A 50,643-nucleotide genomic window follows, 5' to 3' on the forward strand; every position below is an offset into this window, starting at 1 on the left:
GTCGCACTCGCCCATGTCGACAAAGACGAAGTCCGAAGCGCGTACAACCGAGCGGACTACATCGAGCGAAGACGCCCGATGAGGTCTCCCGATGGGGCATATGAGACGACGGATCGATGCCAGTTTGCACATGTGGATAACTTGTGGATGGATGCCGCTGAGATCGGGACGGATGTGTGGGAAACGGCCCAACCTGTGGATAACCGCGGATGACACTTCCGGTCGGCTCACCCCGTCCACCCGCGGATTCCTCAGGGATTCCACAACTGACATCCGTGTAGTTCCTTACTCGCGTCTGCTATCCACCGAGTTATCCACAGAATCCACAGGCGTTAACACCGTTAAGGAGTTAATTCATTTCAGGGGCGATCCGATCACCAGACGGTGGGGATAGTTCGGACAGGTCCGGCTTCACGTCCGTCGTAGGAGTACGCCCGACTGTGGGGCTAGCATGGGAAGCCCTGCACCGGCAGGACCGATGACGACACGTCTCAGAACGACGACAAGGGAGCACCCGTGAGGTTTCAGGTCAATCGCGATGTGTTCAGCGAGGCTGTGTCGTTCGTCGTCAAGCTTCTTCCGCAGCGCAACCCGCAGCCGATCCTCGCCGGCGTGCTGATCGAGGCCGACGGCTCGGGACTGACCCTCTCGGCCTTCGACTACGAAGCATCTGCCCGTACGACGATCGAGGCCACGGTCGAGACGCCCGGCACGATCCTCGTCCACGGCCGACTCCTGTCCGACATCGCCAGCCGGCTTCCGAACGCACCGATCGAGATCGCCGTCGAGGACGACGGCGGCATCACGGTGACCTGCGGGTCGGCTCGGTTCACGCTCGCAGCCATGCCCGTCGAGGAATATCCCTCGATCCCCGAGGTCTCGGGCTCCTCGGGAGTCGTTCCCGCCGACGAGTTCGGCACGGCGATCGCACAGGTCGGCTTCGCTGCATCCCGCGACGACGTGACCCCCGTGCTCACCGGTGTCCAGCTCGAGGTGTCGGGTCACACCCTCAGCCTCGTCGCCACGGACCGTTACCGCGTCTCGCTCCGCGACGTCCCGTGGGACGGCGAATCGGTCGAGGCCACCGCACTGGTCCCCGCGCGCACTCTGCTCGAGGTCGGTAAGACCTTCGGACATGCCGGCACGATCCAGATCGCCTTCTCCGGCGCGGGGGACCGAGAGATCATCGCGTTCACCGCCGGGAACAAGACGGTGACGTCGCTGCTCATCAAGGGCAACTTCCCCCCGGTCCGCCGCCTGTTCCCCGAGCAGACCGAGCACTACGCGGTCGTCAACACCGCCGACCTCGTCGAGGCGGTCCGCCGCGTGTCGCTCGTGCTGGACCGCGCCGCCCCGCTGCGCTTCACCTTCGCAGCCGACGGAGTGACCATGGACGCGTCCGGCAGCGAGCATGCCCGTGCATCGGAGTCGGTGGACGCGATCCTGTCTGGGGGCGACGAAGTGACCCTCGGACTCAACCCGCAGTACCTGATCGAGGCGCTCGGCGCCGTCAAGAGCGAGTTCGTGCGCGTCACGTTCACCTCGAGCGACAACGCCAACAAGCTCAGCCCGGTGCTCATCACGAGCCAGACCTCGGTCGACCAGGCAGGGCTCGACTCGTTCAAGTACCTGCTCCAGCCCAACCTGCTGCTGCGCTGATCCCGCGACGAGCACGTCCGGTTCCGCGTCGTCCGGCACGACCTGGGCAGTGTCAGACCCCGAAGGTAGGCTGACAGCGTGATTGTGGAGCACCTGAGTCTGGTCGATTTCCGCAATTACGCGACCGCCGATCTCGCTCTCCACCGCGGTCCCAACGTGCTGGTGGGCAGAAACGGCCAGGGCAAGACGAATCTCGCCGAGGCCGTGGTGTTCCTGGCGACGCTCGGATCCCATCGGGTCTCCTCCGACGCGCCGATGGTGCGGGAAGGACAGGATTTCGCCGTCATCCGCGCTCGTCTCTCGCACGGTGAGCGCAAGGTCCTGGTCGAGGTCCAGCTGAACAAGCAGGGATCCAACAAGGCGCGCATCAACGGGTCTCCGTCCAAGACGAACGAGCTCCCCCGTTACGCCCACGTCGTGCTCTTCGCGCCGGAGGACCTGCAGATCGTGCGCGGAGATCCCTCCGCGCGACGTCGATTCGTGGACCAGCTGCTGATCCAGCGCACTCCGCGCCTCTCATCGGTCCTCGCCGACTACGACCGCGTGCTCAAACAGCGCAACGCGCTGCTGAAATCGGCACGGGCGCGCGGGATCAAGGGCGAGGGGCTCAGCACTCTCGACGTCTGGGACGACAAGCTCGTGTCACTCGGCGCCGAGATCATCTCCGCGCGACAGCGCCTGGCCATCGACCTCCAGCAGCCGGTCGCCGAGGCCTACGCGGCGATCGCCGGAGAGGATCACCGGCCGCGGCTGGAGTGGGCGCTCTCGGTCCGCGGCGCGGATCCCGAGGAGCCCGAGGCCGGAGTGCCCGCCACCGCCGAGAGCTCCGGCGACATCGCCGAGATGTTCCACGCCGCGCTGCTCGCGAAGCGCTCGAACGAGCTCGATCGCGGCCTCACCCTCACCGGTCCGCATCGCGACGACCTGGTGCTCAGCGTGCGCGGTCTCCCCGTCAAGGGCTACGCCTCTCACGGGGAATCCTGGTCCGTGGCCCTCGCCCTGCGTCTCGCGTCGGCCGAGCTGCTGCGCGCCGAGTCGCCGGCCGGAGATCCGGTGCTCATCCTCGACGACGTGTTCGCCGAGCTCGACGCCGATCGCCGTCAGCGCCTCGCCGCCCTCACCGCCGGGTACGAGCAGGTGGTGGTGACCGCCGCCGTCGAGGAGGACATCCCCGAGGTCCTGCACGCGCACGTCGTGAGGATCTCCGCAGGGACCATCAGCGATGAGAGAGAGGCGTCGGATGACTGATCCCGCCGCCGTGCCGGCATCCGAGGCCCCCGAGACGGTCGCCACCTATCTCCGGTTGCGTGGCCTGAAGCCGAGTTCGAAGAACTGGAAGCGCAAGCGCCGGGTGGTCACCGACGACGACAACGCTCCGTTCACGCCCGGTCGCGACCCCGGACCCCTCGGAGCGGTGCTCGACAAGCTGGCTCATGACTCGGGGTGGCAGAAGACCCTGGCGCGCGAGGATCTGGTGCGTCAGTGGGCCGATCTGGCCGGCGCCGACACCGCGAAGCACTCCGAGCCGGTCTCTCTCGAGCGCGGCGTCCTCACGGTGAAGTGCGATTCGACGGCCTGGGCGAAGAACCTGCAGTTCATGCGCGGGACGATCCTCACAGAGATCGGACGGCGGTATCCCGACGCCGGGGTCGAGAACCTCCGCTTCATCGGACCGGACGTACCGTCATGGAAATGGGGTCCCAGAGTCGTTCCAGGACGGGGCCCGCGCGATACCTACGGGTAGGACACCACGAAGGGGGTCCGGACGGCTCAGAGGGCCACACGAGGCCGCTGAGCCGCATATCGGCACGAAAGACCGCTAGACTGGGAGTTCGTGATATCGATGTGGAGAATGCCCTCTGATGACGCCTGAATCCCCCGCTGACGAGACGGAATCCACCACCGGGGAGACCCCCGCCACCGAGAACAACAAGATCTCGCCCAAGGTGAAGCAGCCCGGTGAGTACGGTGCCGACTCCATCCAGATCCTCGAGGGTCTCGAAGCGGTCCGCAAGCGCCCGGGAATGTACATCGGCTCCACGGGACCGCGCGGTCTGCATCACCTCGTCTACGAGATCGTCGACAACTCCGTCGACGAGGCGCTGGCCGGCTACGCCGACACGATCTTCGTGACGCTGCTCGAGGACGGCGGCGTGCGGGTGATCGACAACGGCCGCGGCATCCCCGTCGACCCGCACTCCTCCGACCCGACGAAGTCCACCGTCGAGGTCGTCCTGACGATCCTGCACGCCGGCGGAAAGTTCGGCGGCGGCGCGTACGCGGTCTCCGGCGGTCTGCACGGCGTCGGCTCGTCCGTCGTGAACGCGCTCTCGACCCGATTCGACGTCGAGGTGAAGCAGAAGGGCTTCGTCTGGCGCCACAGCTTCGCCGACGGCGGCGTTCCGCAGCAGAAGCTCGAGAAGGGCGAGGCGTCCGACGAGACCGGAACCAGCATCACGTTCTGGCCCGACGCCGAGATCTTCACCGAGACCACGGACTTCGAGTACGACACGCTGCGTACGCGATTCCAGCAGATGGCGTTCCTGAACAAGGGACTCCGCATCGAGCTGTCCGATGAGCGACCGAAGTCGGCATACGAGGTCGAGGTCGACGGTCAGGCGACGCTCACCCAGCCGAACGACGTGTTCCTGTACGAGCGTGGCCTCGTCGACTACGTGGAGTACCTGAACAAGGCCCGTCACGCCGAGGTCGTCAACGACGAGATCATCGCATTCGAGTCCGAGGACATCTCGCGCAAGATCTCGCTCGAGGTCGCGATGCAGTGGACCACCTCCTACACCGAGAACGTCTTCACCTACGCGAACACGATCAACACCCACGAGGGCGGGACGCACGAAGAGGGCTTCCGCGCGGCACTGACCACGCTCGTGAACAAGTACGCGCGTGCGAACAACCTCCTCAAGGAGAAGGACGACAACCTCTCCGGTGACGACGTGCGCGAGGGACTGACCGCGGTCATCTCGATCAAGCTGGGCGAGCCGCAGTTCGAGGGCCAGACCAAGACCAAGCTCGGCAACACCGAGGCCAAGGCGTTCGTGCAGAAGGTCGTCGGCGATCAGCTCGGCGACTGGTTCGGCCGCAACCCGATCCAGGCCAAGAACATCATCCGCAAGGCGATCGACGCCGCGACCGCACGTCTGGCGGCCCGCAAGGCCCGCGAGACCGCACGCCGCAAGAGCGTCTTCGAATCGGCTGCGATGCCCGACAAGCTCAAGGACTGCACGAGCAAGGACCCGTCGATCAGCGAGATCTTCCTCGTCGAGGGTGACTCCGCCGGCGGCTCGGCCGTGCAGGGTCGCGATCCGCACACGCAGGCGATCCTCGCTCTCCGCGGAAAGATCCTCAACGTCGAGCGCGCGCGCCTCGACAAGGCTCTGGCCAACAAAGAGGTCCAGGCGATGATCCAGGCCTTCGGCACGGGCATCGGCGAGGAGTTCGACATCGAGAAGGCGCGGTATCACAAGATCGTGCTGATGGCGGATGCCGACGTCGACGGTCAGCACATCACCACCCTGCTGCTGACGCTGCTCTTCCGCTACATGCGCGGGCTCATCGAGGCCGGCTTCGTGTACCTCGCGATGCCGCCGCTGTATCGCCTCAAGTGGACGAACCAGCCGCACGAGTACGTGTTCAGCGACGCCGAGCGCGATGCTCTGCTCAAGCACGGCCTCGAGAACGGCAAGCGGATCCCCAAGGATGCCGGCATCCAGCGCTACAAGGGTCTCGGTGAGATGAACCCGAAGGAGCTGTGGGAGACGACGATGGACCACGCGACCCGCACTCTGCAGCAGATCACGATCGAGGATGCCGCGGCAGCCGACGAGATCTTCAGCGTGCTGATGGGCGAGGACGTCGAGTCCCGCCGCGGATTCATCCAGCGCAACGCCAAGGACGTCCGCTTCCTCGACATCTGACGCGCTGACGCGCGCCTGCCTTCGTTCGACACCGACCGGAATCGACAACACACATGACTGACGAAGTACGCCCCGAGCTGGAGCACGATCACGGCAAGATCGACCAGGTCGACCTGCAGTCCGAGATGCAGCGCAGTTATCTCGACTACGCGATGGCCGTCATCGTGGGTCGTGCGCTGCCCGACGTGCGCGACGGCCTGAAGCCCGTGCACCGACGCGTGATCTACGGCATGTACGACGGGGGCTTCCGCCCCGACAAGTCCTTCTCGAAGTGCGCCCGTGTCGTGGGCGAGGTCATGGGCCAGTACCACCCGCACGGCGACTCGGCGATCTACGACGCCCTCGTCCGCCTCGTGCAGCCGTGGTCGCTGCGCTATCCGCTGGCCCTGGGGCAGGGGAACTTCGGTTCGCCCGGCAACATGGGCGCCGCGGCTCCGCGATACACCGAGACGAAGATGGCCCCGCTCGCGCTCGAGATGGTGCGGGACATCGAAGAGGACACGGTCGACTTCACCGACAACTACGACGGTCAGACGCAGGAGCCCACGGTCCTCCCGGCCCGCTTCCCCAATCTGCTGGTCAACGGGTCGGTCGGCATCGCGGTCGGCATGGCGACCAACATCCCCCCGCACAACCTGCGCGAGGTGTCGGCGGCCGCGCTCTGGGCGCTCGACAACCCCGGTCTGCCCCGCGAGGAGCTGCTCGAGGGACTGATCCAGCGCATCCCCGGTCCGGACTTCCCCACCGGTGCGCAGATCCTCGGAACCAAGGGCGTGCAGGAGGCGTACCGCACCGGGCGTGGATCGATCACGATGCGCGCGGTCGTCAACGTCGAGGAGATCCAGGGTCGCACGTGCCTCGTGATCACCGAGCTGCCGTACCAGGTCAACCCCGACAACGTGGCGGTGAAGATCGGCGACCTCGCCCGTGACGGCAAGATCACCGGCATCGCCGACATCCGTGACGAGTCCTCGGACCGTACGGGTCAGCGCCTCGTCGTGGTGCTCAAGCGCGACGCGGTCGCGAAGGTCGTCCTGAACAACCTGTACAAGCACACGCAGCTGCAGGAGAACTTCGGCGCGAACATGCTGGCGATCGTCGACGGCGTTCCCCGCACGCTGGCGATCGACGGCTTCGTGACCAACTGGATCGCGCATCAGCTCGAGGTCATCGTCCGTCGCACCCGCTTCCGCCTGGCCAAGGCCGAGGCGCGCATGCACATCCTGCGCGCGTACCTGAAGGCGCTCGATGCGCTCGACGAGGTCATCGCGCTCATCCGCCGCTCCCCCACGGTCGACGAGGCTCGCACCGGCCTGAAGGCCCTGCTCGACATCGACGACGACCAGGCCGACGCGATCCTGTCGATGCAGCTGCGTCGACTGGCCGCGCTCGAGCGGCAGAAGATCCTCGACGAGGCGGCGGAACTCGAGTCCCTCATCGCCGAGTACAAGGCGATCCTCGCCGACGAGTCGCTGCAGCGCGACATCATCCGCCAGGAGCTGACCGGGATCGTCGACCGTTTCGGTGACGACCGCCGCACGCACATCCTGCACGGATTCGACGGTGACGTGTCGATGGAGGACCTCATCGCCGAAGAGGAGATGGTGGTCACCATCACCCGCGCCGGCTACATCAAGCGCACGCGCAGCGACAACTACCGGTCGCAGCACCGCGGTGGCAAGGGCATCAAGGGCGCACAGCTGCGCGCCGATGACATCGTCGAGCACTTCTTCGTGACGACCACGCACCACTGGCTGCTGTTCTTCACCGACAAGGGTCGCGTGTACCGCTCGAAGACCTACGAGGTCCCCGAGGCCGGGCGCGACGCGAAGGGCACGCATGTCGCGAACCTGCTCGCCCTGCAGCCGGACGAGAACATCGCGCAGGTGCTCGACATCCGCGACTACGCGGTGGCGGACTACCTCGTGCTCGCGACGCGTGACGGTCTGGTCAAGAAGACGAGACTCGACAGCTACGACACCAACCGCCAGGGCGGCGTCATCGCGATCCGTCTGAACGACGAGGACGAGCTCGTCTCGGCCCTCATGGTCAACGCCGAAGACGACATCCTGCTCATCAGCCGTCGAGGGATGTCGGTGCGGTTCAGTGCGACCGACGAGGCTCTGCGCCCCATGGGTCGTGCGACGGCCGGCGTGAAGGGCATGAAGTTCCGCGAGGGCGACAGCCTGCTCTCCGCGTCCGTCGCCGCACCGGGGCACTTCGTGTTCGTGGTCACCGACGGCGGGTACGCGAAGCGCACCGCGATCGAGGAGTACCGCGTCCAGGGACGCGGTGGATTCGGCATCAAGGTCGCCAAACTCAACGACGATCGGGGCACCCTCGCGGGTGGTCTGATGGTGGCGGAGGACGACGAGGTCTTGGTGGTTCTCTCCAGCGGCAAGGTGGTACGCTCTGCCGTGGCCGAGGTGCCGGCGAAGGGCCGAGACACCATGGGAGTGGTGTTCGCCCGTACGACGGAAGCGGACCGGATCCTCGCCATCGCCCGCAACAGCGAGCGCGGCCTCACCGACGACGCCGAAGCGGACGAGGCGGAATCGGACCCCGGTGCCGCCGCCCCCGAGACGACCGAGAACCCTGAGGAAGCAGACGCATGAGCACAGTAGCCGACAAGCTGGCGAAGAAGTCCACGCGCAAGACCGGAGGCAAGCAGGTCCGCCTGCGTCTGGTGTACGTCGATTTCTGGTCGGCTGTGAAGCTCTCGTTCCTGGGAGCAGTCGCGCTCGCGATCGTCACGATGGTGTCGTTCTTCCTGATCTACCTCGTGCTCCAGGCCACCGGGATCCTCGCTCAGGCGGATGACTTCGTCGGCGTCGTCACCGACGAGTCCGTGCGCATCTCCGAGATCGCCGGTCTGCCGCAGGTGATGGCGTTCGCGGCCGTGGTCTCGATCCTGAACCTGATCGTCTTCACCGTCCTCGGCGCTGTCGTGGCCGGTATCTACAACGTCGCCGTGAAGGTGACCGGCGGGCTGCTCGTCGGCTTCATGTCGAACTGACCCCCGGGTTTCTCTGAGGGGCGGATGCGCACAGCATCCGCCCCTCAGTCGTTCCCGGGTGGCGAAGGTAGGGAAAACCCGACATCGGGTGTCCGGCTGCCTCGGTGTCGGCCTCGTCAGCCCCGCCGTACCTTGGAACCATGACGACACAGACTGCCACGCCACCCGAGGTGACGGCCACGAAGCCGCCGCTTCGCCTCTTCCTCTCGATCCTGCATCTGGCCGGGATCGGGGTCATCGGCGGCTTCATCTTCGCGACCCTCTCGGGACTGCTCGGCACGGGCCTCGGTCTGCTCTTCGCGGCCGGAATCGGGGCTGTGCTCCTCGTCGGCCTCGTCTACGCGCTGTTCGGCGTCGGCTGGTTCGAGGTCGCCCGGGTGGGAGCACTGTATCGGACTCCGATCGCACCGCTGCGGTGGCGCCCACGGGACCGTCCCGGTTTCGTCGGGTGGCTGCGTTCCCTGGGACGGCAGTCGATCGACGGCCGGATGTGGCGGGCGCTCGCGAACTTCGCGATCACCGCGGTCCTCGGCTGGATCGTGCTGCGCCTGGCGTGGGGCGTCGTGTGGTCGGTGATCATCTGCTTCGCTCCCCTGACCGCCATCGACGCCGTCATCGGCCCGTTCGGAGGCGGGGGCATCCCCGTCGCGTGGGCACCGGTCGTCGGGATCCTCGGACTGGCCGCCTCACTCGCCGGCATGATCGGTCTCGCCCTGCTGCACCGCGTGCTCGCGCTCTCGATCGTCGTCCGCAGCCGTGAGGCCGAGCTGACCGAAAGGGTGCGAGCCAGCTCCGCCCAGCGCGAGGGAGCGGTTCGTGCGGCCGATGTCGAACGCACCCGCATCGAGCGTGACCTGCATGACGGCGTCCAGCCCCGACTCGTCTCGGTGGGGATGACTCTCGGCCTCGCCCAGCAGAAGATCGATCACGACCCGGATGCTGCCAAGGAGCTCATCGCCGAGGCGCACACGTCGACCAAGGCGGCCATCACCGAGCTGCGACAGCTCGCCCGAGGCATCCACGCCTCGGTTCTCGACGACCGGGGTCTCGACGCCGCGCTGTCCGCGCTCGCGGGACGCTCGCACATCCCGGTGAGTCTCGATGTGCGGATGGACGGGCGCTGCAGCCGTGAGGCCGAGGCCGCGGTGTACTTCTCGATCGCCGAATCGCTCACCAACGCCGCGAAGCACTCCCGCGCCAGCGAGGCCAGGGTCACCGTGCGGCGGCGCGAGGGCGGCATCCTCTGGGCCCGCGTCGAAGACAACGGCATGGGCGGCGCCCAGGTGCAGCCAGGCGGCGGCCTCGACGGCATCGCGAACCGCGTGCTCGCCGCCGGCGGCACCTTCCGCCTGGAGAGTCCCGTCGGCGGGCCGACCAGCCTGGAGGTGAACGTGCCATGCGCATCCTGATCTGCGAGGACTCGGTCCTGCTGCGTGAGGGACTCGTGCGACTGCTCGAAGACGCCGGCCACACCGTCGTCGCGGCCCTGCCCGATGTCGAAGGACTGCAGGACGCGGTGTCCGCGAGCGACCCCGAGCTCTGCATCCTCGACGTGCGCCTTCCTCCCACGTTCACCGATGAGGGCATCAGAGCCGCTCTCGGGCTGCGCGCGACGAATCCTGCGCTCCCGCTCCTCGTGTTGTCGCAGTATGTGGAGGAGCGCTACGCCTCCGACCTCATCGCCGCGCAGGGCGGTCCGCTCGGCTACCTGCTCAAGGATCGCGTCGCGGACGTCTCGGAGTTCCTCGCCTCCGTCCAGCGGATCTCCGAGGGTGCGACCGTGCTCGACCCCGAGGTCGTGGCCCAGCTGCTCACCCGTCGCAATCGGGACGACCGGATGCAGCGGCTCACCGAACGCGAGCGCACCGTGCTGGCGCTGATCGCGGAGGGCAAGTCGAACCAGGCGATCGCCGGTCTGCTCTTCCTCTCCGAGGCCAGCGTCGAGAAGCACATCACCGCGATCTTCCAGAAACTGGGCTTCGAGCAGGGCGAGTCGGGCAACCGACGCGTGCTGGCGGCGCTCGCGCACATCGAGAACACCGGCGGTACGACGCCGACAGGACAGACAGGAGCGGGACGATGACGACCAACGACGACCACCGGGGCGGCCACACGCCCCTGACGCCGCCGCCGGCGGCTCCCGAGACGACCACAGCCGCCCCCGCTTCGTCGGAGCAGCAGTCCCCCGCACCACGCACGGATCACGGCCGCACTCCGGGGGCGACAGTGGTCCTGGTCGTCACGGCCGTGGTCGGCGGCATCGCGCTGCTCGTCTCGGGTGGCACGGCGGCCGTCGCCGGCACCCGGGGTCTGCTCTCGTCGTCGTCGACCGACGCGGGAGACGCGGTGCAGACCGCGGAGGTGACCGGGCTGCAGGGGATCGATCTGGATGTGGACGCGGGGAACATGCGCGTCGAGTTCGGCGATGTCGATGAGGCACGGCTCTCGATCACCAACAGCCGTGGACCGGCGTGGTCCCTCGAGCGCGAGGGAGACGAACTGGTCGTGCACTCGCCGGACTTCGAGTTCGGATGGTGGTTCGGCAGCTGGTTCGGTGACGACCAGTCGGCGGTGCTGACGCTGCCGGACAGTCTGCGCGACGCCGCCCTGGATGCGGACATGACCCTCGATGCCGGCAGTCTCGACGTGGTCGGGGACTTCGGGGAACTCGACATCACCGTGAACGCGGGGGCGCTCGATGTCGAGGGGTCTGTGAGCGCTCTGAGCATCGACATGAGCGCCGGCCGCGCCGACGCCCTGCTCGACGGTGTCGACAGCGCGACGCTCAGCGTCTCGGCGGGGGACCTCAACATCGATCTGACCGGACGGGCGCCCTCCACGACGACGATCGACGTGAGCGCGGGCTCGGTCGATCTCACCGTGCCGGACGAGGCGTACGCGATCACGCAGGAGGTCAGCGCGGGGTCCCTCGACGCCAAGGTCGAGCAGTCCGCCGCCGCCCGGCGATCGATCGATGTGTCTCTCGCGGCGGGAAGCGTCACGATCCGTCCCGGTCGATGATCCTCGTCGAGGGCGGGGGTTCGACGGTCCCCCGCCCTCGATTGGGTAAATCCGGAAATCTCCGGTAAAGTTTCGGAGGTTGACGGGCCCATAGCTCAGGCGGTTAGAGCGCTTCACTGATAATGAAGAGGTCCCAGGTTCAAGTCCTGGTGGGCCCACTCATCAACTCAAGAAATCCCTCACGGGGCCTTAGCTCAGTTGGTAGAGCGCCTGCTTTGCAAGCAGGATGTCAGGAGTTCGAATCTCCTAGGCTCCACACTGTGTTGAGACAGTTCGAGAAGGCCCCGCCATGTGCGGGGCCTTCTCGTTTCCCGCCCTCCACAGGTGTTAACAACCCTGTTAACAACTACGGCCGCGCCACAGCCCACGACCCGACGGACCCTTCTTCCATGTCTTCGCAAGGATCGCAACCCCCCTTCTCAGCTCCGCGACTCGGGCGTAACGTGCCGGTCATGGGTGAGGAGAAGTCCACTATGGTCCAGACCGAGATCACGTTCGACGGGACGAGCTTCCTGCTGTCCCAAGACCAGGACGTGGGAGAGCTTCGTCACCGCATCGAGGAGGCGACACGAGGCACCGGCACGTTCGTCGACCTCGTCGTGGTCGGCAACAGGTCGGTGAGCGTGCTGATCACCCCACGGAGCCATGTCACCATCAGCGTCGCGACGGTCGCGTACGACTCGCGCGACACCGGCGACCTCGACTATCCCTACGGCGGGTACTACGACGTCATCTGAGACCGTCCGACGGTTCAGAGTCGCGGCCCGCGGATCATCCGCACCGGACCTCTCGCCTGGCGGATGTCGACGGTCTCGCCCTTCTGCGTGACCACGATCTCGTCGCCGTCCGCGAGGGTGCTCGCGATGCGCCGCACCTCCGGCATCAGCGCTCGCCAGGATTCTCCGCCGATCGCGCGGGCCACATCGCTCGGGCAGATCGACGAGCCGTCGCGTGTGCGCGTGAGAGCACGGATGGTCGCCGCGATCCTCTCGTCGAACGCCTCCCCTCCACGCTCGTCCCACCAGGGCGCTCCGCGCTCTCCCAGAGCGGTCTTCGCATCCTGCACGCGTCGTCGGGCATCGGACTCCGCACCTCTGACCGCGCGCCGCGCCACCATGAGCTCATCCACCAGCTCCTGCCGGAAGGAGTCGGGGATCGACGGATCCGTCGCCCGCCAGCGTCGTCCGTCGATGATCACATGGTGACCGTCGGGAGTGCGCTCGGGGCCGCCGTCGCCCGTGTCGTCCTTCGTCGTGGAATGCGCGCCGCCGTCAGATGCCATGTCCGGCAGTCTGCCCTCGTGGTGCGACACGCGACAGGGGCTTGACCGCCCCGGGATGGGTCCGTCGGGCGATCCCGTGTCAGCCGACCGGAGTGAGCCCGTGAGGGGCGACGTTCAGGCGCTCGCATCCGTCTGCCGTCACCACGACGATGTCCTCGATGCGTGCGCCCCAGTGCCCGGCGAAGTAGATGCCGGGTTCGATGCTGAAGGCCATGCCCTCGCGAAGGACGAGGTGATTGCCGGGCGCGATGTAGGGCTCCTCGTGCACCGAGACGCCGATTCCGTGACCCGTGCGATGCAGGAACGCGTCGGCGAGACCCGCGTCGGCCAGGACGCTGCGCGCCGCGGCATCCACGTCGTGCGCGGTCGCCCCGGGGCGCACGGCGTCGACGGCGGCCTGCTGGGCGCGCACCAGCGCGTCGATCCGCTCCGCCGCGTCGGGGGCGGGGGTTCCGACGACGTAGGTGCGCGTGCTGTCGGAGTTGTAGCCGCTGGGCACCGCTCCCCCGATGTCGACGACGACGACGTCTCCGTCCTGGATGACGCGGTCCGAGACCTCATGGTGCGGGTCGGCGCCGTTCGGACCGGATCCCACGATGACGAACTCCACCGTGCGGTGTCCCTCGGCGACGATGGCGTCGGCGATGTCGGCCGCCACCTCGCGCTCGGTGCGGCCGGCACGCAGCCACTCGTGCACCCGTCTGTGCACGGCGTCGATCGCCGCCCCGGCTCTGCGCAGCTCCGCCACCTCGTCGGCGTCCTTGACCATGCGGCCCTCGCGCAGCACCGGCGTCGCGAGCTCGATGTCCACGCCGAGTCTCCGCGCCAGAGGCACCACGTGCAGCGCCGGAAGCGCATCGGAGACGCCGACCCTGGACACCTCCCCGAGGGCGGCGGCGACGAGTTCGTACGGATCCTCGCCATCGACCCAGTCGGCGATCGCGAGACCGAGATCACCCACGGCAGTGCTGCGCACCTTCGCCAGTTCCATCCGAGGGACGACGACCGTCGTAGCCGTGCCGGGGCCGAGGATCAGCGCGGTGAGGCGCTCGATCGTGTCGCCCTCGACACCCACGAGGTACTCGAGGTCTGGGCCCGGGCCCACGACGATCCCGTCGAGACCCGCCTCGGCGGCCAGGGCCGACGCCCGATCGAGTCGGGCGGCGTAGACGGATGCGGGGAAGAACGGCAGTGTGCTCACGGCATCCACGCTACTGCGCGCACACCCCGCCACGCCTGCGGACTCAGCTGACGGCGAGACGGATGCGTTCGCTCAGCACCTTGCGGTTGCCCGCCGACAGGTCGAGCAGCGCATATGCCGTGGGCCACATGGTGCCGTCGTCGAGGTTCGAGATCGGCTCGAAGCCGAAGGTGCCGTAGCGGGCCTTGAACTTGCTCGCGGGCTGGAAGAAGCACAGCACCTTGCCGTCCTTCCCCCACGCGGGCATGCCGTAGTAGGTGCGAGGCACCAGTTCGGGCGCGACCTCGCTGACGAGATCGTGCAACGCCGCAGACAGCGTGCGGTCGTCCGCGTCGGGCAGCTTGGCGATGGCTGCCTCGAGATCGGCCAGTCCCTCTGCCCGCACGTCCTCCGGGGTCTTCTTGGAGCGCGAGCGGGATCTGCGCTTGTCGGCTGCCGCCTCCTTCATGGCCTCGCGCTCCTCCGCGCTGAAGTTCTTCTCGTCGTCCGCCATGATCGATCCTTCCCTCGGGTGTCGCGTGATGGCTTCAGACTACGGATCGGGCCGGCGCGGTGCTTCTCGATTCCTGATCGATGTGCCGCGGCATCCGTGCATCGGACACATACGGCGACCTCTGCGTCGGCGCGAACTATGGTGTTCTCATGGACATGCGGGTCGCGGCATACGCGGTCGTCACCGATGACGACGGGCGCATACTCCTGGCGCGCTGGATCGAGGGACGGCGGGTCGCCTGGACCATGCCGGGTGGCGGACTGGAGCCCGGCGAGGCTCCGGAAGACGCGGTGCGCCGCGAGCTTCGGGAGGAGACGGGGTACACCGTCAAGGTCGGCGAACTGCTCGGGATCCACTCGCGGGTGATTCCGGCGACTCAGCGCGTGACGCCGTCGGATCAGCCCCTGCACACCCTGCGCATCGTCTACCGGGCGACGGTGCGCGGTGGACGGCTGCGGTTCGAGACGGAGGGGTCCACCGACATGGCGGAGTGGTTCCCCCGCAGAGCGGTGGCGGGGCTGCAGCGCGTCAAACTGGTCGACATCGCCCTGCGGATGGCGGGCATCCTCTGAGTCAGGCGCGCGGTTCCTCGGGGACCGAGATGTCTGCGACCGTGGCGTCGTATGCCGCGATCAGGTCGTCGGCGTCGACGAAGAGGCTGTACCCGTGGGCGCCGGCACCCATCGCGATGCGCTGACCCACGATGGACTCGTCGGCGAAGACCGGCCACGCGGTCGTGCTGCCGATCGGCACGATGGTGCCTCGTTCATAGCCCGTCGCCGCCAGAGCGAGATCCGGTTCCGGCAGACGGAGCTTGTTGACGCCGACCACGGCACGCAGCTTCGGCCACGAGATCGAGCGCCCGCCCGGGACGAGGGCGAAGAGGTAGGTGTCGTCGGACCGCTTGACGACCAGTGTCTTGACGATGCCGGAGGCGGGGATGCCGAGGAGCTCCGCTGCCTCGTAGAGGCTCCCGGCGGCCGGACGTTCGAGGATCTCGATATCGAGGCCTCGTGACGCGGCGGCCTCCCGCACCCGTGCATGAAGATCCGCCGGCTCGGAAGCCGGCGGATCCGTCGGTGATGTCACGCGTCGGGTGCGGAGAGCGGGTCGTCTGCGACCCAGAGCTCGTCATCCGCGCGAAGCGCCTGCCAGGCGGCGTACAGCACGCCGGCCGCAGCTGCGGCACCGAGGATGATCGCGATGATCGACCCGGCGCTGGGGCCCTTCGGCTCGGGCTTCGTCGCCTTGCGGACCTTCTTCACGACGCCTTCGCGCTTGGAGTTCGCGACGTCCCATGCGGTGAGCGCAGTGCCCACGACGCCACCGACGATCGGGACGACCTTGTCGTCGACGACGTGATGACCGAAACGGACTCCGCGATCGACGACCGGCGCCACGCGACGGTTGTAGGTGTCCTGCACGACGGGTCCGACCTGCTCGCGGCCGAAGTGGCCGAGCTGGCGTCCGGCCTCACGCGCGACGTCGGCCGCATGGCCGACCAGGACCTGCTGGTTCTCCCAGAGCTGGTTCGCGTCGGACTGAAGACGACGCAGCTCCTTCTTCCGCTTGCGGCTGATGCTCACGATGCTCTCCTGTCGATTGGAGTACGGGTTCCCCATCTTGCCACGCGACCCTGGATGGGGGGAGGGAATCGCCGAACCCTTGCATCTGGCGTCGATCAGCGCTAGCGCACGGCCCGCGCACCGGAAGCTCTGAGAGAATGAACGCATGGTCAACGCTTCTCATGTCGCAACCCTGCACACCAACCACGGTGACATCGTCATCAACCTCTTCGGAGATCACGCCCCGAAGACGGTCAAGAACTTCGTCGGTCTCGCCGACGGCACCCAGGACTGGACGCACCCCGCCACCGGCAAGCCGGGCGAGGGCCCCCTGTACAAGGACGTCGTCTTCCACCGCATCATCCCGAACTTCATGATCCAGGGCGGCGACCCGCTCGGACAGGGCGTCGGCGGCCCCGGCTACAACTTCGACGACGAGATCAACATGGAGCTCACCTTCGCCGAGCCCTACATCCTCGCCATGGCCAACGCCGGCCTGCGTCGCAACGCCATCACCGGCAAGGCCGAGGGCACCAACGGCTCGCAGTTCTTCATCACCACCGACCCGACCCCCTGGCTGCAGGGCAAGCACACGATCTTCGGCGAGGTCGCCGATGACGCCTCCAAGGCCGTCGTCGACAAGATCGCCGCTGTCCCGACCGCTGCGGGCGACCGCCCGATCGAGCCGGTCGTGCTGCAGTCGATCGACATCGTCGCAGCCTGACGACGCGGGCCGATCCGGATGACGACGCCTGAGTTCGCGGGCAATCGCGACAACTTCTGCTACCGGCATCCGGATCGGCAGAGCTTCGTGCTCTGTCAGCGGTGCCTGCGCACGATCTGCCCCGAGTGCCAGACGCAGGCCGCCGTCGGCGTGATCTGCCCCGAGTGCATGGCTGAGCAGCGCAAGAGCCGCACTCCCGCGCAGAAGCGGGCCGAGCGCCGATGGGGCGGTCGCAATACCGCCACGGCAACCGTGCGCAGCGGCAAGCCGATGGTGACGTACGCGCTGCTCGCTATCACCTCGTTCATCGGTCTCGTGCAGCTGATCCCCGGCCTCGGCGACGCCGTCACGGCGCAGCTGCTGTTCGCGCCGAGGTACCTGTACCCCGATCTCTCGCTCCTGCCCTTCGAGCCGTGGCGACTGCTCACCGCGGTCTTCGCGCACGGCGGGTTCCTTCATCTCGCTCTGAACATGCTCGCCCTGTGGATGCTGGGGCAGAACCTCGAGCCGATGCTGGGTCGGGCGCGCTATCTCTCGCTCTACCTGATCAGCGGACTCGGCGGATCCGTCGCTGTCGCGCTGCTCGATCCCTTCGGTGCGACCGTCGGTGCGTCCGGCGCGATCTTCGGCCTGATGGCCGCCCTCCTCATCATCGGACGGCACATCGGCGCGAACGTCACCGGCATCCTCGTGATCCTCGGCATCAACTTCATCATCGGGTTCGTGATCGGCGGGATCGCCTGGCAGGCGCACCTCGGCGGTGCGATCGTCGGAGCGCTCGTCGCGTTCATCCTCACCCGCACCCGACGTCGAGAGCAGCGGATCGCGCAGATCCTGCTGCTCGCAGCGGTCGTCGTCGCGCTGGTGCTGCTCGTCTTCGTGCTCGCCCCCTTCCTGATCACGACCGTTTACTCCTGATCAGAAGTTGTTAACAGGGTTCTCAACCGGTGTGAATAACATCCGTGTAATTCTCCCCAGGGTGGGGATAACCTGTGGATAACTCGGATGCCCGATCGACGCGGCACGCAGAAGAAGGCCCCTTCCGCGGATGCGGGAGGGGCCTTCTTCGAAGCGACGGCGGCGGGTCAGCGCCAGCGGGTGGTCATCAGGAAGCCGATCAGGGCGATGCCGAGGCCGATGGCCAGGTTCCAGTTGTCGAGGCCCGGAATCGGGAACTGCATGCCCGAGATGTAGAACACGAGGATCCACGCCAGGCCGAGCAGCATGAAGCCGACCATCACCGGCTTGAACCACACGGCGTTGGGCGCGGCTTCGCCTTCGCTGCGCGGAACTTCGGGTTCTTCGGTGTTACGGTCGCGTGCCATTCCGCCAGTGTACCGAAGTCTCGTATATCGCACGGAATCCCGCGGTGTGGGCGGGACTCCAGGTCTGGGCGATAAGATCGCGCCATGACTGCATCCGTCGTCTCGGGGGAGCGACGCCTTCGCCGTCGCCGCCGTCGTCCGCGCGCGACCTTCACGGGAGTCCTCGGCGAGCTGCTGCTCACCGCCGGTGTGCTCGTGCTGCTGTTCGTCGCGTGGCAGATGTGGATCGGCGACATCATCATCAGCGCCCAGAAGAACGACGAGGGCGCGGCGGTCTCGCAGGAGTGGGCCGAAGGACCGCCGCCCGAGCTGCCACCCGTGATCGAGACCGACGACGGCACCACGGTCTACGAGCCGGTGATCCCTGCCCCGCCCGCCGACACCGAGCGTCTCGGCAACATGCACGTGCCGCGCTTCGGCACCGCGTACAACGTCGGCATCTACGGCGGCACGAGCCGCGCACGCACACTCGACGACCTGGGAATCGGCGTCTACACCGACTCGAAGATGCCCGGCGAGGTCGGCAACTTCTCGATGGCCGGACACCGCACCACCTGGGGAAAGCCCTTCAACCAGCTCGACAAGCTGCAGCTCGGCGACGCGATCGTCGTCGAGACGCCCGACGGCTGGTTCACCTACCGCTTCCGCACGCTCGAGTACGTCAAGCCCAGCCAGACAGAGGTGCTGCTCGACGTGCCGCAGATGCCCGGCGCTGAGACGGGGGAGCGGTACATCACCCTCACCGCATGCTCCCCGCTGTACTCGCTCGCTGAGCGCATCGTGGCCTACGGCGTGTTCGAGAGCTTCCAGCCGCGCGCCGAGGGCCCGCCCCCAGCCCTGACCGATCCGCCCCCGCCGCCGGCCGGCCCGTCGATCTAGCCCGAAGGAACGAGACGACACATGTATGCAGCCCTCTGGCGCCTGCTGCCCGGTCCGTGGTGGCTCAAGCTCTTCCTCCTCCTCGTCCTGATCGCGGCCGTGCTCTACGGTCTGTTCTGGTTCGTGTTCCCCTGGATCAGCCCGATCGTCGCTCCCGGGGAGGTCGACCTCGAATGACGCGAGTGCTCGTCGTGGACAATCACGACAGCTTCGTGCACACCCTGGTCGGATATCTGCGAGAGCTCGGCGCCGAGGTGACGCTCGTCGAGGCGGATGCCGTGGACACCACCGCGCTCGAGCGACTGCTCGCCGACGTCGACGGCGTGATGGTCTCACCCGGACCAGGATCGCCTGACGAAGCAGGCTCCTCGCTCGACGCCGTGCGCATCGCGGCGCGCACGCGAAGGCCGCTGCTCGGCGTCTGCCTCGGACACCAGGTCATCGGCGCCGCGTTCGGCGCGCCGGTCACCGAGGCGCCCGAACTGATGCACGGGATGGTGTCGCACGTCGTGCACGACGGGTCCGCGCTGTTCGCCGGCATCCCGTCGCCCTTCACCGCCGGGCGGTACCACTCACTGGCGTTGGCGGAGTCGACGCTGCCCGATGACGTCGTCGTCACCGCGCGTGCCGGCAGCGGCACCGTGATGGCACTGCAGCACACGACGCTGCCCGTCGTCGGCGTGCAGTTCCACCCGGAGAGCGTGCTCACCGAGGGCGGGTACCGACTCCTCGCGAACTGGCTGCAGATGTGCGGCGACGACGCCGCCGTCGCACGATCGGAACGGCTGCATCCGCTGGCGGCATCCGGCGGGGGTCGGAGTCAGCCCGCCGCCGCCGCTGCGCAGTAGCGCAGTTCGACCGTCGACCCGATCTCGACATCGCCCGGCGCGGCCGACATCGAGGCGACCGTCGGTGGCGTCGCTCCGGGGCAGTCGGTGAGCTCGACCGGGCTCGGCGTGAGGCCGATGCGCTCGAGCTCCGCCTGCGCCGCCTCCAGCGTCCAGCCGGTGACGTCGGTGAGGGTCACGCGACCGCTCGCGACCACGAGGTTCACGACCGTCTTCGGTGCGACCTCCGTCTCGGCCGTCTCGCTCGCCTCCATCACGGTGTCCGCTGCCAGACCGTTGTCGTTCTGCTGTCTCACCGTGCCGAGTTCGAGGCCGGCGGCCGCGAGGGCGTCCTTCGCCGCCGAGAGAGACAGGCCCTCCAGGATCGGCACCACCACGGTCTCCTTGCCGGATGACACGTAGACGGTCACCGAGTCGCCTTCCCGCACCGCTGTCCCCGCCTCGGGGTCGGTGCGGATGACATTGCCCTCGGTGATGTCGCTGCTCGATTCGAGGATGAGCTTCGCCGTGAGATCGAGTTCGCTCAGGTCGTCCTGTGCGCGTTCGGACGACACGTTCACGAGGTCGGGCACCTGCCGTGACGTCGACGGCACCTCGTCGGGACGCATGCTGAGCGTCCACACCCAGAACAGCACGGACGCCAGCAGCACGGCGAGGAGCGCGACCCCCGCCCAGATCCAGGCGACGGGCGGACCGGACTGCGTCCGCGCCATCGTCGTGTCGGTGCTCAGCTGCCTGAGCGAGCGGGCGGTCTCCTGTGCGGCGCGGGGACTCGGACCGTAGAGCTCGCTGGTCAGGGCCCCGAGCTCCTTGCGGCTCGGAGCATGACCGGACACCGCGGAATCCAGCGCGGAACGGAAGTGCGCGGCATCCGGGTACCGCTGGTACGGGTCCTTCGCGAGAGCGCGCAGCACGATCGGATCGAGGGCTCCGGGGGAGTCCTCGTTGACCTCGGTCGGCGGCACGGGAGTCTCGCTCACGTGCTGGTACGCGACGGCGACGGGCGACTCGCCGCGGAACGGCTGGCGCCCGGTGAGCAGCTCGTACAGCACGACACCGGTGGAGTAGAGGTCGGCACGCGCGTCGACCGGCTCGCCCTTGGCCTGCTCGGGCGAGAAGTAGGCGGCGGTGCCGATGATCTGAGTGGTCTCGGCGACCGTCGACGAGGAGTCCGACACGGCTCGGGCGATGCCGAAGTCCATGACCTTGACCTGGCCCTTGTCGGTGACCATGACGTTGCCCGGCTTGATGTCGCGGTGAACGACGCCCGCGCGGTGCGAGTAGTCGAGCGCCTCGAGGATGCCGTCGACGTAGCGCACCGCGTCGTCGACGGGCACGGGGCCCTTCGAGATGATGTCCTTCAGCAGTGTGCCGCTGATCAGCTCCATGACGATGTACGGCGGCTCATCCGTTCCGCTGTCGGCCGTCGACGGGTCGCCGGCGTCGTAGACGCGGACGATGGACGGGTGCGACATGCGCGAGGCCGACTGCGCCTCGAGGCGGAACCGCGTGCGGAACGCCGTGTCACGAGCGAGCTCGGGGTCGAGGATCTTAATGGCCACCGCACGACCGAGCGTCAGGTCCTGGCCGCGGTAGACCTTCGCCATCCCGCCGTGCCCGATGAGCTCGTCGACGCGGTAGCGTCCCGCGAGAACGCGTGGCTCTGTCGACACGTACTGACCCCCTGATACCAGCTGATGAATTCTTTCAGACTACGGTGCGATCGTCCGATCAGCCCTTGTCGTCGCCACCCTCTGTCACAGCGGGGATGATCACGACGCCCTTCATGGCATCCGACTGCTCGGACGGCATGTCGCTTCCGCAGAAGACGCGGAAAGTCGCGGTGATGCTCTGTCCCGCGGTTCCGGGGATGATCTGGGTCGACAGGATGCTCGGTCCGAAGCTGCGGATCGACTCACCCGGGTTCCCGCCCGAGAACGTGGCGTTCGTGAGCGTCACCTCGAAGGCGGATCGTGCCGGCGTGCCGGAGGGGCACTCGAACGACGGCCAGTTGAGCGTGACGGGCTCGCCCTCGGTGGGCGTCCCGGCGAGCGTCGGGGTTCCCGTGGGCTTGCCGACCTGGACCTGCGCCTTGTAGGTGGTCAGAGTGAGGACGGTGCCCGGGGGCACGTTGCCGCCGGGCTGGACGGACTCGACCGTCCCCTCCTGTTCGGCGCTCGACGCCACGGAGTTGCCTTCGACGCACTCGGCCTGCAGGCCGGCGTTGGTCGCCGCGGCGCGCGCGGCCTCGCACTGCATGCCCTCGAGGCCGAGCGCATCGACGTCGACCAGCTCGGGCTCCGGCGTCGGCGTGTCCGACGGCGTCGGCGTGTTCGAGGGCACGGGCGGCGGAGTGGTGGCGGTCGTCTCGACCGGGGCGGGGTCGGCGTCACCCTGATTCGTCAGCGCGAAGACGGTTCCGCCGAGCACGATGACCAGCAGGGCGATGAGGGCGACGAGCGGCCAGGTCCACGGACTGCGCTTCTTCTTCGGCGTCCCGGCATCGTCCTCCGCGGCGACTCCGGTGGGGAGCTGTGCGGTGGTGGGGAGGATGCGGGTCGCTCCCTCGGTGCCGGACGACGTGAGAAGCCGGGTCGCGTCGTCGGACGCGATACCGCCCGTGGCGATGGCGGGCACCGCGATGGCCGCGGAGTTCAGGTCGCCGCGACGCAGCGCCTGGGCGGCGCGAGCGACGGTGGCCGACGACGACGGGCGATCGGACGGCTTCTTGGCGATCATCGCCATGACGAGGTTCTGCACCGGGATCGGCACGGTGGGCGGCAGCGGCGGGGGCTGCTCGTTGATCTGCGCCATCGCGATCGCGACCTGCGACTCACCCGTGAACGGACGCTTGCCCGCGAGGGACTCGTAGGCCACGATGCCGAGCGAGTAGGTGTCGGTCGCCGGCGATGCCGGGTGTCCCGATGCCTGCTCCGGCGACAGGTACTGCACGGTTCCCATCACTTGACCGGTGGCCGTCAGCGGCACCTGGTCGGCGATGCGGGCGATTCCGAAGTCGGTGATCTTGACGCGGCCGTCGGGCGTGATCAGCAGGTTTCCCGGCTTGATGTCACGGTGCACGAGTCCGGCGGCGTGCGCTGCCTGCAGAGCGGATGCCGTCTGGGCGACGATGTCCAGCGTCTTGTCGGCGCTCAGCGCACCGTCGCGCTCGAGAAGGGTCGACAGTGCCTCGCCGGGCACGAGCTCCATGACGAGGTAGGCGCTGCCGTTCTCCTCGCCGTAGTCGAAGACGCTCGCGATCCCCTCGTGGTTGACGAGCGCGGCGTGCCGCGCCTCCGCGCGGAACCGCTCGAGGAACCCGGGGTCCCCCATGTACTCGTCCTTGAGGATCTTGATGGCCACGGTGCGTCCGATGACGTGATCCGTCGCCTCCCACACCTCGCCCATGCCGCCGATCGCAATACGCGACTGCAGCTCGTAGCGACCACCGAACGACACACCCTGCGTCGGTCTCATCTGCCCAGCACCGCCTCTATGACCTTCTTCGCAATCGGAGCGGCGATGGTGTCGCCGGATCCTGACTGCCCCTGTCCGCCGCCGTCTTCGACGAGGACCGCTACTGCCACCTCGGGGTCGTTCGCCGGTGCGAAACCGGTGAACCACAACGTGTAAGGCTTGTTTCCGTTCTCGGTCGTACCGGTCTTCCCGGCGACATCGACCCCATCTATTCTTGCACCCTGGGCAGCGCCGTTCGAGACACTGGCGACCATCGACGCCGTCACCTGATCGGCGACCGTGGCGTCGAGTGCACGCCCGAACTCGGTGTCATCGAACGCCCGCACCACCGAGAGATCGTTGCCGATCACCGTGTCGACGAGTCGGGGGTTCATGACCACGCCGTCGTTCGCGATCCCCGCCGACAGCATGGCGATCTGCAGCGGCGTCGCCGTGACCTGGCCCTGGCCGAATCCCGACAGCGCGGTCTGCGCGTCGTCGAGACCCTGGGGGTAGCTCGACGGCGTCGACTCCAGGGGTGTGGAGAAGCTCTTGTTGAAGCCGAACTTCTCGGCCATCTCGCGGATCTTGTCGTCGCCGAGCTGCACGGCGAGCTCCGCCATCGGGATGTTGCAGCTGAGCCTGATCGCCTCGGAGATCGTGACCGTGTCGCCGTCGCCGCAGGTGCCACCCCAGGCGTTGGCCACGGTGTTGTTCGACCCCGGCAGCTGGAAGCGCGCGGGGTTGGGCAGTGTGGAGTCCGGCGTCCAGTCTCCCGACTCGTACGCGGCAGCCGCGACGATGAGCTTGAAGGTCGAGCCCGGCGGGTTGAGGTCGCCGGCGATGGCCCGGTTCGACAGCGGCTTGTTCGCATCGGCGACGAGCTGGTCGTAGGTCGCGTTCGCGGCATCCGCATCGTGGGTCGCCAGCAGATTGGTGTCGAACCCCGGGGTCGAGGCCATCGCGAGGATGCGTCCGGTCTTCGGCTCGATCGCGACCACAGCGCCGTTGAGGCCCTGCAGAGCCTGGTATGCGGCGGTCTGCGCCGCGGTGTCGAGGCTGAGCTCGACGCTGAAGCCGGTCTGCGGCTGGCCGGAGAGGATGCGCTCGATCTCCGAGAAGAACGCGCTGGATCCGGTACCCGAGAGGTCGGCGTTCATCGCGCGCTCGATGCCGGTCGCCGACTGCAGAGCGGGGTTGAAGTACCCGGTGACCGGCTCCCACATCGCCGCGTCGGTGTAGACGCGCTGGAACTGGTAGCGGTCGTCCGCCGGGGTCGACGAGGCGATCGCGACGTCGTCGACGATGATCGATCCGCGCTGGATCTCGTAGCTGTCGAGCAGAGTCCGGCGGTTGTTGGGGTCCTGGGCGAGGGTGTCGGCCTCGACGACCTGGATCCAGCTGGTCGCGGCGAACAGCGAGATGAACATGAACAGCATCACGATGCTGAGACGGCGGAGTTCTTTGGTCATGCGACGCCCCCTTGGGCGGAGTGCGCCCCGGTTCCTGCGCGCTCTTGGGCTCGTCGCTGCGCCCCGGTTCCTGAGCGCTCTTGGACTCGTCGCTGCGCCCCGGTTCCTGAGCGAGCGAAGCGAGACGAAGGGCGCTCAGCGACCGAACCTACGAAAGCTTGGGTCATGTCAGCCGATCACCGCCCGGGGTTGGCTGCGGACACCGTCGGAGATGCGCAGCAGAACGGCCACGATCAGCCAGTTGGCGACGAGGGAGGATCCACCGGCGGCGAGGAACGGCGTGGTGAGACCGGTGAGCGGGATGACGCGGGTCACGCCGCCGACCATGATGAACACCTGCAGCGCGATCGTGAACGAGAGGCCCGTCGCGAGGAGCTTGCCGAAGTCGTCCTGACCGGCGAGGCCGATGCGGATGCCGCGGCTGACGAACACCATGTAGAGGCAGAGGATCGCGAACAGCCCGACGAGGCCGATCTCCTCGCCGAGGCTCGTGATGATGTAGTCGCTGTGCGCCAGGGGAGTGACCTCGGGGCGCCCCTGACCCCAACCCGTGCCGAGCAGCCCGCCGTGTGCGAGGCCGAAGAGACCCTGCATGGGCTGGAACCCGGCGCCGTCGGGGTCGACCTTCTCGGGATCGAACAGGAACAGCCAGTTGATGAAGCGCCCCTGGACGTAGCTGAGGATCTGCGTCGCCACGGCGACACCTGCAGCGACCAGGGCGAGGCCGATGAGCACCCAGCTGGTCTTGCCGGTGGCGACGTAGAGCATCGCCACGAACATGCCGAAGATCAGGGTTCCCGTGCCCAGGTCGCGCTGGATGACGATGATGCCGAGCGAGATCGCCCACACCACGAGCACGGGACCGAGCTCCCGCATCCGCGGCCAGGTGATGCCGAGGAACTTGGTTCCCACCGATGTGAGGCTCTCTCGGGTGCGCACCAGGTAGCCGGCGAAGAAGATGGCGAGGCAGATCTTCGCGAGCTCGCCGGGCTGGAAGGCGAACATGCCGCCGAGCGACACCCACACGGCGGCGTTGGCGTCGGGGATGCGCAGGCCGGGCACGAACGGCAGCAGCAGCAGCAGGATGCCGGAGAGGCCGAAGATGTAGGTGTAGCGGAACAGCACGCGGTAGTTGCGCAGCAGGATGACACAGGCGATCGCGCCGGCGAGCGAGATCGCCGACCAAGCGAGCTGCTTCGTCGAGTAGGCGTTCCAGCCGGTGAGCGACTTGGCGATGTCGATGCGGTAGATCATCGCGATGCCGAGGCCGGTGAGCAGGGTCGCGATCGGCAGCACGAACGGGTCGGCGTCGGAGGCGACGGCGCGCAGCACGAAATGCACCGCGAAGGCGAGCACGGCAAGGCCCCCGCCGATCGCGAGGATCATCGGGTCGATCAGGCCGAGCGCGCCGAGCTGCACCAGGGTGAGCGATGCGCCGCTGATCGCGACCGCGAAGAGCAGCAGCCAGAACTCGCGGTTGCGCTGCGTCTGCGGCATCCGCATGCGCCGGAGCGCCGTGATGACGCTCGTGTCCGCCGTGACGTCGGTGGTCATCCCGCATCCTCCGTCGGCGTGGGCAGGGGAGTGGGCAGCGGCGTCTCGCCGGTGACGCGGTCGGCGCCGGCCTGCAGGCGTGCGACGATCGCCTCGGCGTCGGAGAACGACCGGGCCGTGATCGTGCGCTCCACGGAGTCGCGCTGGTACGGCGGCAGGTTCGCGAGCAGGATGTCGGTGTCGCGCAGCGGAGTCGAGAGCGTGATCGGCCCGATGTTCTGCTGCACGCCCTGATAGATCACGACGCTGTCGTCATCGGCGCCGACGAAGTAGCGCGTCTGCGTCCAGCTGTACGCGGCGAAGGCGGCGAACGCGAGCATCGCGAGTACGACCAGCATCCCGGCGATCCATCCCCAGCGACGACGCTTGGCGCGACGGCGGTCCTCTTCGATGAGCTCCTCGAGGTACTCGGGTGCCGGCTCGAAGTGGCTGGGTTCGTTGGCGGCCTGGCGCACAGGGTGCAGCCAGTTGCCGCGCGGGGCGCGCACCGGCGGGACCGTGACGTTCGAGGGGTTCGACGCGGACCCGACGATCGTGGGCGTGCCCGAGTGCATGGCGTGCTGCCCGCCGACCTCGACGAGCACGATCGTGACGTTGTCGGGAGCGCCGCCGTCGAGCGCCTGCTTGAGCAGGTTGTCGGAGGTGCGCCCGGGAGCCATGCCCATGCGCATCGCCTTGAGGATGTGGTCCTCGTCGACGACTCCGGAGAGACCGTCGGAGCAGAGCAGCCAGCGGTCGCCCGGCTGGGTGTGCATGACGAACATGTCGAGCTCGGGATCCGCGTCCATGTCGCTCAGCACGCGCATGAGCACCGAGCGCCGAGGGTGGTAGCGGGCTTCCTCGGGGGTGATGCGTCCCGAGTCCACCAACCGCTGCACGAAGGTGTGGTCCGCCGTGATCTGGGTCACTGCGTCGTCGCGGTACAGGTAGATGCGCGAGTCGCCGATGTGGCCGATGACCGCGTAGTCGTCGACCATGATGATGGCGCTGAGCGTGGTGCCGAGACCTGCGAGCTCGGGGCGATCCTTCGCGGCGCGGATCAGGTCGCCCGCAGCCGTCGTGGCGGCGGCCTGCAGTGAGGCCTGCGCGTCTTCGACCGACGCGTAGGGCTGATCGAGCGGCTCCAGCCGGTGGATCGCGATGCTCGAGGCGACGTCCCCGCCCGCGTGGCCGCCCATGCCGTCGGCCACGACGAAGAGGTTCGCGCCGGAGTACCCGGAATCCTGGTTGTTGGAGCGGACCTTCCCGGTATGGGAGATCGCGGCGCTCGAGCCTTCGAAGACCATGCCCGGTTCAGGCTCGCAGCTCGAAGGTCGTGGCGCCCACCTTGATCGGGGTGCCGAGCGAGAGACCGACCGGACCGCCGGTGACGCGCTGACCGGCGACGAAGGTGCCGTTCGTCGAGTCGAGGTCCTGGATCGCCCAGCTGTCGCCGCGCAGCATCAGGCGCGCGTGATGGCTGGAGGTGTAGTCGTCGCGGATCACCAGCGCCGACTCGCTCGAGCGTCCGATGGTCAGGGTGTCGGTGCCCAGCGGCAGCTCCAGACCGGCCTTGGGTCCTGAGGTGATCACGAGCCGCTTGGCGGTCGCGATGGTCGCGGGACCGGTGCTGGCCTTGGCCGATGCGGGGCGCGATGCGACGGGTGCCGCGGCCGGTGCCGGAGCGGGCGCGCCCGCGGTGGCCTCGGCCGGGAGCTTGCGCACCTTCATGCCGAACAGATCGGCACGCAGCGAGTAGATGACGCCGAAGACGAAGAACCACAGCAGCAGCAGGAAGCCGATGCGCAGCAGCAGGAGGACGAGTTCACTGGGCGTGCTCACGAGAGGGCTCCGAACGCACGGGTCGCGTCGTCGTCACGCGGCCGAGGAGGGCGTGACGGGGTGGCGACGGGAACGATGCGGAACACCAGGTCGGTGCGTCCGATGGTCATGGTGGTGTCGGTGGGGAGTGCGGCCTCGCGCACCTTCTGACCGTTCACCTTGGTGCCGTTGGTCGAGCCGAGGTCGCGCATCATGGCGCGCTCGCCGTCCCAGAGGACCTCGATGTGCTTGCGGCTGGATCCGGCATCCCCGATCGTGATGTCAGCATCCGAGCCGCGTCCGATGACCGTGCGAGCGCGGGTGAGGGGGTGGCGCCGACCGTCGACGTCGATCACCGCCTGCCAGTTGACGCGGCCCTCGACGGTCCCCGAGCTGACGTTGACGGTGCCGGTGGCGACCTTGTCGTCTGCCTCGAGGTCGATCGAGAGCGGCCCCGAGAAGCTGTAGCCCTGGGACTTCGCGTGCTTCGAGAGAAGAGCGTGCAGCTCGTCGGTGAGCGCTGCGCCCAGCGTCCGCATGCGCTCGGCGTCGTCGGTGCTCAGGCGCACGACGAAGCTGTTGGGCGCGATGATGCGGTCACGGCTCACCACGGCCGCCTTGGTGTCGGCTTCACGCCGCAGGGCCGAAGCGATCTCCACAGGCTGGATGCCGCTGCGGAAGGTCTTCGCGAACGCGCTGTTCACAGCGCGCTCGAGACCCTTCTCAAAGCTGTCAAGTAGTCCCACTGGGCTCCTCTGGCATACCGACCGGTAGGGACATCGTAGCCAGGTGGCCTGGGTGAACGCCCTCGCGAGGCGGGAGAACGCCGAGAATCCGGGGGAGAGGGGGAGTGTGTAGGCATCCCGTGGCGGTGTCTCGAGGTCGTCGATCGGTGCCGGATGCCGGACCTCGGCACGTCTGCAGGACCAGAACGGCCGTCTCGTCCTGCATCCGTGTCCGGGTCCTGCCGACGGTCGCGGCCCCGGTTTCATCGCAGGGCGGATCGCGTGATATCTTTGGGAAGTTGAGTTCTTCGGAGCCCGACAGACTCGCGCGAGTGGCGGAATGGTAGACGCGCTGGCTTCAGGTGCCAGTGTCCTTATGGACGTGGGGGTTCAAGTCCCCCCTCGCGCACAGCGGGTCCTGTTCGTTGATTCAGGGCAATGTGTTCGTACAGGAAGAGCCGGTCAGAGAAAGTTTCTGACCGGCTTCTTTATTCTGATCTGATGCGCAGCTTAGGTCTGCTCGTCGCCGGATTGCCGACGGACCGGTGTCGCATGCGGTCGGTTCGCTGCTCTTTCACAGAGCTAGGCGCCTTACGTTCACACTCGGGACTACGTCGCTCACAGGCAAGAACTGGGAGTCCACCTCCTCTGTCCCCCGTTTGGAGGTCAGAGATGGCGGTGAGGTCGCGGCTACGGGTTCGGCAACGCATCCCCTGGACGAGCGAATCAGAGCTCATAGGTCACAGACGTGCCACTGCTTGCGATGGGCAAGCGTTTGAATGAGCCTAAGTACAGGATTATGGACAAATACATACAGGCAAGGGGTTCTGAGGCCCGGCGCATAAACATGCCGACGGGCGTTTTCGGCCCAATCCGTCGAGGTTGTCCCCCAAATGGTGGACGCGGAAGGGTAGTGATGGATTTGTTGTCCCCCCTTCGGGGGACAAACACGCCCGCCGAACCCCGACGGTTGACTTCAAATAGAAGGCAACAGATACTGCATTAGGCTGCGCCGAAGATCTCGGGCAGCCATGCTGACATCACTTCCGGGGGGATCCTGTGAGCAACGAAATTCGACCCGCAGACGGTTCGAGCACGACTGCCGCCGCCGCTTCGACACCGGCGTGGGTATTTCTGACCTTGGGTCTCCTTGCCGCAGTGGCGGTCTGGTCTCCGTTGACGGGATCCGCGATTGGTATGGCCTTCGTGGCAGCGATCTGCGCCGTCGGCATACTTCTTGTATCGAAAGCCACCGCTACTTTTGCGGCTTCCAGTGGAGCCGCGGCGCCGCTGGTGGCCACCGCTGTGATCCTTGCGGGACTCTTTGCCTGCTCGATTTTCGGCTCCGCGGCCGGTCTGAACTGGCTGCCCTGGGCGGCAGCGGTTGCCGCCGCTCCGGTCGTCGCGTTCGGGCTCTTCGTGGCTGACCGCCGCAGCGCCGCTGTCACTGCCGGTAGCTGAGCGTACTCGCGCGCTGTAATAGGCGGCGGTCTGCGTGCTTTGTTCACGCGGCCTTTTGTGCGCCATAAACCCCACTATTTGGGTAAATTATAAACGCTGGACAAACTCCTGCATTGTGGCTAGCTTCATTTGCGGCGAGAGAAAGCCTCATCGCCGTGAAGAGACCGGAGAAGAAATGACCGCTGTGCTTGAGCGTCCCGCTGAATACCTCGACCTGCTCGAGGAGGAGTTCGATGACATCGATGGGGGTGCCATTACCGTCGGCGCCGTCGTCGGGATCATCACCGCTGCGATTGCGACGGGAGCGGCACTGTACGGGGCCGGTCAGGTCGCTGGTGAGCGGGCGTACTACGCGGGTCTGCGTAACTCGTACTACCAGCAGATCAAGTGGCAGGTCCGCGGCGGAGTCATCTCCTTCGCGGGTTCCATCGGCCTGGCCGGTGCCGTCGCCGGGGGGATCGTGATGACCGGTTTCGAGAACAAGTTCTACTCGATGAGCTAACGAAAGGACCGGCCGGCGGCTCCCGTGACTTTTGGGGGCTGCCGGCCTTCTGCGCCATGAAGACACCAATTGCGATGCAGTATCCGCGCGAGTTGTCCCTCGCAGTCACCGTCAGCGCCGAGATCCCCATGACAGATCTCGGTGACGTTGCTGCGATTGGATCTGCCCTCACAAGAGCGATGCGGCGTAAGGAGATGGCGCCAGCAGGCCCGCTCATCCAGCACACCGCCGTCACCATCGACGGCACCAGAAACTTCGTGATGCGACAGACACGTGCCGAGGAGCCACGTGAGGTTCCCGGGTACGTCACGTCTGCCGCTCATGCACTCGCCCATTGCGTTCTTGCTCGATTCGAGGGCGACGCTTCCGAGCTAGGTATCGTGTACAGCGCCATCGCCGTGTACGCCTACGAGCACGAGATTGATCTCACTGGTGAGTTCCACCTCGTTTTCGTGGAGCAGGTGGATCTCGAGGTCACTGTGGATGTCTTCGCGTCGACAGCGGAGACCCACGCGTGAGAGTTGTTCCCCTTGGCAACCTCACGGACAGTCGTCTGCTCTACGAGAAGCGGCCTCCGATCTTCGGATTCATCGTCGTTGCTCTTGTGCTGACGATTCTCACCGTGACGCTCTTCTGGTCCTTGAACACGATTCGACCCAGTGTCGTCACCGCCGCGGGGGCCATCCAAGGCGCCGACCACGCAACGATTGTGAGCAGCGTGTCTGGGCGAGTATCCGACATCCAAGCTCCCAACGGCTCAGCCGTGGAAGCCGGGGTTCCTGTGCTGACCATCGAGAGCACCGAACTAGCGGTAGAAGCCCAGACCCTCCAAGGCCAACGCGACTCCCTCGTCGCGCAGGCAGACCTGCAAGCCCGCTTCACCGATGCGGTCTCGACGGGTAGTAATGACTTCAACATGGATGATCCCGCAGAGGCTCACTTTGGCTATCAGTACGAGTCGTTGCAGAACAAGAAGTCCCAGTTGCGGATAGACCGACCAAGCCTCGAGGCCCAGGGATACACGGCCGTCGAGATCGACAACGCCATCAAGGGAAATCGCCTCGAGATGGTTGAGCTCGACAAGTCCGCCCTCGCCGAATCCACGAAAATCGAAACAGACCTTCGGACACAAATCAAGGAAGTGGACATCCGACTCGGCAGCCTCGAGACGGGCAAGTCCGCCTACACCGTGACGGCCGGCCAGGCCGGAGAGGTGTACCTCGACGCGCGGGTCACCACCGGGAGTGTTATCTCGGCTGGAACCCCCATCGGGACGATCTCCTCAACTGAGAATGGCATCAAGCTCGATACGTACCTATCCGTCACGGACCGTCAGTTCGTCGACGTTGGCGATGAAGCTCGAGTGACGGTCTCAGGTCTCCCCGCTACCGACTACGGAAACGCGACCGGCAAGGTCGTCGCCATCGACTCTGATGTCACCACGGTGGCCGCGGAAGGTGCGGGAGACTCGTCGCCAAGCTCGAGCTACTTCGTCGCCCAGGTCGAGATCGAGCACCCGTACATCACGAGCAACGCAAACGGGAAACATCAACTCGTGAACGGCACTGCCGTTGAGGTCTCGTTGACCTACAACAAGACGACGTACTTCGAATACTTCCTCCACCTCCTCGGGCTGAAGTAGTCCTCCCCAATCGTCGGATGGACAGACAGGAACTGAATTGTCTAGAGCAACACACGTCCGCCAGCTGGATCAGTCCGACTGCGCCGCGGCTTGTCTCGCATCAGTGGCGTCCACCTACCGCCGCCAGACGTCGATCACGCAACTTCGCGACGCATTGGGTACCGGGATCAAGGGCACGACCATCCGGGGTCTCGTCAACGGGGCCGAGGCTCTAGGGTTCGAAACATCCGCCGTGCGCATTGAAAAGGAAGCGCTCTCGTCGAGCTTCACGCTTCCTGCCATCGCACATGTCACCTTGCCGGGCTCAGTCAACCACTTCGTGGTCCTCCACAAAGTCGGACGCAAGCGAGTGAAGATTGGAGACCCTGCGGCCGAGAAAGCGCGATGGACGCGTCAGAGTGAGTTCCTCAAAGACTTCTCGGGAATCCTCGTCCTTCTCGCACCAGGATCCGAGTTTGTCCAGAACGCAGGGGAACAACGGAGCAACCTCGCACGGTTCGTCCGGCTGCTCACGCCGCAGATGAGTCTCTTCGTCTGGGCGGTCCTCGCCTCCCTGATTCTCACGATCCTCGGCATCGCGGGATCGATGGTGACGAAGGTGCTTTTCGACGAGGTCGTGCCGTACAGCCTCGAAAGCCTGCTCATGCCGGTGTTCTTGCTGTTCGGAGCCGTGTTCATTGTGCAGAACCTGCTGCAGTTCGTGCGGCAGTGGATCGTGCTCCACCTATCCCAACGGATCGACTTGCCACTGATCCTGGGATTCTTCCGACACATCTACGGCCTGCCGTTCCGGTTCTTCGCAAGCAGGCCGGTCGGCGACATCCTCACTCGGTTCGGCGACGCCATGACCATCAAGAATGTCCTGACTGGCGCTGCCCTCACGGTCGTGATGGACGTCGTGATGGCGGTGATAGCGGGCGTGGTCCTGTACTCACTGGACCAGACGCTCTTCTTCGTCATCGCCGTGTTCGTGATCGTCGCCGTCGTGCTCATCCTGTCATTCCGGGTGCCGTTCAAGAACGTCAACCAGAAACAGATGGCTCAAGCATCCGTCCTCAACTCGCGCATCATCGATGGCCTGAAAGGCGTCGAGGGGGTCAAGATCGAGGCGAACGAGAAGCGTGAGATGGAAGGGCTCGAGCGCGAGTACGTGCGGAGCCTCCGCATCTCGTTCAAAGAGGGAATGCTCGACAACGCGCAGTCATCCATCATGGGTCTCGCGCAGGCATTCGTGGGCCTGATACTTCTCATCCTGGGCACATCTCGCATCCTGCAAGAGGATATGACCATAGGAACGCTGATGGCCTTCATCGCGCTGGCCAACTTCTTCGTCGATCCAGTTACGCGTCTCATCGGGCTGCAGCTCAGCTGGCAGGAGGCGGCCCTTGCGCTGAAACGGGTAGGCGAGATCCTCGACTACGAATCGGAGCCAGATTCGTCCGACGAGCTGCGAGGGGCTATCGCGTCCACGGGGGACATCACTTTCGACGAGGTGTCGTTCGGATACTCGCTGCGTGAGCCAACCCTCCGAGACCTCTCCTTCCATATCGCGCCCGGGTCGAAGGTCGCGTTCGTCGGATCCAGCGGCAGCGGGAAGTCCACGATTGCTCGGATGCTTCTGAAGGTGCATGACCCTGACCAGGGCACCATCAGCTTCGGCCCGGTGAACGTCGGTGATCTCGATCCGAAGGATATTCGGCGAGCGGTTGGATACTGCCCTCAGAACGTGCAGCTTTACGCGCGGAGTGTGCTGGAGAACGTCAAGATGTCCAATCCCGACGCGAGCGACGCCGAGGCATACTCGGCCCTCCGAAAGTGCGGGATGGCGGACGTCGTCGCCCGCCTACCTCAGAGCGCTGCGACAGTTCTGGACGAAGGCGGCATGGGGTTGTCTGGCGGTGAACGCCGCCGTATCGCGCTCGCTCGAGTGCTGATGAAGCGCGTCGACCTGTATGTGTTCGACGAGGTCACCAGCGATCTCGATCCCACAAGCGAGGTCGAAGTCATGCAGGCAATCTACGACCATGTCGGTGATTCGACAGCAGTCTTCATCGCGCACCGACTCGCGACCGTGTCAGGTTGCGACGCCATCTTCGTGTTGGACTCGGGCCGCATTGTCGAATCGGGAACCCACGATGAACTCATTGAGCTTCAGGGCGCATACGCCAAGATGTGGCGTCTCCAGAACGACCAGGTACCTGACTTCCGGAAGCGACGTCACCTGTCCACGCGGCGCCGAGGCGCTGAGGCGCAGCAGGTGAGCGCGATGCAGTACCTCGACTGATCCGAGCCCAGAGCCACTGGTCCCGTCCCCGCCCGCGCTCCGGTCTACGTGGCGGATACGTCGGCTGAGCCTGCGATTCTAGATCTGAAGTGGACTGATGAGGCTCCGTTTCGGCGCACGATGAAAGCAGCTCTGATCTGGAGAAACGCGGTGGCCGCGGAAATTTCCAAGGCTTAGCGTGGAACTGCCTTGAGAATTACTCTCTCGGATCCCTTGAGCCTCAAGGCATCGAGGAATAAACGAACACGGCCACAGCAGGTCCTGTTCGTTTATTCAGGGCCATCTGTTCGTACATGGAAGAGCCGGTCAGAAGTTATTTCTGACCGGCTCTTCCTGTCGCATCCGACATGTCCGCGCCTTCTTGGATAGCGCTTCGTCATCGGAAACAAGCCGTCCACCGACCCTCGTGTCACGTCGAGTCAGCCGACAGTGCTTCACGCACATCCGTGACGGTGTCCACAGGGCGCACGATGCCGTCAGCGTCACGTCGAGCTCGACCCGCAATACTGGTGCGGTATCAACCCCCAGCTATGTAACTGGTGATTCACATGAAGAGAAACAATCGATTCGTGATCTGGGGACTGCTCGCGGCCGGCATAGTCTTGTTGATCGCCTGGGTTTTCGGTGTGATTGCGTACGGATATGAGGTCGACGCCTCCGCCGGTATCGGGACGCTTCGAACCCAGGACATCGCGCTCGGTGCGGGAAGCGCTCTGTGCCTCGTCGTGGCCATCATCCTCGCCGTGACGTCGCGGCGCCGAGCCCGTCGACACCACGTCTGACTCAGGAGTGACGGAGGTCGTGCCCGAATGTCGGCGCGACCGGGGCGACGCCGCTCGTGCCTTTCGATGACGTTACTTCGGCGACCCCGTAGCGTGGAGGGGTGACTGCATCGATCATGACCAGCGTGACCGAGCAATCGCTCACCAGCGTGTTCCAAGACCTTACTCTTCTGCTCGGAATCCCGCTGGCTCTTGCTGGAGCCTTCTGCATGTCCCTCGGAGCGCAGTATCAACACAGCGGCGTGGAGAAGGTCAAGCGCAATGTCGGCGGACGCGCCTCTTCGGGCCTCAACTTGAGTCATCTCCTCGCATTGGCGACCCGTCCGTCCTGGTTGGCGGGGACGCTGCTATTGGGGTTGGCCGTGATCTGCCAGCTGGGAGCCATCTCCGTAGCTCCGTTGATGGTCGTCCAACCGCTGGGAGTCGTAGCGCTTCTGTTGACAACGATGTTGAACGCACGCGCATCCGGTATCCAGCCGACGAAGCGGTCCTGGATCGCCATCGCTGCGTGCGTCGGCGGAATTGCCGTCTTTGTCGCTCTCGCCGCTCAGCATGCAACCAAGCGCGCCGTCACGAACGAGGATGTTCTCCTCATTCTCGCGATACTGCTCGCGGTCACCATCATTCTTCTTTCCGTGTGGATTCTCCTTCGTCGCCGATTGGCGGCGCTCTTCTACGTCTCGGCCGCAGGGATTCTGTACGGGTTCGTTGCAACTCTGGCCAAAGTGCTCATCGATCGTCTCCAGGAAGGGCGGGTCGACGAGTTTCTGGCACTGTGCGGAGGTTCCCTCGTTGTGGCGGCAGCTCTGGGGGGTTACTTCGTCCAGTCGGCGTACAGTTCGGGCCCACCGGACCTCGTTGTGGCCGGGCTGACTGTCGTCGACCCGCTTGTCGCTGTCGTGCTGGCTATGGCAGTCCTTGGCGAACTGTCGGGCGTTCCGCTGTGGACGCTCGTCATCTTCGTTGGCGCCGGATCACTTGCGATATGGGGAGTCATCGCTCTGGCTCGACATCATCCCGTGGTGGCGCGGGACTCCGAGCAACCCACCACTGCGGAATCGGGTGCTGACGCGCACACGGGACGGGGCTGAACGGCTGGGTGGGAACCACACGCTGAGCTTGGCCTCAACTTCCTGTGACGAAAGCACGCCCTACCGACCCGCATCCCACATCGCGTACGTGATGACCCCCAGGGGTAGGCCGTCGAGCGGCTTTATAATCTCGCTCTCCATCCCCACGATGCGCCCAGTGTCTTCCGAGATAAAGAACGTCTCTCGACGCTCGGGAATCACCTGAGAAACCTGGACACCGATGACGTCGCGGCCGAGGCGATCCGTCGTCTCCCCTCTGACCGTGAGACCTCCGGCGTCGTCGAGAAGCTTCAGGATCGTCGCATGCTGCTCGTCACTCAGAGTCCAATAGTCGAGCAGGCCGGTCACCGCGGCGAAGAGTTCACCGGAAGATGCATCCGGCGTTGCACCGAACACCACCAACGCCTTCTCGAGGTCTGCCGGTGAGCTTCCGGTCAGATTCAACGCATCTGCAGGGAGCGTGAACTCCTCTGCCGGGGTGACGACCTCGTCGATGAGATCGCCGGGCGAGTACGGACTCGGACCGACTCCGTCGGGCCGTTCATTCTCAGACCAATAGGACTCGCCCGCGACGATCGTGGTCCTGGATCCTTGGCCGGGCGCCCAGGTGAAGGTGACGTCCTGCGGTACGATCTCGACCTCATCGGTGTCCATCTGAACGCTCCACCCCCAGACGACTGAGTGCACACCGGGCACCTGGGCGGTGTCGGGGGGCGTGCGCAATGCGGTCTCGGCCTCGCCCATGACCTCGTCCAGAGGAGAGGCTGCGGCATAGGAAAGTGGCGGAGGGGTGAGCGCCACAGCCTGCTGTGCAGGATTGAGGACACCCACCGCGACAAGAGCGATGACGACCACTGCGGCGGTCGCTGTGGTGAGGCCCGCCCAGAAAAGCCCCCGGCGCGGGCGACGAGAGTGTCTCTTCTGGGTCTCACCGCGGATGATGCTCTCGCGGAGCGAGATCTCGGTGGCGGTCAGGCGGACATCGCCTCGCTTCGGGTCCGGATTCGCTGCCCGGAACAGCCGATCAAGGTCGGCGTCGGAGGGGTTCATGACTCCGCACCCCCGTCCAGTTGCGCCCGGAGCTTTGTTCGTGCTCGCGTGAGTGTCGTCCACACCGCGTTCTGTGTGGTGCGGAGTACCTGAGCGACCTCGCCGGCACTGAGGTCATCCCAGTATGTGAGAACGACCACCTGCCGCTCTCGTGCGTTCAACGAGCGAACGGCGGCGCGGAGGGCGAGAACCTCCATCGGGTCCAAAGGTTCGGTGGGGTTCTCCAACCCTCGAACAAGAGCGTCCAAGGCACGATCACGAGAGCGCGACCGGCGCGTGCGGTCACGCAGTTTGTTGTTCGCGGTTCGTAGGAACCATGCCAACGTCATCGGCTGGGTGGGGTCCAGCTTCCGCCACGCGATCACGAAGACTTCCGCCGTGAGTTCGTCGACTTCATCCTCGTTCTCGATGAAGCAGCTCAGATGCCGACGAACCCGATGCAAGTACCCGTCGAAGAGCCGCCGAAAGACAGCGTCTTTATGAGCGGGATCGATATTTCCCGCTCCCAATGCTTCTCTCGCATTGCGCGACCGCCCGGCCCTGGAGACTTCTGCGGAACTGTAAGGCGTCATCCGAGCTAGCGGTAGCCCGAGTGAGAAACCCACTTGAAGCATGGTCTCTGCTCACCTCACCGACTGGTCCGCACCCAGGGTAGCCCGACCAACCTCACGAGGTGCATCGCAGTGTCGTAGCAGCTCCCACTACTTTCGCGGACTTGCCTGCAGAGGCAGAGGCCAGTGTCACTCCGGCCGCGCTGTGTGCGCGAACGATGCCGGACGACCGGGCATTCGCGATCGAGCCGACTTTGCTCAGCGCAGCTGTACTCACTTCAGTGCAACCGCTCCAAGTGAGTTTGGAGCCGCTCAAGTTTGCACCCGAATACGCGCAGAACTGACCGCTTGCGCAGCTTCCGACGGCGGCTCGACTGAACGGCACGACAACGGACAACGTCATATTCAGGTCCGGCCAGACCACCGTATGGCTGTCGATGACGGATCCTCCTGGTACGGCGCTGAGAGCGTACGCCACGTCTGGATGCATCCGTTGCTCAGCGGCTGTCGCTGGTGCTTGCGTCGTGATCCCCGCAAGGATCATGGCCGCAGCGAATGTGACAACGAGCGTTGACTTCATGGCACTTCGATTCGTGTGTCGGGTGAGGTGATCACCTCAGTCTTGACGGGACGCTCGGTTCTCGACCTCCACCCCTTTGCGCGAACCGGGACTTCCTTGCAGACAAAATTCGAGGCCGGCGGCATGGCCTCTGTCTTCCGCAGCGCGCTTTGCCGGGCGCCGCTGGGCGTCAGCGTCCCGTGATGACGACGCGACCGCTGCGGCTAGCTCTGGAACGGATGCAGTCGGAGCACCGAGCATTCGATGACCCCCGGCACGACCGCGGCCTCGCCCTCGTCGGTGACGCACGTCGTGAACTCTTCGGGCGCGACTCCAGGTACCGGGGTCGCCGACAGCGGGTCGTTGTCTTCGAAGGCACCGCCCTCCCACATCTGGATGCACATCGCTTCCGCATCCGTGATCGCGACGACGCCGTCCGGGGTGGCAACACTCGCCGATGCACCAGACAGCGTCCCGTCGGAGTTTCGGTACGGGCCTTCGAGGCAATGAACGATGGTCGTCTCAGTCACGGGGCGCTCGTCGAGCAGCACGACGCCGGCAATGCCGGCGCCGGCGATCGCCAGGACGCCGCCCGCGATGGACAGACGGCCCCAGATGGTCGTCCACCACTTCGGGCGCGACAGATCGCGGCGCATTTGCTCGACGAGGAGGTCCTGCACTTCCCGGTGGTGAGGCATCCGCTCACTCATGCGTTCGCCTCCTCTGCCGTCGGCGAGTACTCATGGAGCTCCCCGCGCACCCGATTCCTCACCCGAGACAGCCGAGACGTGACGGTGCCTTCGGGGATCCCCAGAACGAGCGCGGCTTCGGCGACCGGGAGCTCATGGATGACGCAGAGGACGAGGACGCTTGCTTCGCGCGGGTTCAGGCGAAGAAGCTCTTGACGGACACTCTCTGAGATCCTCATGGAATCCATCGCCCGGGCGACCTCATCCGCGTGATCTGCAACGTCGCCGTCGTGCAGAACGCGCCGAAGTAGACGGTGATATCGCCGCCGGGCCCGCAAGCCGTTCTTGGCGATGACGGATGTGGTGGCCAGCAACCAGGGCAGCACGGAGCCGTCGATGACCCGAACCTTGTCGCGCTTGCGCCACAGTTCGAAGAAGGCGGTCGCCGCGACCTCCTCCGCATCCCGGCTGGTGGGCATGAGCACGAGCGACAGTCGAAAGACCGGCATCTGGTGCCGCTCGTGCAGCCAACGATAAGCCGGTTCGTCGCCACGGGACAGCCGGTAGAGGAGCTCGCCGTCAGTGGGCGGGTCGAGCGTGAGCCCCTCCGACACGATTTCACCTCACACGTCACGGTCGATGTCCAGACCCCGTCAAGTCTAGGCGTCGGTTTTCGGGTGCAGGTCGCTACCGCCACCGCCGCTGGAGCCGCTGAACCCGCCTCGGAAAACCCCGCACAGGACCTGTGAATGCGGCGGGCCGCTTTGAGATCCGGCCCCGGTCGTGATGGTGTGATCCAGTGCGACCGCCTGCTTCCCCCCAGAACGATCCCCTGAACGACCCCTCGCAGGGCGATCTCCCGACCGACACCGCCGCCGTTCCGGCAGCTCGACCGCGTCGGCGTCGCGGACGTCTGATCGGGGCCATCAGCGCGCTGGTCGTCGTGGCCGTGGTCGCTGTGGGGGCCGTCGTCTACGCCCAGCTGCAGGGGAACATCACCACCGCCCCGCTGCGCTCCGACCCCGACACGTCGACGGGTGAGCCGCAGCTGGCGGAGGGCGACCTCAACATCCTGCTGCTCGGATCCGACTCCCGGGCGCTCGCGTCCGACGGGTTCGGCGAAGACGACGGCAGCGAACGCAGCGACGCCATGGTGCTGGCTCACGTCTCGAACGACAGCACCCGGATCGATGCGGTGCAGCTCCCTCGCGACACCGTCGTCGACCTGCCCGCATGCGACGACACCGGACGTGGCTCGTACGGGGGTGGATACGGGATGCTGAACTCCGCGTTGGAGTACGGACCGGCGTGCTCGGTCGCGGCGGTCGAGCAGCTCACCGGCGTCACGATCGATCACTTCGTGCAGATGGACTTCGAAGGGTTCATCGGCATGGTCGATGCGATGGGCGGCATCGACGTGTGCCTCCCCGAGCCGCTGCAGGATGGTCACGCACGCCTCGACCTGCCCGCCGGTGCGCAGTCGGTCAACGGCGAACAGGCGCTCGCGTTGGCCCGCACGCGGCACGCGCTCGCCGAGGAGAGCGACATCGCCCGCCTCGGTCACCAGCAGATGGTCCTCTCGGCGATCGTGCAGAAGGCGACCAAGTCCGACGTGCTCGTGCGCCCCGACCGCCTCTACGCCTTCCTCGACGCGGTGACCTCTTCGATGACGGTCGACCCAGGGCTCGGCGGGTTGACCGATCTCGCGGGTCTTGCGGCCAGGGTGGCGAATGTGCCGATGAGCAGCGTCACCTTCGTGACGATGCCCACGGTCCCGGCACCCGAGGATCCGAATCGCGTCGTGCCGACGGCGGATGCCGATGTGATCTTCCGCGCGCTCGTCGATGACGCGCCGCTCGTGCTCACCACCGACGAGGTCGCGCCCGACACGACGGTGCGCACCGCCCCGGTGCAGATCCTCAACGGTGCTGGCGTCGCAGGCCTCGCATCCCGTGTGTCGGAGGACGCGACGGGCTACGGATACACGGTGTCGGGGCTCGCGAATGCGGACCCGTCAGACCTCACGGTGATCACGGCCGCAGACACCCCCGACGCACAGCAGACCGCGCAGGCGCTGGCCTCCGAGCTGGGACTCGCCGTCACGGTGCAGACAGGGGACGTCGATGGCGTACAGATCCTGCTGGGAGCCGACTACACCGAGCTGACCTCCCAGCCCCGGGCGACACCGCCTCCGTCGCGGCCCGTCGACGCGGTGAGTCGCAGCGCCGACACCGATCTGTGCGTGGGATAGCGCAGGGCCTCGAACTCGCGTCGTCTTCGCAGCGACCCAGGTCGCCTTCTCAGCGACCCAGGTCGTCGACGCTCGCGACGACGGTGGCGTAGAGATCGGCGATGCCCGCGAGGGCCGCGCGGTGCAGCTGCTCGGCGGGCACGTCGCCGGCGACCGACGGAAGGCTTCGGGTGGCGGTCGCCGCGGCGACGACCGTGGGCCGGTTGCCGCGTAGGAACGCGCCCTCGGTGGTGTAGTTCACGCACATGTGGGTCATGAACCCGGCGATCACGACATCCTCGTGACCCGCGGCGTCGACGAGGTCGCCGAGCTCGGTGCCGACGAAGGAGTTCGGCGCCTTCTTGACGACGACGGCCTCGCCGTCGATGGGGGCGACGCGCTCATGGATCGCCCCGATGTCGTCGCGGATGTCGTACGCAGAGCCCGCGCCGCCGTCGTGCTGCACATGGATGACCGTGGCGCCTGCCGTGCGGGCACGGGAGAGCAGGTCGGCCGCGGCGTCGAGCGCGGCATCCCACCCCTCGAGCTCCATCTCGCCGCGGGTGTATGTGTTCTGGAAGTCGACGAGGACGACGGTCGATGCCGCGAGAGCCGCGGGCCGATCGACGGTGCCGCCGAGGGCGCGCAGAGTGGCAGAGGTGGTCATCCTCGAAGTATGCGCGGGGTGTCCGACACCGTCAACATGGCCCCGCCACCGCGGGGAGAGGGCAGACTTAGGGGAGCCTTAGTTTCATGATCCAGGAGATGCCATGCCGGAACAGCCCCGACGTACGCCCAGCCAGGCGGTCCTCGCCGTCGAGAAGGTGGAGCAGGTCAGTCCCGAGCTGGTGAGGATCACGGCCGGTGGCGACGGGTACGGGGACTTCACCGACAACGTCTACACCGACAAGTACGTCAAGATCCTGTTCGCCGATCCGCGACACGGGCTCACCCCGCCGTACGACCTCGCGCAGCTGCGCGCGCAGAGTCCGGAGAAGCTGCCCACGCCCCGCACGTACACGATCCGCTCGTCCGACCCCGAGCAGCGACGTCTGGTCATCGACTTCGTCGTGCACGGCGACGAGGGGATCGCGGGTCCGTGGGCTCGGCAGGCGAAGCCGGGCGACACGATCGTCGTCAGTGGCGCCGGTGGCGGCTACCGGCCCGACCCCGAGTCGCCCTGGCACCTGCTCGTCGGCGACCACACGGCACTTCCGGCGATCTCGTCGGCGATCGAGGCGATGCCGGCGGATGCGGGCGGGCACGTCGTCCTGACGGTGGCGGATCCCGCGGACCGCATCCTTCCCGACGTCCCGTCCGGTGTGACTCTGCGGTGGACCGAGACGGACGACGAGCTGCTCACGGTGCTCGCCGACCTGCCCTGGGCCGACGGGCACCCGGGTGTCTTCGCGCACGGTGAGCGCGGCACGATCAAGCAGGTCAGGGCGCTGCTGAAGCAGCACGACGTGCCGCGAGAGCGGCTGTCGATCTCGGCGTACTGGGCCCGAGGCCGCGCAGAAGACCAGTTCCAGGCAGAGAAGCGCGAGCCCATCGGCCAGATCGAGTAGGCGGTCTGGCCGCGCCTCAGAACCCTTCGGGTTCCCGTGGCGTGTACGCGGCCTGCAACTGCTTCAGTTCGGAGTCTTCGAGCCGGATGCCGGCGGAGGCGACGGCGTCGTCGATGTGCGACGCCTTCGTCGCACCGACGATCGGCGCGGTCACCGCGGACTGCTGCGCGACCCACGCGAGCGCGATCTGTGCACGGGAGACCCCTCGCTCCTCGGCGACGTGAGCGACGGCCTCGACGATGGCTCGGTTCGACTCCTCTTCACGGCGGTAGAGCGTCGCACCGAAGGCGTCCGTCGCCGTGCGCGCCGTCTTCTCGTCCCAGTCGCGCGTGAGCCTGCCTCGCGCCAGGGGCGACCATGGCAGCACACCGACCCCGGCGTCGAGGCAGAACGGGTGCATCTCCCGCTCCTCCTCGCGCTGCAGCAGGTTGTACTGGTCCTGCATCGAGACGAATCGCGTCCAGCCGTTCTGCTGCGCGGTGTGCTGGGCCTTCGCGAACTGCCACGCCCACATCGACGACGCCCCGATGTACCGGGCCTTGCCCGAGCGGACGACGTCATTCAGCGCCTCCATCGTCTCTTCGATCGGCGTCTGGGGATCCCAGCGATGGATCTGGTAGAGGTCGACGTGGTCCGTGCCGAGCCGCTTCAAGCTCGCATCGATGCCCGACAGGATGTGCGCTCTGCTGAGTCCGGCCTGGTTGGCACCCGGTCCCATGCGGCCGTGCACCTTGGTGGCGACGACGACCTCCTCGCGGCGCGCGAAATCGCGCAGCGCCCGTCCGACGAACTCCTCGCTGGTGCCGTCGGAATACACGTCGGCCGTGTCGAACGTCGTGATCCCGGCCTCCAGTGCCTGCCGGATCAGCGGCCTGCTGGTCTCCTCGTCGAGCGACCACCCGTGCGCGCCCCGGTCCGGTGCGCCGAAGCTCATGCATCCGAGGACCACGTTCGAGATCCGCAGCCCGGAGCTGCCGAGCCTCACGCTGTCTGCCGTGTCGAGCATCTGAGATCTCCCTCGAATTCGTGGTGTCGGATCGATGCTCTCACGGTGTGCGGCGGCAGGGCGCGGACCGCCGGATCCCGGGGGTCGCGTGTGTCAGAGGAAGACCCGGAGGTACTCGCCGATCTTCTCGCCGCTCCGCTCGGGGCTGACCTCGACGCTGAGCCGAGCTCGGACGCCGTCGGTGCCGACCTCGATCGGCATCGCCCCGCATCCCATCATCGGTCCGTGGTCGACGCCGTCGATCACCAGGCAGATGCTGCCGAGACCCGTCTGCTCGCGCGCCTCGACCACGTAATAGGTGTGCCCTTCGGAGTCCTCGCCGAGCAGGCGCGCCGTATCCGGGACCACACTGTCGCGCTGGTCGGCGCCGACGGAGGCGGGCAGGGGCGCCGACTCGCCGCTGGCGAGCACGTCGACGGTCGGGGCGTTCATGCAGCCCGCGAGAAGCGTGATCGTGCCGAGAGCGAGAACGCCGCACTTCGACGGGCGGAGAGGAGAACGGTTCATGCGCACACGATAGACGACCGGTGCGACTCCCGCAGTGCCGGCAGGCGGGTCAGCGCGAGAGAGGAGTCTCGGAGGCCACGACCTCTGCCGTCATGGGCACTGCGCCGAGGATGCGCGGGAATCCATCGACCCACTCGACGGCGATCCCCTCGGCGGCCAGCCCCTCGGGGCGGATCGCGATGTCGAGGAGCGGGAGTGCGAGGTCGCTGAAGCGGGCGGCGATCACCTCGTCGAGCCGATCTGCGGTGGTGGCGTGGATGAACCCCGCGTCGTCGAGATGCACGCCCCGGGTCGACACGACGTATTCGCCGAACCCTCGGCTCATCTCCCAGTCGTCCTGGATGGCGATGTGGTGGATCAGATCGGACATGACAACTCCTTAATGAAACGGTTCCGTAGCATTAATGGTAGAGTATGCCCATGACGGGAAAGCGCGGGCGGCCCTCCGCGGCAGAGGCAGGTGCCAGGGATGAGCGCGTGGTCGACGTCGTCGTCGCCGTGTTGACCGGGGAGGGGCTCGAGGCGTTGACCCTCGACCGCGTCTCCGCCGAGGCCCACGTCGCCAAGCGCACGCTGTACACGGTGTTCGGCGACCGGGCAGGGCTCGTGCGCGCGGCGGTCCGCCGACAGCACGCCTACCTCGGAGATGCCGGAGACGGGGCGGCCGACCTGCGATCGGCAGCCCGCGGCATCCTTCGTCATCTGCTCGGGGACGAGGCGGTCGGGGTGCACCGTGCGATCACCGGTGCCGCCGCCCTGCATCCGCTTCTCGCCCGCGAGTTCTACGAGGAAGGGCCGGCGCGGGCCCAGGGGTTCCTCGCCGCGCACCTCCCCGCAGACGCGCCGGTCTCGCCCGCGCTGCTCTTCACCGCTCTTCTCGGTGAGCCGCATCGACGTCGACTGCTGGGCCTGGCCGTCACCCCTTCCCTCCCTGAGATCGACGCGCAGGTCGACGAGGTGCTCCGGGCGTTCGGCCTGGGCTCCTCCGATCCGGCGCGTCAAGGGCAGGAATCCTCCTCGTCCTGACCGCGCCTGTCAACCGCCCTGCGCTCGCCGCGGTCTCTCCCCGATCATGGAGATCCGACCACACGAGGAGGGCCACCATGTCGAACATCGATGCTTTCGCCAACAGCTTCCCGCCGGAGATGCCCGGGATTCCCCCCGTCGACGACTTCCGCGACGGCACGTTCCCGACGGACACCGCGCAGCCCCAGACTCAGGAAGACGATCCCCTCGACGCGGAGATCGGAGAGAACGGTCAGGGCGATCTCGCGCCCGAGGACGAGGGGGCTCCGCACAGCGGGGACGCCCCGACCGACCTGCGGGACGGCACCGAGTGAGCGACGGCCACGAAGGCACGGCCCCTGCCGGGGGAGCCGCGCCCTCGGAGGAGGGCATCGCCGCGCTCATCGAGGAGCGCGACGGCGACGACCCCGGACAGGTGACGGATACCCCCGCCGGAGGAGCAGGCGCGGACTCGGGCGGGTCCGGCGCGGTACGCGTCGATCCGTCGTCGGAGTCATCCGTGGCTGACGAGTCGGTGCACAATGACGAACCCGGCGTCGGTACCCGTCGCTCGGAGGACTGACGGCGGAGAGAACCGCGCGTCGGGAGGAGAACTGCGCGTCGGGAGGAGCGGAGGCGACATCCCCTCCTCCCCACACGCAGTTCTCCTCCCTACGCGCGCGCCCCGCGCGAGGCGGCCTTCCGCAGCGCGCGGAGCAGTCGTAGGCTTCTGCGGTGAGTGACGTACGGGACGACGGCCCCTTCTTCCACGGCACCAAGGCCGACCTGCGACCGGGTGACCTGCTCACGGCAGGGTTCCGCTCGAACTATCGCCCTGAGATCGTGATGAACCACATCTACTTCACGGCCGTGGCCGACGGTGCCGGCCTTGCTGCGGAGCTCGCGCCCGGCGACCGCGAGCCGCGTGTCTACGAGGTCGAGGTGACCGGGGAGTTCGAGAACGATCCGAACGTGACCGACAAGAAGTTCCCGGGCAACCCGACCCGGTCATACCGCAGCACGGCATCGCTGCGAGTGATCCGCGAGGTGCACGACTGGACTCGCCTGACGCCGGAGGCTCTCGCCGCGTGGCGGGAGCGGCTCGCCGCCATCCGCGACGATGAGCGCGGCGAGATCATCAACTGAGTCAGCGGCGGGGAATGCGCCGTGCGAGGGCGGCGAGGGTGCGATCGATCACCACGAACACCAGGCCGACGACGATGAGCGCCAGGGTCAGCGCCACGATCCACTGGGCGACGCCGCCGACTCCGAGGACGTCGACGTCCATGAACGGGTAGGGGTACTTCTGGCCGGGTGTGAACTCCCCGCCGAGAGCTCCGTAGACGAAGGCCCAGACGAGGTAGGCGTAGGGGATGAGCGTCCACAGCAGCGGATCGACCCACCGGAACGCGCCCTTGGGGACGAAGATCAGCCAGTCCACGATCACCAGCAGCGGCGTGATGATGTGGATGAGGTTGTCGGTCAGCGAGAAGATGTCGGAGTCGCCGTCGGCGAATCTCGCCGGCACCAGGACGACCAGGTAGATGAGCATCGTGACGGTGATCGCCATCATCACCGCTCCGCTTGCTCGCGGACTCGGCGTCGAGGTGCCGGATGCCCCCGCCTCACGCAGATCGCGGGCCGTGCGCACGACGAGCAGAGCCACCCAGGCGAGGCAGAGCAGGTTGCTGACCATCGTGTAGAACAGCAGCGTCGTCCCGTTCGGGGCTCCGGTCAGCACGTCGGAATGCCGGACCACGCCGGTGACGATGACCGCGAGAGCGATGATCCGATAGACCAGCGCGACCGGTCGGGAGTTCAGTGCGGCGTGAGCGAACAGCGGGGTGCGGGGGGATTCGGAGACCCGAGTTCCGGATGCCGCCGCGGGCGCGACGTTCAGCGTCGCACCGGGTCGGCGTCGCCGTCGAGGAAGCGCTCGAGGTCGCGCAGCGACGGCGCGGCCTCCCAGTCGCCGGGCACGAGGCAGGCCATCGCGCCGCAGGCGTTCGCGCGCTGCAGAGTGCGCTCGACGTCGAGGCCGTCGAGCAGACCGCTCAGGTAGCCCGCGACGAAGGCATCTCCTGCACCGACCGTGTCGATCGGATCGATCGAGAAACCGGGGGCATCGACCACCGAGCCGTCGGTGAGGACCGACGCGCCCTCCGGGCCGCGCTTGAGCACGACCGTCGCGCATCCCGCGGAACGGAGCCGCGCTGCGGCCTCGTCGGCCGACAGCCCCGGGTAGAGGATCGCGAACTCCTCGGCGCCTCCGAACACGATGTCGGCGCGCTCGGCGAGCTCACGCAGCACCGGACCGGCCGTCTCGGCCGATGCCAGCGCAGAACGGTAGTTGATGTCGAACGTGACGGTGGCCCCCGCATCCCGCGCATGATCGATGGCTGAGTGCAGCGCTGCACGCGCCGTCTCGGACAACAGTGCGGTGATGCCGGTGAGGTGCAGCAGCGAGGCGGCGGCGATCCACCCGTCGGGCAGGTCGTCGGGGTGCAGTCGGGATCCGGCCGACCCCGCTCGGTAGTACTGCACGGCGGTCGACGATGCAGACGGTCGCTCCTTCACCATCAGCCCGGTCGGGGCTCCGGCATCGGCGATGACGCGCGCGTCGACGCCCTCGGCCCTGATGTCCCGCGCGACGCGCTCGCCGAGGGAGTCGTCGCCCACCCGTCCGAGCCACGACACGGCGACACCCAGGCGGGCGAGACCGATCGCCACGTTGCTCTCCGCGCCTCCGATGCCGAGCGCCATCGCGTGAGCATGCCGCAGCGAACCGATCTCGGTCGTGCGCATGAGCGCCATGGTCTCGCCCAGGGTGACCACGGAGGGCGAGGTCATCGAGCGCACACCTCGACGAAGGCCTGAGCCCGGTCGCGCAGCGCGGCGAGGTCGCCGCCCGAGAAGGCGTCGCCGAGCAGGGGCCCGCCGACGCTCACCGCGACCGCACCGGCCGCGAGCCACGCGGAGGCGCCGTCGAGGTCGACGCCACCTGACGGCACGGCCACCAGGTCGGGGAACGGGCCGCGAAGGTCCTTCAGGTATGCCGGACCGACCTGTCCTGCGGGGAAGATCTTGACCGCCGATGCACCGGCTGACCACGACGCGAACAGCTCGGTCGGGGTGAGGCCGCCGGGGACGATGGGCACACCCGCATCCGTGGCGTGCTGCACGAACGCGGTCGAGGTGATCGGAGTGACCAGGTAGTGGGCACCAGCGTCGACTGCCCGACCGAGGTCGGCCGACGACGTGACGGTGCCGATGCCGAGATCTGCCACCTCGCCGAACTGCGCGAGCAGGCGGGGGAAGTGGTCGAACGTGCCGGGCGTGGTGAGCGTCAGCTCGACACTGCGGATGCCGGCATCGACCAGCACCTCGAGAACGGCGTCGTAGTCCTCCGCCCGCTTCGCACGGGCGACGACGATCAGACGGGAGTCGACCGAGCGGGGCGGGAGCGCGATGCGGGGGGTGTCACCAGTCATGTACGGTCCCGTCGAGAAGTCGGTTCACCGGCAGATACGCCTTGGTGTATTCGTGAGCGGCTGCGGCCTCTTCGTCGAGCTCGACACCCAGACCCGGAAGGTCACCGGGGTGCAGGAATCCCTCGTCGAAGGTGAACGAGGTCCGGAAGACCTCGAGGGTCTTCTCATTGTGGGGCATGTACTCCTGGATGCCGAAATTGTGGATCGCCAGGTCGAGGTGCAGCGCGGCGGCCATGCCGACCGGGGAGATGTCGGTGGGTCCGTGGATGCCGGACTTGATGCCGTAGATCGCGGCGAAGTCGAGCAGCTTCTTCATGGCGGTGATGCCACCGGTGTGCGTGACGGCCGAGCGCACGTAGTCGATCAGTCGCTCGGTGATCAGCGTCTGGTAGTCGTACACCGAGTTGAAGACCTCGCCGATCGCGAGGGGTGTCGTGGAGTGCTGGCGCACCAGACGCAGCGCGGTCTGGTCCTCGCCGGGGGTGCAGTCCTCGAGCCAGAAGAGGTCGTAGGGTTCGATGTCCTTCGCGAAGCGCGCGGCCTCGATGGGCGACATCCGGTGATGTCCGTCGTGCAGGATGCGCAGATCGGTGCCGAACTCCTCGCGGATCTGGGCGAAGATCCCGGGCATGTGGCTGAGGTAGTTGCGGGTGTCCCAGGTCTCCTCGGCGGGGCGCGCACCCGAGCGCTTGGCCGGCTCGTAGTCGTAGCGCACGCCGGGTCCGGCGTTCGAGACGCCGTAGATCTGACCGAGACCCGGCACGCCGGTCTGCACGCGCACCGCGGTGTAGCCGAGCTCCTTGTAGCCGGTGATCGCGTTGGAGAGCGCCGCATAGTCGGTGCCCGAGGCGTGGGCGTACACCCGCACGCCCTCCCGGCTGGCGCCGCCGAGCAGCTGGTACAGCGGCATCCCGGCCTTCTTGGCCTTGATGTCCCACAGCGCCATGTCGACCGCGGCGATCGCCGCCATGGTCACAGGGCCTCGGCGCCAGTACGGTCCGCGGTAGAGGTACTGCCAGGTGTCTTCGATCCTGTCCTCGTCGCGGCCGACGAGCATCGACGCGACGTGCTCCGACAGGTAGGCGGCGACCGCGAGCTCGCGGCCGTTCAGCGTGGCGTCACCGAGGCCGGTGATGCCGTCGGAGGTCGTGATCTTCAGCGTCACGAAGTTGCGGCCGGGGCTGGTGATGGTGACGTCGACGAGCTCGATGGTCATTGCAGGGGTTCCTCAGCAGTGGGGGTGGAGTGGGGTGCGGGGGCCGGGCTCGCG

Annotated in this window: 55 protein-coding genes and 3 tRNA genes; 32 read left to right on the forward strand and 26 right to left on the reverse strand. The window is 66.9% G+C overall.

Going from position 1 to position 50,643, the window contains the following annotated elements; translation table 11 throughout:
• Positions 1 to 516 precede the first annotated feature (516 nt).
• The 12 genes from dnaN (at position 517) to ABTZ43_RS06135 (ending at position 12,368) form a co-directional block, all read left to right on the forward strand.
• Positions 517 to 1,659, forward strand: coding sequence for a DNA polymerase III subunit beta (dnaN, locus tag ABTZ43_RS06080; protein ID WP_056414426.1), 1,143 nt, complete (start codon positions 517 to 519; stop codon positions 1,657 to 1,659).
• Between the two features lie 78 nt (positions 1,660 to 1,737).
• Positions 1,738 to 2,907: a DNA replication/repair protein RecF gene (gene recF / locus ABTZ43_RS06085; protein ID WP_253385043.1), complete on the forward strand. Its 1,170-nt coding sequence runs from the start codon at positions 1,738 to 1,740 to the stop codon at positions 2,905 to 2,907.
• Entirely contained in the window at positions 2,900 to 3,403 is a 504-nt protein-coding gene (locus ABTZ43_RS06090; RefSeq protein ID WP_056414419.1) for a DciA family protein, read from the forward strand. Before recF ends, ABTZ43_RS06090 begins: the two co-directional genes overlap by 8 nt.
• A 118-nt stretch (positions 3,404 to 3,521) precedes the next feature.
• Positions 3,522 to 5,594 (forward strand): DNA topoisomerase (ATP-hydrolyzing) subunit B, encoded by a 2,073-nt coding sequence (gene gyrB / locus ABTZ43_RS06095; protein WP_350538183.1) that lies wholly within the window; start codon positions 3,522 to 3,524, stop codon positions 5,592 to 5,594.
• Between the two features lie 53 nt (positions 5,595 to 5,647).
• The gene (gene gyrA / locus ABTZ43_RS06100; protein ID WP_350538184.1) at positions 5,648 to 8,209 is read left to right on the forward strand and encodes a DNA gyrase subunit A; all 2,562 of its coding nucleotides are present in this window, start codon (positions 5,648 to 5,650) and stop codon (positions 8,207 to 8,209) included.
• Entirely contained in the window at positions 8,206 to 8,610 is a 405-nt protein-coding gene (locus ABTZ43_RS06105; RefSeq protein WP_056414409.1) for a DUF3566 domain-containing protein, read from the forward strand. Before gyrA ends, ABTZ43_RS06105 begins: the two co-directional genes overlap by 4 nt.
• A 140-nt stretch (positions 8,611 to 8,750) precedes the next feature.
• On the forward strand, positions 8,751 to 10,019 hold the full coding sequence (locus tag ABTZ43_RS06110; protein ID WP_350538185.1) for a sensor histidine kinase: 1,269 nt from the start codon (positions 8,751 to 8,753) through the stop codon (positions 10,017 to 10,019).
• Positions 10,007 to 10,693 (forward strand): LuxR C-terminal-related transcriptional regulator, encoded by a 687-nt coding sequence (locus tag ABTZ43_RS06115; protein ID WP_253385052.1) that lies wholly within the window; start codon positions 10,007 to 10,009, stop codon positions 10,691 to 10,693. Before ABTZ43_RS06110 ends, ABTZ43_RS06115 begins: the two co-directional genes overlap by 13 nt.
• Positions 10,690 to 11,631 (forward strand): DUF4097 family beta strand repeat-containing protein, encoded by a 942-nt coding sequence (locus tag ABTZ43_RS06120; protein WP_350538186.1) that lies wholly within the window; start codon positions 10,690 to 10,692, stop codon positions 11,629 to 11,631. Before ABTZ43_RS06115 ends, ABTZ43_RS06120 begins: the two co-directional genes overlap by 4 nt.
• Positions 11,632 to 11,715: 84 nt before the next feature.
• Positions 11,716 to 11,789: transfer RNA gene (locus tag ABTZ43_RS06125), tRNA-Ile, on the forward strand.
• Between the two features lie 25 nt (positions 11,790 to 11,814).
• A tRNA-Ala gene (locus ABTZ43_RS06130) sits at positions 11,815 to 11,887 on the forward strand.
• 217 nt (positions 11,888 to 12,104) lie between these two features.
• The gene (locus tag ABTZ43_RS06135) at positions 12,105 to 12,368 is read left to right on the forward strand and encodes a hypothetical protein (RefSeq protein ID WP_082539268.1); all 264 of its coding nucleotides are present in this window, start codon (positions 12,105 to 12,107) and stop codon (positions 12,366 to 12,368) included.
• Positions 12,369 to 12,382: 14 nt separating this feature from the next.
• Here ABTZ43_RS06135 and ABTZ43_RS06140 read toward each other — a convergent pair whose 3' ends face one another.
• The 3 genes from ABTZ43_RS06140 to ABTZ43_RS06150 all read right to left on the reverse strand — a co-directional run bounded on the left by ABTZ43_RS06140 (position 12,383) and on the right by ABTZ43_RS06150 (position 14,607).
• The gene (locus ABTZ43_RS06140; RefSeq protein ID WP_350538187.1) at positions 12,383 to 12,913 is read right to left on the reverse strand and encodes a DUF3253 domain-containing protein; all 531 of its coding nucleotides are present in this window, start codon (positions 12,911 to 12,913) and stop codon (positions 12,383 to 12,385) included.
• Positions 12,914 to 12,992: 79 nt separating this feature from the next.
• Positions 12,993 to 14,114, reverse strand: coding sequence for a M24 family metallopeptidase (locus ABTZ43_RS06145; protein WP_350538188.1), 1,122 nt, complete (start codon positions 14,112 to 14,114; stop codon positions 12,993 to 12,995).
• Positions 14,115 to 14,157: 43 nt separating this feature from the next.
• Positions 14,158 to 14,607, reverse strand: a complete 450-nt coding sequence (locus ABTZ43_RS06150; protein WP_056414398.1) for a DUF1801 domain-containing protein — start codon at positions 14,605 to 14,607, stop codon at positions 14,158 to 14,160.
• Positions 14,608 to 14,756: 149 nt separating this feature from the next.
• Here ABTZ43_RS06150 and ABTZ43_RS06155 point away from each other — a divergent pair, with 149 nt between their 5' ends.
• The gene (locus ABTZ43_RS06155) at positions 14,757 to 15,179 is read left to right on the forward strand and encodes an NUDIX hydrolase (RefSeq protein ID WP_350538189.1); all 423 of its coding nucleotides are present in this window, start codon (positions 14,757 to 14,759) and stop codon (positions 15,177 to 15,179) included.
• A gap of 1 nt (position 15,180) precedes the next feature.
• Here ABTZ43_RS06155 and ABTZ43_RS06160 read toward each other — a convergent pair whose 3' ends face one another.
• Together ABTZ43_RS06160 and ABTZ43_RS06165 are read right to left on the reverse strand one after the other, a co-directional pair.
• Positions 15,181 to 15,642, reverse strand: coding sequence for an aminoacyl-tRNA deacylase (locus tag ABTZ43_RS06160; RefSeq protein ID WP_188042322.1), 462 nt, complete (start codon positions 15,640 to 15,642; stop codon positions 15,181 to 15,183).
• Between the two features lie 50 nt (positions 15,643 to 15,692).
• Positions 15,693 to 16,193, reverse strand: coding sequence for a hypothetical protein (locus ABTZ43_RS06165; protein WP_056419116.1), 501 nt, complete (start codon positions 16,191 to 16,193; stop codon positions 15,693 to 15,695).
• A gap of 145 nt (positions 16,194 to 16,338) precedes the next feature.
• On the opposite strand from ABTZ43_RS06165, the gene ABTZ43_RS06170 reads away from it, so the two are divergent.
• A complete protein-coding gene (locus ABTZ43_RS06170; RefSeq protein ID WP_045254020.1) occupies positions 16,339 to 16,896 on the forward strand; it encodes a peptidylprolyl isomerase in 558 nt (185 codons plus the stop codon).
• Between the two features lie 18 nt (positions 16,897 to 16,914).
• Complete coding sequence (locus ABTZ43_RS06175) at positions 16,915 to 17,814, forward strand: rhomboid family intramembrane serine protease (RefSeq protein WP_056414393.1); 900 nt, start codon at positions 16,915 to 16,917, stop codon at positions 17,812 to 17,814.
• Positions 17,815 to 17,981: 167 nt separating this feature from the next.
• On the opposite strand, the gene ABTZ43_RS06180 is transcribed toward ABTZ43_RS06175, so the two are convergent.
• On the reverse strand, positions 17,982 to 18,221 hold the full coding sequence (locus tag ABTZ43_RS06180; RefSeq protein ID WP_045254022.1) for a cell division protein CrgA: 240 nt from the start codon (positions 18,219 to 18,221) through the stop codon (positions 17,982 to 17,984).
• An 84-nt stretch (positions 18,222 to 18,305) separates the two neighbouring features.
• Here ABTZ43_RS06180 and ABTZ43_RS06185 point away from each other — a divergent pair, with 84 nt between their 5' ends.
• From ABTZ43_RS06185 to ABTZ43_RS06195, 3 genes are read left to right on the forward strand one after another with little or no spacing between them, the layout of a single operon-like run.
• On the forward strand, positions 18,306 to 19,100 hold the full coding sequence (locus ABTZ43_RS06185; protein ID WP_056414390.1) for a class E sortase: 795 nt from the start codon (positions 18,306 to 18,308) through the stop codon (positions 19,098 to 19,100).
• 21 nt (positions 19,101 to 19,121) lie between these two features.
• Positions 19,122 to 19,277 (forward strand): hypothetical protein, encoded by a 156-nt coding sequence (locus ABTZ43_RS06190; RefSeq protein WP_188042264.1) that lies wholly within the window; start codon positions 19,122 to 19,124, stop codon positions 19,275 to 19,277.
• Positions 19,274 to 19,948, forward strand: a complete 675-nt coding sequence (locus ABTZ43_RS06195; RefSeq protein ID WP_350538190.1) for an anthranilate synthase component II — start codon at positions 19,274 to 19,276, stop codon at positions 19,946 to 19,948. The genes ABTZ43_RS06190 and ABTZ43_RS06195 overlap by 4 nt, the downstream gene beginning before the upstream one ends.
• On the opposite strand, the gene pknB is transcribed toward ABTZ43_RS06195, so the two are convergent.
• From pknB to ABTZ43_RS06230, 7 genes are all read right to left on the reverse strand, one after another.
• A complete protein-coding gene (gene pknB, locus ABTZ43_RS06200; protein WP_350538191.1) occupies positions 19,921 to 21,621 on the reverse strand; it encodes a Stk1 family PASTA domain-containing Ser/Thr kinase in 1,701 nt (566 codons plus the stop codon). The two genes, ABTZ43_RS06195 and pknB, sit on opposite strands and share 28 nt — an antisense overlap.
• 58 nt (positions 21,622 to 21,679) lie before the next feature.
• Positions 21,680 to 23,425 (reverse strand): protein kinase domain-containing protein, encoded by a 1,746-nt coding sequence (locus ABTZ43_RS06205; RefSeq protein WP_350538192.1) that lies wholly within the window; start codon positions 23,423 to 23,425, stop codon positions 21,680 to 21,682.
• Entirely contained in the window at positions 23,422 to 24,876 is a 1,455-nt protein-coding gene (locus tag ABTZ43_RS06210; RefSeq protein WP_350538193.1) for a peptidoglycan D,D-transpeptidase FtsI family protein, read from the reverse strand. The genes ABTZ43_RS06205 and ABTZ43_RS06210 overlap by 4 nt, the downstream gene beginning before the upstream one ends.
• A 168-nt stretch (positions 24,877 to 25,044) precedes the next feature.
• Positions 25,045 to 26,430: an FtsW/RodA/SpoVE family cell cycle protein gene (locus tag ABTZ43_RS06215; RefSeq protein WP_149421916.1), complete on the reverse strand. Its 1,386-nt coding sequence runs from the start codon at positions 26,428 to 26,430 to the stop codon at positions 25,045 to 25,047.
• Positions 26,427 to 27,716 carry a PP2C family protein-serine/threonine phosphatase gene (locus ABTZ43_RS06220; protein ID WP_056414373.1) on the reverse strand — a complete coding sequence of 430 codons (1,290 nt, stop codon included), beginning with the start codon at positions 27,714 to 27,716 and terminating at the stop codon, positions 26,427 to 26,429. The genes ABTZ43_RS06215 and ABTZ43_RS06220 overlap by 4 nt, the downstream gene beginning before the upstream one ends.
• A 7-nt stretch (positions 27,717 to 27,723) precedes the next feature.
• The gene (locus ABTZ43_RS06225; protein ID WP_056414370.1) at positions 27,724 to 28,251 is read right to left on the reverse strand and encodes an FHA domain-containing protein FhaB/FipA; all 528 of its coding nucleotides are present in this window, start codon (positions 28,249 to 28,251) and stop codon (positions 27,724 to 27,726) included.
• Entirely contained in the window at positions 28,248 to 28,976 is a 729-nt protein-coding gene (locus ABTZ43_RS06230) for an FHA domain-containing protein (RefSeq protein ID WP_045254031.1), read from the reverse strand. The genes ABTZ43_RS06225 and ABTZ43_RS06230 overlap by 4 nt, the downstream gene beginning before the upstream one ends.
• Before the next feature lie 305 nt (positions 28,977 to 29,281).
• On the opposite strand from ABTZ43_RS06230, the gene ABTZ43_RS06235 reads away from it, so the two are divergent.
• The 8 genes from ABTZ43_RS06235 to ABTZ43_RS06270 all read left to right on the forward strand — a co-directional run bounded on the left by ABTZ43_RS06235 (position 29,282) and on the right by ABTZ43_RS06270 (position 36,717).
• Positions 29,282 to 29,364, forward strand: a tRNA-Leu gene (locus ABTZ43_RS06235).
• Positions 29,365 to 30,014: 650 nt separating this feature from the next.
• Entirely contained in the window at positions 30,015 to 30,416 is a 402-nt protein-coding gene (locus tag ABTZ43_RS06240; protein ID WP_149421909.1) for a hypothetical protein, read from the forward strand.
• A 175-nt stretch (positions 30,417 to 30,591) separates the two neighbouring features.
• The gene (locus ABTZ43_RS06245) at positions 30,592 to 30,918 is read left to right on the forward strand and encodes a hypothetical protein (protein ID WP_149421908.1); all 327 of its coding nucleotides are present in this window, start codon (positions 30,592 to 30,594) and stop codon (positions 30,916 to 30,918) included.
• A 56-nt stretch (positions 30,919 to 30,974) separates the two neighbouring features.
• Positions 30,975 to 31,436: a hypothetical protein gene (locus ABTZ43_RS06250; protein ID WP_149421907.1), complete on the forward strand. Its 462-nt coding sequence runs from the start codon at positions 30,975 to 30,977 to the stop codon at positions 31,434 to 31,436.
• Entirely contained in the window at positions 31,433 to 32,560 is a 1,128-nt protein-coding gene (locus tag ABTZ43_RS06255; RefSeq protein ID WP_350538194.1) for an HlyD family secretion protein, read from the forward strand. Before ABTZ43_RS06250 ends, ABTZ43_RS06255 begins: the two co-directional genes overlap by 4 nt.
• Positions 32,561 to 32,597: 37 nt before the next feature.
• Positions 32,598 to 34,844 (forward strand): peptidase domain-containing ABC transporter, encoded by a 2,247-nt coding sequence (locus tag ABTZ43_RS06260; RefSeq protein ID WP_350538195.1) that lies wholly within the window; start codon positions 32,598 to 32,600, stop codon positions 34,842 to 34,844.
• Between the two features lie 569 nt (positions 34,845 to 35,413).
• On the forward strand, positions 35,414 to 35,626 hold the full coding sequence (locus ABTZ43_RS06265; RefSeq protein ID WP_350538196.1) for a hypothetical protein: 213 nt from the start codon (positions 35,414 to 35,416) through the stop codon (positions 35,624 to 35,626).
• Positions 35,627 to 35,727: 101 nt separating this feature from the next.
• Entirely contained in the window at positions 35,728 to 36,717 is a 990-nt protein-coding gene (locus tag ABTZ43_RS06270) for a DMT family transporter (protein WP_350538197.1), read from the forward strand.
• A gap of 60 nt (positions 36,718 to 36,777) precedes the next feature.
• Here the strand turns inward: ABTZ43_RS06270 and ABTZ43_RS06275 are convergent, their stop codons facing one another.
• From ABTZ43_RS06275 to ABTZ43_RS06295, 5 genes are all read right to left on the reverse strand, one after another.
• Positions 36,778 to 37,572, reverse strand: a complete 795-nt coding sequence (locus ABTZ43_RS06275) for a hypothetical protein (RefSeq protein WP_350538198.1) — start codon at positions 37,570 to 37,572, stop codon at positions 36,778 to 36,780.
• Positions 37,573 to 37,763: 191 nt separating this feature from the next.
• Positions 37,764 to 38,381 (reverse strand): RNA polymerase sigma factor, encoded by a 618-nt coding sequence (locus ABTZ43_RS06280; protein WP_350538199.1) that lies wholly within the window; start codon positions 38,379 to 38,381, stop codon positions 37,764 to 37,766.
• Between the two features lie 52 nt (positions 38,382 to 38,433).
• Positions 38,434 to 38,898, reverse strand: coding sequence for a peptidase inhibitor family I36 protein (locus ABTZ43_RS06285; protein WP_350538200.1), 465 nt, complete (start codon positions 38,896 to 38,898; stop codon positions 38,434 to 38,436).
• Between the two features lie 203 nt (positions 38,899 to 39,101).
• Positions 39,102 to 39,587 (reverse strand): hypothetical protein, encoded by a 486-nt coding sequence (locus ABTZ43_RS06290; protein ID WP_350538201.1) that lies wholly within the window; start codon positions 39,585 to 39,587, stop codon positions 39,102 to 39,104.
• Entirely contained in the window at positions 39,584 to 40,180 is a 597-nt protein-coding gene (locus ABTZ43_RS06295; protein ID WP_350538202.1) for an RNA polymerase sigma factor, read from the reverse strand. Before ABTZ43_RS06295 ends, ABTZ43_RS06290 begins: the two co-directional genes overlap by 4 nt.
• A gap of 185 nt (positions 40,181 to 40,365) precedes the next feature.
• On the opposite strand from ABTZ43_RS06295, the gene ABTZ43_RS06300 reads away from it, so the two are divergent.
• Positions 40,366 to 41,817 carry an LCP family protein gene (locus ABTZ43_RS06300; protein WP_350538203.1) on the forward strand — a complete coding sequence of 484 codons (1,452 nt, stop codon included), beginning with the start codon at positions 40,366 to 40,368 and terminating at the stop codon, positions 41,815 to 41,817.
• Between the two features lie 49 nt (positions 41,818 to 41,866).
• Here ABTZ43_RS06300 and ABTZ43_RS06305 read toward each other — a convergent pair whose 3' ends face one another.
• Entirely contained in the window at positions 41,867 to 42,463 is a 597-nt protein-coding gene (locus ABTZ43_RS06305) for an isochorismatase family protein (RefSeq protein ID WP_350538204.1), read from the reverse strand.
• Positions 42,464 to 42,566: 103 nt separating this feature from the next.
• On the opposite strand from ABTZ43_RS06305, the gene ABTZ43_RS06310 reads away from it, so the two are divergent.
• Entirely contained in the window at positions 42,567 to 43,364 is a 798-nt protein-coding gene (locus tag ABTZ43_RS06310) for a siderophore-interacting protein (protein WP_350538205.1), read from the forward strand.
• Positions 43,365 to 43,380: 16 nt separating this feature from the next.
• On the opposite strand, the gene ABTZ43_RS06315 is transcribed toward ABTZ43_RS06310, so the two are convergent.
• The 3 genes from ABTZ43_RS06315 to ABTZ43_RS06325 all read right to left on the reverse strand — a co-directional run bounded on the left by ABTZ43_RS06315 (position 43,381) and on the right by ABTZ43_RS06325 (position 45,247).
• Positions 43,381 to 44,370 carry an aldo/keto reductase gene (locus ABTZ43_RS06315; protein ID WP_350538206.1) on the reverse strand — a complete coding sequence of 330 codons (990 nt, stop codon included), beginning with the start codon at positions 44,368 to 44,370 and terminating at the stop codon, positions 43,381 to 43,383.
• Between the two features lie 93 nt (positions 44,371 to 44,463).
• Positions 44,464 to 44,877 carry a hypothetical protein gene (locus tag ABTZ43_RS06320; protein WP_350538207.1) on the reverse strand — a complete coding sequence of 138 codons (414 nt, stop codon included), beginning with the start codon at positions 44,875 to 44,877 and terminating at the stop codon, positions 44,464 to 44,466.
• 49 nt (positions 44,878 to 44,926) lie between these two features.
• Positions 44,927 to 45,247: a DUF952 domain-containing protein gene (locus ABTZ43_RS06325; protein WP_350538208.1), complete on the reverse strand. Its 321-nt coding sequence runs from the start codon at positions 45,245 to 45,247 to the stop codon at positions 44,927 to 44,929.
• A gap of 50 nt (positions 45,248 to 45,297) precedes the next feature.
• On the opposite strand from ABTZ43_RS06325, the gene ABTZ43_RS06330 reads away from it, so the two are divergent.
• The 4 genes from ABTZ43_RS06330 to arr all read left to right on the forward strand — a co-directional run bounded on the left by ABTZ43_RS06330 (position 45,298) and on the right by arr (position 47,028).
• Entirely contained in the window at positions 45,298 to 45,903 is a 606-nt protein-coding gene (locus ABTZ43_RS06330) for a TetR/AcrR family transcriptional regulator C-terminal domain-containing protein (protein ID WP_350538209.1), read from the forward strand.
• Positions 45,904 to 45,980: 77 nt separating this feature from the next.
• Positions 45,981 to 46,217, forward strand: a complete 237-nt coding sequence (locus ABTZ43_RS06335) for a hypothetical protein (protein WP_056414305.1) — start codon at positions 45,981 to 45,983, stop codon at positions 46,215 to 46,217.
• On the forward strand, positions 46,214 to 46,465 hold the full coding sequence (locus ABTZ43_RS06340; protein WP_314094808.1) for a hypothetical protein: 252 nt from the start codon (positions 46,214 to 46,216) through the stop codon (positions 46,463 to 46,465). The genes ABTZ43_RS06335 and ABTZ43_RS06340 overlap by 4 nt, the downstream gene beginning before the upstream one ends.
• Before the next feature lie 152 nt (positions 46,466 to 46,617).
• A complete protein-coding gene (arr, locus tag ABTZ43_RS06345; RefSeq protein WP_350538210.1) occupies positions 46,618 to 47,028 on the forward strand; it encodes an NAD(+)--rifampin ADP-ribosyltransferase in 411 nt (136 codons plus the stop codon).
• Between the two features lies 1 nt (position 47,029).
• On the opposite strand, the gene ABTZ43_RS06350 is transcribed toward arr, so the two are convergent.
• The 4 genes from ABTZ43_RS06350 to manD form a co-directional block, all read right to left on the reverse strand.
• Positions 47,030 to 47,641, reverse strand: a complete 612-nt coding sequence (locus ABTZ43_RS06350) for a Pr6Pr family membrane protein (RefSeq protein ID WP_350538211.1) — start codon at positions 47,639 to 47,641, stop codon at positions 47,030 to 47,032.
• 137 nt (positions 47,642 to 47,778) lie between these two features.
• Positions 47,779 to 48,732, reverse strand: coding sequence for a sugar kinase (locus tag ABTZ43_RS06355; protein ID WP_350538212.1), 954 nt, complete (start codon positions 48,730 to 48,732; stop codon positions 47,779 to 47,781).
• Entirely contained in the window at positions 48,729 to 49,373 is a 645-nt protein-coding gene (locus ABTZ43_RS06360; protein WP_350538213.1) for a bifunctional 4-hydroxy-2-oxoglutarate aldolase/2-dehydro-3-deoxy-phosphogluconate aldolase, read from the reverse strand. The genes ABTZ43_RS06355 and ABTZ43_RS06360 overlap by 4 nt, the downstream gene beginning before the upstream one ends.
• Positions 49,363 to 50,589 carry a D-mannonate dehydratase ManD gene (manD, locus tag ABTZ43_RS06365; protein ID WP_314094815.1) on the reverse strand — a complete coding sequence of 409 codons (1,227 nt, stop codon included), beginning with the start codon at positions 50,587 to 50,589 and terminating at the stop codon, positions 49,363 to 49,365. The genes ABTZ43_RS06360 and manD overlap by 11 nt, the downstream gene beginning before the upstream one ends.
• Between the last annotated feature and the right edge of the window lie 54 nt (positions 50,590 to 50,643).

Source organism: Microbacterium sp. NPDC097977 (genome assembly GCF_040302605.1).
GTDB lineage: Bacteria > Actinomycetota > Actinomycetes > Actinomycetales > Microbacteriaceae > Microbacterium.

Coding starts and splice junctions, on each gene's coding strand:
- manD (WP_314094815.1), bottom strand. CDS start 50,589: ATGACCATCGAGCTCGTCGACGTCACCATCACCAGCCCCGGCCGCAAC.
- ABTZ43_RS06290 (WP_350538201.1), bottom strand. CDS start 39,587: ATGAGTGAGCGGATGCCTCACCACCGGGAAGTGCAGGACCTCCTCGTC.
- ABTZ43_RS06220 (WP_056414373.1), bottom strand. CDS start 27,716: ATGGTCTTCGAAGGCTCGAGCGCCGCGATCTCCCATACCGGGAAGGTC.
- ABTZ43_RS06355 (WP_350538212.1), bottom strand. CDS start 48,732: ATGACCTCGCCCTCCGTGGTCACCCTGGGCGAGACCATGGCGCTCATG.
- ABTZ43_RS06090 (WP_056414419.1), top strand. CDS start 2,900: ATGACTGATCCCGCCGCCGTGCCGGCATCCGAGGCCCCCGAGACGGTC.
- gyrA (WP_350538184.1), top strand. CDS start 5,648: ATGACTGACGAAGTACGCCCCGAGCTGGAGCACGATCACGGCAAGATC.
- ABTZ43_RS06250 (WP_149421907.1), top strand. CDS start 30,975: ATGAAGACACCAATTGCGATGCAGTATCCGCGCGAGTTGTCCCTCGCA.
- ABTZ43_RS06285 (WP_350538200.1), bottom strand. CDS start 38,898: ATGAAGTCAACGCTCGTTGTCACATTCGCTGCGGCCATGATCCTTGCG.
- ABTZ43_RS06175 (WP_056414393.1), top strand. CDS start 16,915: ATGACGACGCCTGAGTTCGCGGGCAATCGCGACAACTTCTGCTACCGG.
- ABTZ43_RS06185 (WP_056414390.1), top strand. CDS start 18,306: ATGACTGCATCCGTCGTCTCGGGGGAGCGACGCCTTCGCCGTCGCCGC.
- ABTZ43_RS06215 (WP_149421916.1), bottom strand. CDS start 26,430: ATGACCACCGACGTCACGGCGGACACGAGCGTCATCACGGCGCTCCGG.
- ABTZ43_RS06305 (WP_350538204.1), bottom strand. CDS start 42,463: ATGACCACCTCTGCCACTCTGCGCGCCCTCGGCGGCACCGTCGATCGG.
- ABTZ43_RS06245 (WP_149421908.1), top strand. CDS start 30,592: ATGACCGCTGTGCTTGAGCGTCCCGCTGAATACCTCGACCTGCTCGAG.
- ABTZ43_RS06325 (WP_350538208.1), bottom strand. CDS start 45,247: ATGTCCGATCTGATCCACCACATCGCCATCCAGGACGACTGGGAGATG.
- ABTZ43_RS06135 (WP_082539268.1), top strand. CDS start 12,105: ATGGTCCAGACCGAGATCACGTTCGACGGGACGAGCTTCCTGCTGTCC.
- ABTZ43_RS06205 (WP_350538192.1), bottom strand. CDS start 23,425: ATGAGACCGACGCAGGGTGTGTCGTTCGGTGGTCGCTACGAGCTGCAG.
- ABTZ43_RS06210 (WP_350538193.1), bottom strand. CDS start 24,876: ATGACCAAAGAACTCCGCCGTCTCAGCATCGTGATGCTGTTCATGTTC.
- gyrB (WP_350538183.1), top strand. CDS start 3,522: ATGACGCCTGAATCCCCCGCTGACGAGACGGAATCCACCACCGGGGAG.
- ABTZ43_RS06360 (WP_350538213.1), bottom strand. CDS start 49,373: ATGACTGGTGACACCCCCCGCATCGCGCTCCCGCCCCGCTCGGTCGAC.
- ABTZ43_RS06150 (WP_056414398.1), bottom strand. CDS start 14,607: ATGGCGGACGACGAGAAGAACTTCAGCGCGGAGGAGCGCGAGGCCATG.
- ABTZ43_RS06320 (WP_350538207.1), bottom strand. CDS start 44,877: ATGAACCGTTCTCCTCTCCGCCCGTCGAAGTGCGGCGTTCTCGCTCTC.
- ABTZ43_RS06170 (WP_045254020.1), top strand. CDS start 16,339: ATGGTCAACGCTTCTCATGTCGCAACCCTGCACACCAACCACGGTGAC.
- ABTZ43_RS06280 (WP_350538199.1), bottom strand. CDS start 38,381: ATGCTTCAAGTGGGTTTCTCACTCGGGCTACCGCTAGCTCGGATGACG.
- ABTZ43_RS06335 (WP_056414305.1), top strand. CDS start 45,981: ATGTCGAACATCGATGCTTTCGCCAACAGCTTCCCGCCGGAGATGCCC.
- ABTZ43_RS06110 (WP_350538185.1), top strand. CDS start 8,751: ATGACGACACAGACTGCCACGCCACCCGAGGTGACGGCCACGAAGCCG.
- ABTZ43_RS06120 (WP_350538186.1), top strand. CDS start 10,690: ATGACGACCAACGACGACCACCGGGGCGGCCACACGCCCCTGACGCCG.
- ABTZ43_RS06195 (WP_350538190.1), top strand. CDS start 19,274: ATGACGCGAGTGCTCGTCGTGGACAATCACGACAGCTTCGTGCACACC.
- ABTZ43_RS06180 (WP_045254022.1), bottom strand. CDS start 18,221: ATGGCACGCGACCGTAACACCGAAGAACCCGAAGTTCCGCGCAGCGAA.
- ABTZ43_RS06115 (WP_253385052.1), top strand. CDS start 10,007: ATGCGCATCCTGATCTGCGAGGACTCGGTCCTGCTGCGTGAGGGACTC.
- ABTZ43_RS06140 (WP_350538187.1), bottom strand. CDS start 12,913: ATGGCATCTGACGGCGGCGCGCATTCCACGACGAAGGACGACACGGGC.
- ABTZ43_RS06190 (WP_188042264.1), top strand. CDS start 19,122: ATGTATGCAGCCCTCTGGCGCCTGCTGCCCGGTCCGTGGTGGCTCAAG.
- ABTZ43_RS06155 (WP_350538189.1), top strand. CDS start 14,757: ATGGACATGCGGGTCGCGGCATACGCGGTCGTCACCGATGACGACGGG.
- ABTZ43_RS06330 (WP_350538209.1), top strand. CDS start 45,298: ATGACGGGAAAGCGCGGGCGGCCCTCCGCGGCAGAGGCAGGTGCCAGG.
- ABTZ43_RS06315 (WP_350538206.1), bottom strand. CDS start 44,370: ATGCTCGACACGGCAGACAGCGTGAGGCTCGGCAGCTCCGGGCTGCGG.
- ABTZ43_RS06310 (WP_350538205.1), top strand. CDS start 42,567: ATGCCGGAACAGCCCCGACGTACGCCCAGCCAGGCGGTCCTCGCCGTC.
- ABTZ43_RS06105 (WP_056414409.1), top strand. CDS start 8,206: ATGAGCACAGTAGCCGACAAGCTGGCGAAGAAGTCCACGCGCAAGACC.